Genomic DNA, 57,671 nt, shown 5'->3' on the forward strand with positions numbered 1-57,671 from the left:
AATTCATTATTCTTTTACTCGTGAAATTATTATTGGAACACATATCGCCGAAAAACTTTTACTTCCTCACTCAACTACTATCCATGCATTCACGCAAAATGAAACCATTGTTTTCGGACCATTAATCGGCATTTTCACTACTAGTTTTAACGATGACTCACCTACTCCTTTAGGAAATCGATCAATATCTCTTAGTGAGTTACTAACACCACCATTTACATTACGACCGTTCGTATTCGTCTTTGGCGTTCAACATATAAACTGGGAAGAAGAAACAATTGATGGGTATTTCTTTCAAGAAGGAACATGGCTAAAGAAAAAAGTTCCTTTGCCAAACGTCATTTACAATCGATTACCAAACCGTAAAGCAGAAAATTATAAACCAATTGTCAGAGCAAAAAGAAGATTAGAAAATGACTACGCCATTCCATGGTTTAACCCGGGGTTTTTCAACAAATGGGAAGTTCATCAACTTCTTATTAAAGATGAATCACTTATGCCCTTATTACCACACACAGAAGCATTTCAACACTTCGAACAAGTAGAAAGATTTCTCGGTACGTATAAATCGATTTACATGAAACCAATACACGGTAGCTTCGGGAGAAACATTCATCAACTATTTTATTCTCAAACAGAGAATTGCTACTACTGTCGTTATCGCGAAAATGAAGAAAATAAACTAAGAAAGTATCAATCATTAGAAACTCTTCTGAACCATGTGTTAAAAGGACATGATTTAAAAAAGTTTATCGTACAACAAGGTATCTCTTTACTTCGCTTCGACGGGCAACCCGTTGATTTCCGTATTCATACAAATAAAAATCATTTTGGCAATTGGGTAGTGAGTGCAATCGTCGCCAAAATCGCTGGGAAAGGTAGCTTAACGACTCATGTAAATAGCGGCGGCGATACAAAATTACTGCAAGAGCTTTTTCCTGATTCAACGAAACAAGTTCAAATTGAAAACAAATTAAAACAAACCGCTCTGCAAATAAGTTATGCGCTCGACCAAAAAGTAACCGGAAACATTGGTGAGATCGGTTTTGATATCGGTTTAGACACACTGGAAAACCCGTGGCTATTTGAAGCGAACTCGAAACCTGGTCGAACTGTATTCCAAGATGAAAAGTTAAAAGAACAAAGTGAACTGACGCGCCAATTATTTTACGAATATGCTATCTACTTAACTGAACATTCTTTGCGCGATACAAAAGAAAAAATGTCTCAAATGAAAGTGGACCCTTCACCAAATACCGAACATATCCCTTCCCCTATGATTCACTCACAAATACAAAAACAAAAACTTCCACCTAAGTAATAAGGTGGAAGTTTTCTGTTTACACAAGCTTTACTACAACCTCAGTTTCCACGTTACATATCCCGCAATAAAAAATATGATTGCAGTATTCTTGTGAATGATTATGTGTTAAACCATCCACTGCACTTAATAATTCTTGGTCCATATACGCACTATAATCGTCTATGTAATCAACGGTTTTTCCATAATCTTGGAGTATACTTTGGCAATTTTGACAAGAATATGTTTGTGATTCTAATGCGTTGCAAAGCGGGCAAATTCCCATCATGATTCCTCCATACGTTATTGTTTAAAAGCCTCTCTTTTTAGATTGAAGAGAGCATCTAGCCATGTATAGGAGCGGTCAGTTCCTTTTTCTGCCCCATCCCTAGTTAAACCAGAAATAAGAAGTTGTTGCCGATTTCATTTTTGTTTTACTGAGCTACAATTTGTCTCACTTTAATAAATCATAAATAAGAAGCTAATTATTAACCCAAAATAGCGGAGTACATAAAGAAAACCATAATTAATATCGCTCTTAGTTTAGCCTTCTTTTTTAAAAATACAACGATTACTCTTATTTCATAATTTACGAAATCACTAATATTTTTTACAAAATTTACAAATTATTATTTCGTATATCTTTCTAGGTAACATCCATACTATGAGTACAAACTTAATTACCGATGGATTAGCGCCAACCGGGGCGATAATCTGGTTCAAATCCAGCTAGTCCAACCAAAAAAACTTTTATAACTCTAAGGAGGATATATTCCTATGGCAAACCAAAGTTCTTACAATCAATTAGTAGTACCAGGAGCAACAGCTGCAATCGACCAAATGAAGTACGAAATCGCTCAAGAATTTGGTGTACAATTAGGAGCAGATTCTACGGCTCGCGCTAACGGTTCTGTTGGTGGAGAAATTACAAAACGTCTAGTTGCAATGGCTGAGCAAAGCCTTGGCGGATTCCAAAAATAAATATATATGGCAAAAAGGTCTCAAGGCATATGCCTTGAGACCTTTCTTAATTATTGAAGCATTTGTAAAAACTTCTTCGTTCGTTCTTCTTTTGGATTTGTAAATACATCTTCCGGTGTACCTTGTTCGACAACGACACCGCCATCCATGAAAATAACACGGTTCGCAATTTGATGGGCAAAACGCATTTCATGCGTTACAATGACCATCGTCATTCCTTCTTTAGCAAGTTCTTTCATTACTTTCAGAACTTCTTGAACTAGTTCAGGATCAAGTGCTGACGTCGGTTCATCAAATAGTAACACTTCCGGTTCCATCGCAAGCGCGCGAGCAATTCCGACGCGCTGTTGTTGTCCACCTGATAATTGGAACGGATATAAGTCCACTTTATCTGCTAAACCAACTTTTTCAAGGAAGTAGTTTGCTTTTTTCTTCGCTTCTTCTTTCCCCATCTTTTTCACTGTAACGAGCCCTTCCATTACATTTTGAAGTGCTGTTAAATGCGGGAATAGGTTATGGTGTTGGAATACCATACCTGTTTGCGTACGAAGATCTACAATATCTTTCTTCGATACTTTTTGAGAGAAATCGAGCTCTTTATTACCGATGCGAATGCTACCAGCGTTCGGCGTTTCTAACACATTGAGGCAACGTAGAAATGTTGTTTTACCAGATCCAGATGGCCCGATAATAACAACAACTTCACCCTTCTCAACTGTTAAATCTATATGTTTTAGTACGGTATTATCTCTGAAACTTTTTTGTAAATGTTGAATTGAAATCATAAAAACAAAAACTCCTTTTATGAAAGGATTATTTTAGAGTGTAACGTTCTGAACGTTTTTCTAATATTTGTTGCACGATAGATAATAAGAAGCAAATTACCCAATAAATTAGACCTGCTTCAAAATAAACAATTAAAAACTCATAGTTCATTGCCGCAATTTCCTGCGCTTTTCGGAACATTTCTGTTACTAAAATTAACGACGCTAATGAAGTATCCTTCACTAAGCTAATAAATGTATTCGAAAGCGGCGGAATGGATACACGCGTCGCTTGCGGTAAAATAACACGTTTTAACGCTTGTGGATATGTCATCCCAATTGTATACGCTGCTTCCCACTGTCCTTTCGGAATGGAAAGGATAGAAGCACGAATAATTTCAGATGCATATGCACCGACATTTAATGAAAAACCAACAATTGCTGCTGTATATGGCTCAACTTCAATATTAAGAGTTGGAAGACCATAGAAAATAATAAATAATTGTACAAGAAGTGGTGTTCCGCGAATGATAGATACATAGATACGAGCAATCCATTGTAAAATACGACTACCTGAAATACGTGCAAGTGCTGTTAACGTCGCAAGTATAATACCGATAATAAACGTAATTAGCGATAATGGAATTGTCGTAAAGACAGCTTCCTTCAGCATAGGCGTGAAGGAAGTCTGCATAATATCTATCCATGTAGACAGGCGATCTGAAACCAATGCACTACTTAGATACATTTTCACCGAACCATTTTTTCGTTATTTTATCGTACGTACCATCTTTTTTCATATCTTCTAACGCTTTATTTACTTCTTGTACAAGTTTATCGCTACCTTTACGGAATAAGAACCCACTTTGTGACGCTTCTTTTTCTGTATCTACAATTTTAATTTTCGCATCTTTTTTCGTTTCTAAATAGTTTAACACTGATAATTTATCATTAATTGTGAAATCAACGCGGCCAGTGTTTAATAATTCTGCCGCTTGGCTAAATCCTTCTACACCCTCGATTTCCGCACCATTTTTCTTAGCAATATCTGCATAGTTACTCGTTAAAGATTGCGCTCCTTTTAATCCTTTTACATCAGCAAATGTAGCAGGCTTATCTTTATCTTTTGCGATAACTAATGCTGCTGAAGAAGAAATGTATGGACTAGAGAAGTCATATTTCTTTTGACGATCTTCACGAATACCAACTTCGTTCGCAACCATATCGAAACGCTTCGCATCTACTCCTGCAAGTAAGCTATCCCATTGCGTTTCTTTAAATACAGGTTTCACACCTAAACGTTTTGCAACTTCTTCTGCTAATTCAACGTCAAATCCAGTTAATTTATTGCTTGAATCGTGGAATGTGAACGGTGGGTATGTACCTTCTGTTCCAATTACAAGTTCACCACTTTGTTTTATCTTTTGTAATGTGTCTTGATTAGCTGTATCTTTTTTCTCTTCTTTACCGCAGCCCGCTACAATCCCGATTGCTAATGTAGTTACTGCAAGCACTGAAAATAATTTTTTCATGATGGTAATCCTCCAAGTATTCTGATAGGAATTTAAAAACTATATTGATTGTATGCAATCTTGAACAATTTTTCAATGAAAATGTTCAAGATTAGTTTATCCTTTTTCTTCATAATCAAACAAAATAGAAAAAAACCTCCACATACAAAAAATAAGTAACATGTTTAAATATAGCATTTAAAAAGAAAAAGGTAAAACAATACTTCTTTAATTGTCATGACTTATTAAAGAGTTGATATCTTTTCGTTCACCTCACCAATCAAAAAAAGAACTTGCAAAAATCGCAAGTTCTCCTCTCTATTAAGCACTCTGATTTCCTTCCATTTGCGTTTTGTACATATCGTAATAACGCCCGCGCTTTTTCATTAATTCATCATGAGAGCCTTTTTCCAAAATCGTTCCTCTATCAAGCACAATAATTTGATCAGCACTTTTAATCGTTGAAAGACGGTGAGCAATAATAAATGTCGTTCTTCCTTTTTTCACAACTTCTAGCGCTTGTTGAATCATCGCTTCTGTTTCTGTATCGATACTGGAAGTCGCTTCATCTAAAATTAAAATTGCCGGATCAAAGGCAAGCGCCCTTGCAAACGATATGAGCTGACGCTCTCCCGTAGAAAGCGTACTTCCCTTTTCTGTAATTTCTTCATTTATATTGTTCGCAAACCTTTCAGCACCGACATCACGTAACGCCTTTACGATGCGATCTTTTGAAATTTTTTCATTTTCTAAGCTAACATTGGATGCCACTGTCCCGCTAAATAAAAACGGATCTTGCAATACAATTCCCATATGTTCACGAGTTGCTTGTTTCGGCAGCTCTTTCACATCATGACCATCAATCGTAAGCTTCCCTTTTTGAAACTCATAAAACTGAAAGAGCACATTCATAATGGAACTTTTTCCTGAACCAGTATGACCAACAAGTGCCACTGTCTCCCCTTGTTTTGCTTCAAAAGAAATATTTTTTAACACTTCATCTTTTCCGTTATAAGAAAACGAAACATTATCGAATTTCACATTTCCGTTTAAACGGGGGATGTGTTCATCTTGAACTGCTTCCCCTTTTTCGTCTAGCAATTCAAAAACACGCTCTGATGCAACGCGCGATTGCTCTAAGTTCGCAAGCTGATTCACCATATTCGTAATTGGCGAGAACAATCGTGTTAAATAATCAACGAACGCATACAGCACCCCAAGTGAAACAATACCTGTAGCACTTAATGACGCACCGCCGAAATACCAAATCACACCTGTGAAAGCGATATTTCTTAATACAGACACTAAATTATGCGAAGTTGCTGCATTTAAATTTAAAATTTTATTTTGATATTTAAAATAATCGCCATTTAATTCTTCAAACTCTTTTTTCGTTTCACGCTCTTGGCGGAACGTTTGAATAATTGGCATACCTTGAATCGATTCATTCACTGTTCCGTTAATATCAGATAAACGGGAACGCATTTTATGATTGTATACAGACGCATACTTTCTATAAAGAATCGCCCAAATAATTAAAATCGGGATGATGAGTAAACATAGTGCCGCCAATTTTACATCGAGTAAAAATAGTGCAGCGAAAATCCCGATAATATAGATGATACTAGAAACAAATGTCGCCAGCACCGTTACATACAAATCACGAATCGCCTCTGTATCGTTCGTTACACGCGAAACGATTTTCCCTGCTGGTAAATGGTCAAAGTATCGGATCGGCAACGTTTGAATATGAGAGAAGACGTCTTCCCTCATAATTTGAATAATTTTGTTCGCCGCCTTCTGCAAGAAGAACTGCTTTCCATATGCAAACAATGATACGATTACTAATAAAGCGAAATATCCTCCACCAAGTAATAATAGGCGGTTTATTTCTGGCTTATAAAACGCAAATACTTCTTCCTTCGTTAATGCTTTCGCTTTGTACACTTGCACTGCCTTACCATTTTGAACGGTAATCATATCACCTTTTACAGAACGTGACCCTTCAACACTTACCTTATTCGGTACAAAGTAATACTGAAAACCAACTTGCATCACGCGCACTTCTTTTCCTTTTTTCTCACCTTGTTCAAAACGGTCACTTCGTTTATAAAAAGCGCCATTATAAGAAACCGCATCGTCACTCTTTTCCGTTTCATACCAAGGTTTCTCTATACCAACGATATGATCATCAATCATTGTTTTTGCAACGAAAGGACCGGCCAGCTCTGCAATGACGAAAACAAATAACATTGCCATCGCTGCAAAAATCGGGCCTTTTACTTTCATCGCATATTGAAATAGTCGTTTTGAAACACTCATATTTTCACCCCACTATCCGCACTTTCACTTTCGCCTTGTTGTCTTTCAAACTGCTCAGCATACCAGCCACCATTTCGAACGAGCTGATCATGCGTACCTTCTTCAATCACTCCACCGTCATCCATAACGAGAATCCAATCTGCATGTTGCACTGCAGATAAACGGTGCGTCGTAATAATCGTCGTCTTTCCGCTTCTTTCTGTTCTTATGTTTTCAATGATCGCCGCTTCCGTACGAGCATCAACAGCTGATAGTGAATCGTCCAAAATTAAAATTTCTGGATTTTGAATCACAGCTCGCGCAATTGAAATCCTTTGCTTTTGTCCACCTGATAACGAAACACCTTTCTCTCCAACGAGCGTTTCTAACCCTTCTGGTAAAAACTCTAAGTCCTTTTTAAATGCGGCAATTTCAATGGCCTTCTGGAGTTCTTCTTCCGTCGCTTCCCTGTGTCCAAATAAAATATTTTCTCTCGCTGTTTTAGAAAATAAAATGTGTTCCTGAGGTACATATCCAATCCATCCGAGTACATTTTCATTCGTCATTTTATCCAATGTCACATCAGAGACTGCAATATCCCCATCTCCAAGTGGATATTGACGAAGAAGCTGACGTACAAGCGTTGTTTTCCCGCTTCCTGTTTTCCCGACCACTCCAAGTGTTTCTCCTTGTTTTAATGTAAAAGAAACCTTTTTCAAATTCATTTCAGTTGATGACGGATATGAAAAGGAAACTTCCTCAAACTGAATATAGTCCGGCTCTTGTACAAGCTTTGGATTTTTCGGATCCTTTACATCTGGTTCATAAGCTAACGTTTCATTCACACGGTCGAGCGAAGCATTTCCTCTTTGCATAACATTGATTAATTCACCAATTGCAAACATCGGCCAAATCATCATCCCTAAATACACGTTGAAAGAAACGAGTTCCCCAAGCGTCACCTTTGATTGAAATACAAGATACGCACCATACACTAAACCGATTAAATAACTAAGACCAACGAGCATTTTCACCGTTGGCTGGAATAATGCATCGATCCTTGCTACCTTCATATTTTTTTCGTAGACGTCATCTCCTAAATGATGAAATCTTCCCTCATCTGCATTCTCTTGTACATACGCACGTATAACGCGCACGCCAGCGATCGATTCCAGTACTTTATCATTCATATCACCGAATGCATCTTGCGCAACTGTAAATCGTTCATGCAATTTCTTTCCATATATATTCATCGCATATGCCATAATCGGAAGCGGGATAAGTGCTGCTAATGTAAGCTCCCAACTGATTGTAAACCCCATCATAAAGACGATTGTAAGCATATATAAACTTGAATCAACGAGCGTTAATATACCGAAACCAGCTGTCATAGCGATTGCTTTTAAATCGTTCGTTGCTCTCGCCATTAAATCACCAGTACGATTTTTTTGATAAAACGTCGGTGTCATCTTAAGTAAATGCCCCATAAATTTAGAGCGCATCGTTTTCTCAAGTACGAATGCACCTCCAAACAATTGATGTTGCCAAACAAAAGTAAGACCATATCCAACTACTGTAACTCCTATTAAAATAAGAATAGACTCTATAATTGCTGCATTCGTTAACGTTCCTGTTTTTATATTATCAATCGTAACCCCTAACACTTTCGGGGGAATGACTTCAACTATATTCACAATTAAAAGTGCACCAATTGCGATACTATATCTCTTCCAATGTTCTTTAAAAAACCATCTTAACTTTAGTAATACTGAAAACAATGTAACCTCTCCCTTCTCGTTCTCGTTTCACTCTCATTTCGTTATCCACTATCCAAATCCATCACATTTACATTTCGCAACCCATACAATCTCATCACATTTTTCCACCTTCTAAAAGTTGTTTTATAGTAACCATACAAGGTATGGAAACAAGCAAATTGGACAAAAAAAAGCATACCGTCGCTTGACGATATGCAAAAAAATGCATAAAAGCGTACGTTACGATATACGCAACGTACGCTTCTCATAAGACAAAAAGGTCCTATATATCCGCACGGGTTGCGTAATGATATGAATGTTTTCTGCCACTTAACAGAGCTAAGCCCATTACATTTACGATTACAATCATTACACACACCCCTTTCATTTATTTTCCATTTATAATCTTACAACTTTATTGAGTATTCTGTCAATTGTTTTTTTACATATAAAATAAAATACATAATGAATCCATTTGAAATAAGAGAATCTTCTGTAAGAACGGGCATACAAAATAAAAAAAGAATAAGACAGCACAATCGTTCCATTAATTGACGATAAATCAGCTGACTTCGTTCAAGGCTTAGTTGACGATGCTGTAGAAAAAGGTGCTACGATCGTTATCGGTAACAAACGTGAGCGTAACTTAATTTACCCAACATTAATCGACCACGTAACAGAAGAAATGAAAGTTGCTTGGGAAGAGCCATTTGGCCCAATCCTTCCAATCAGCCGTGTTTCTTCAGATGAACAAGCAATTGAAATTGCTAACAAAATCGAAACTGGTTCTGTGCAAATTAACGGACGCACAGAGCGCGGCCCTGACCACTTCCCATTCATCGGTGTAAAAGAAAAGGTTCAGGCATGGGCGCACAAGGTATTCGTAAGAGCCTTGAGTCTATGACACGTGAAAAAGTAACTGTATTAAACTTAGTTTAATCTTATATTCAGCAGCTGATCTAATATTTAGGTCAGCTGCTTTTTTAATTTCCGATACACTTGTGTATTATGAAGCGGTTTAAATCCTACAGAATTGTATAACCTCTCAGCACTTTCATTTCCTTCTATATAACATAATCTAATATCTTCATACCCGTCTTCTAACAACTTGTTCACACCAAATTGCAAGGCTTTACGACCATATCCATTTCCTTGGTGAATTTGTGCGACCATTAAATTCTCTATTGTTCCTTCTCCTACCGTAACCGATGCAACTAGCTGTTCATTTTCTAAAGCTACATACACGTTACTTTCATTGTTCAATTTGTACTTCTTTATACTATCTTCCAGAGCAAGGTAAGGCTTCATATCATTCATTTCATGCAATTCGTAATAACATTCCTGTACCATTGTTACAAACTGGTCAAAAAATCTATCCTCATATTTAATAAACGTCATATCTGTTTCAGGAAAGCTCCCTCCCTTATATATCAATTCAAGCGATCCCCACCATCTTTCCAATCCCATTTTCTTAGCAAAACCAATAGAACTTTCTAATTCAGTCCTCATATAAGTACATACAAAATCCGGTTTTATTTTAGAAATTAACTCTTCTATTTTCTTATATAGTGCAGAACCAATACCTCTTAAACGAGAACCTGGTGCTACATACACACTTATTTGAACAATAGACTCTTCAGCACTATTTGTATAAAAAGATGAATATGCGAACCCTTTAACCTCATTTTGGATATATAAGAGAAAATGAGTAGCGTTCGACACAATATCATCCAAAGAACCTATCTCCCCTTCTATCCCCGTACTCTTTATTAAATCCAAAATCCCGATTCGATCCTCTTCTTCACTATAAGCACGTATCATTTCAATAATCCCCATTCCCATTAAATAATTAGTAAATCTCCTGTTCAAAATTCATTACATATTTATTCAATGAATCTGTATCAAACCCTCCAACACCACAATAACAAACTCTTCTCTATAATCTGATTTTTGCTATATCCATTGACGTATAAAAATTCATTTGTTACTCTTAAATACGTTAATTTAATATTTAAATCCTCATTCGTATCTCGGTGAGGTAGAGGTTGCAATCATTAAGAGTATCATTTCAGGAGATGTAGTGGCATTGATGAATGAATGAGAAAGGAATGGTTGCCGAAGTAAGTCGTGTCCACCATGCACGCTTGCTGGGTCTGTATTTAATAAGTGCAGAACTGTCACAAACGTTTTCGTTTGTGGAGAGCTATCGAGAGGTATGTCGTGGGTTTCTTATAAGATAGAAAGCATGTAGCGGCAAATTACGTGCTTTTTTTGTTTTGTTTGGGACTTCTCTTCCTGACTTCGGAAGACATACATATCTCCTCGCTTGACTTGGTTATACTAACTTTGGAGGTATTTTCTATGCAGCAAAAAAAATGGGGCTTTTGGGTACTAACAGCTTTCGTTGTTGGTAACATGGTTGGCGCTGGGATTTTCATGGTGCCAAGTACGTTGGCACAAACAGCAAGCCCACTCGGTGTCACTTTAGCTTGGTTAACAACAGGGTTTGGTGTTTTAATGCTAGCTCTTGTTTTCGGTAATTTAGCAATTCGTCGTCCTGATTTAACAACAGGGCCACAAAGTCATGCATATGCTTTATTCTCATCACCAAAAAAGAAAAAAATGGCTGGTTTCAGTATGGTATGGGGATATTGGGTTGCAAACTGGGCAAGTAACGTTGCCATCATTACATCATTTGCGGGATATTTATCACTCTTCTTCCCGATCATGAAAGATACACGACTACTATTTTCAATCGGTTCATTTAACGTAGAAGTTGGAAAACTAATTACATTTACTATTTGTTCCATCTTACTATGGGGAACTCATTTAATTTTAACAAACGGTGTAAGCGGAGCTGGAAAACTAAACTTCATAGCAACTACAACGAAAATAACTGGATTCCTTTTATTCATCATCGTTACTTTATTTGCATTCGAAGCTTCAAAGTTTGGACAATGGTACACACCGATGATCGATAAAGAAGGCGTATCACACGGCCTCCTTTCACAAGTAAATTTAGCTGCTCTTACAACGCTTTGGGCATTTATAGGGATTGAATCGGCGGTTCTTTTATCAAACCGAGCTACCTCTCCCAAAACAGTAAAACGCGCAACAGTTGCAGGATTATTAATTACAGTTGCAATTTACTTAGGAATTACAATTTTAACAATGGGTGTACTTCACGTTGATAAATTACAAGCTTCTGAACGTCCATTAGCAGATGCATTAAACGCTGCAATGGGTCATGGCGGCGGGAAACTTATGGCATTACTTGCTCTTACTTCCCTATTCGGTTCCATATTAGGCTGGATTTTATTAAGCTCAGAAGTACCGTATCAAGCAGCAAAAGAAGGTTTCTTCCCTTCCTTCTTCGCAAAAACAAACAAAAAAGGAAGTCCAATTTACTCATTACGATTAACAAACATTATGTCGCAAGTGTTCTTATTCTCAACATTATCAGGAACAATTGCAGAAGCTTATACATTCGTTATTACCGTATCAACACTGGCCTATCTCATTCCGTATCTCGTCTCACCAATCTTCCAGTTAAAACTAGTCGCAACTGGTGAAACGTATAAAAATGAAATGGGTTCAAGAATTATGGATGGCATAGTCGCAGTGATCGCGCTTTGCTATGCACTATGGGTTATTAAAACAGGCGCATCCGATATAAAAACATTCCTTCTCGGAATTGGTTTATTCGTAATCGGCTTTGCCTTCTATCCATTAATGAATCGTGATCAGAAAAAAAATAACGAAAAGAAAAACGAGCAAGTTGCATAACGCAATTTGCTCGTTTTTTCTTTTATAAAACATATATAATAGAACAAAGAGGTGAAAAACATGTCAATCGAATCATTATGGAGCAGTCGCTTCCAACAACATATTCAAAATATCATTACATACTTTGCACGTATGATTAACGGTTTACTATATAGCTTCATCTTCGTCTCCTGTATAGGTGCTTACTATTACGCAAAGTTTCTTAAAACAGCTCCTTCTACAGGAGTATCCTTATTACTCATTACAATCGTCCTAACAGCGATTATATCGAGATGCCCAATACGTACATTTATTCAAAAACCTGATGCTGTCTATTTACTCGCACTAGAAGAGAAATTAACTTCTTATTTCAAAAAATCTCTTCTATATAATTACATCATTCAGCTTTTCCCATTATTATTTATGTTCCTTATTCTCGTTCCACTTGCCATGCAATCATTACAATTAACTGTACCTTTTTTATGTACAATCTTTATCGTTTTAATGATTACGAAGGCCTGGAATATGTACATACATTGGATGTGGCGTGATAGTCATGAAAAAAGTATATGGCTTATTATACGACTTGCTTGTAACGCACTTATTATTTACATGCTGTTTTATACAGCAAATGTGATCGTATTAGGCGGACTACTTTTACTTCTCGCTTTCCTGCTTCTATACACGAAAAAACAACCTACAAAACGAATACCGTGGGAATACATAATCGAGCAAGAAGAAAAATTGGACATACGCTTTTATCAATTTGCTAGCATCTTCACTGATGTGCCGCAGCTAAAAAAACAAGTAAACGGCAGAAAATGGCTTTCCAATTGGATCGAACCTTTACTACATAAAAAACAAGCTACTTTCTTCTATTTACATACACTATCATTTTTACGCGGCAATGATTATTTTGGTATATATATTCGCTTAGGGTTAATCGGCGCTTTCACCCTATATTTTGTTCCAAATATATACGTAAAAGGCGCCATCGCTTACGTCTTCCTATATATGATTTCTATGCAGCTTCGTTCTCTATGGAAATATTTTTCGGGAAATATTATTGTAGCATTATATCCGATTACTACTGAAGAAAAAATGAACCAATTTCTCAGCTTAATTTTCATATTAATAAGCATTCAATTAATTGTTTTTTCAACTGTTGTACTCGTTGCTACAGGACAATTTCTACATAGTGTTATCATTATAATTGCCGGATTACTCTGGATCAAATTTATTATTGTACCAAAAACGAAGAAACGAATTTCTTCATTTTAACGAAAAAGAGGCTGTACATAGCAGCCTCTTTTCTCGTCCTAAAATTTCTTATCACTATTCATAGGCAGCTCTCATATAGTGAAAATGACTATACAATTCCAATCCATAAGTTAAATAATGATTTTACACATATATAAATAAAAAAGATGGGATCCCTATTATGAACAACAATCCACCTTCACCGCCCCAAAACCCGGCAGAAACGAATAACCGTGAAGTGCCCTTATAAACATTACGTGTTATCGGACTTATTGTACTTATTAGTGGCTACATATTAGTAGGCACGTTAAAAAACCTTTTACTACAGCCAAATACCACTCCAAATTTAGCTGTAGTGGATCCGTTTTAAAAAGAAAAACATATCCTTCTTCTTTAAAGAATGTAACAATCGATTCATTCGGTTGGGCGAATTTTGTGAAGTTATGGATACAGCCATCCCCGTATTAAAATGTGAGTTTTTATAAAAGGAGAAGAACCATGAAACGCAACCTAGAAAAAAGGCTTTCCTATCTATACACAGGTGAGTTATTTTCAGTCATTATTTTTATTTTCACAAGTTCCTTACTTAATTATGCTTATCCTACATTACATTTATATTCCCTATACTCTTTTTGGGTCTCATTTCTTCTTTTAGAGTTTATCTTATTACAAGGAACGGTTTACTGGTATGTAAAGTGGAAAAGACTAAAAAAAGAAAAAACATCTGTTACACCTATTGGGGTTATTCAATATTTAAAAATGCTACAAAAAATAAATATAGGATTGATTATCACGGGACTTATTATGTTTATTATTGATTTTTCAATTTGGTATCCTCACTTACCTGTAGGCGGGATATCATTCGCCCTATTTATTTATTTATTTATGTGTTTGCATTATTTGAGTATATTAACTATTATCATATTCAGCTTTCATATGATAACGCCTCTGATATTAAATATTTGATAAAATCAAAAAAACTAAAACAGTCCTGTATGAGTAAAGATTTTCAACGTATTTCATAAAGTGAAACTATAATCAGCCCGCACCAATCGGGCTTTTACGGGCAGTTGATCTCCCACCTAAGCTCTTTGCTCCAGCCGAATTTTGAGGTGGGAGTTTTACTGCCCACAAATAGCGGGATAAAATATTAGATTCCACTTATGAAGACTTTAAGCCAATAAGAACTAAGTAATTTTTATGAATGAAAAAGAAGGTACTACATCCTTAGTAGTACCTTCTTCACATACAGATGCAAACTATTATTTAATTACTTCATCCATATGGTTTTTCAAGTTTAATAAATACTGCTCAATATTCGGATTCTTCACCACATCATAACAAGCAAAACTCTTTAACGGATTCATACCGAGAAACTTCTGCACACGATGTAAATGACTAAGCGTTGATTCTAAACTTTCCCCTTCAAAGAACTTCGTCTTATCCCCAAATGCTTTTTCAGGTGCATTCCAAGTTGTAGAAAACATATACTGCTTCTCTTTTAATAAACCACCTGTTCCATATTCATCTGCACCTTCAAAGAACAAACCGTATTCATATACTTCATCCATATACGTTTTAAATAATCCAGGAACACTAAACCAGTAAATTGGTGTTTGATAAATCACAACATCCGCCCATAAAAGCTTTCCTTGTTCGTCCTTAATACTATATCCATCTTGAATCGTTGTTGTTTTCACATGATGACTCTCGCTTAATACCGTTACCATACAATCAACTAACGTTTTATTTAATCTTCCTTCCTTTGTACCGTATTTTTCATGTCCATTTATAATCAATATATTTTTCATCGCTTTTCTCTCCCTTATTTTTATTCCTCGGCTATTAATCCCAGTTGCTGTTTCAGTGTAAGATTATCTTCTAAATGCCAATCTTCCGTTATCTTTCCGTCCTTCACATGTAAAATATCAATCGCAAAAAAATTGATTTTTTTATCATTATGCGTTCCTGTAAAAGAAAGACGAGCTGTTACTTTATCTCCAACAACTAATAAATCTTCAATCTCACAATGTATATCAGGAACAACTTTACGAAAATTTTGTGCTGCAAACTTTAATCCTTCAACGCCTTGTGGGCGACCTTTTGGTAACGTATTATCAAAAAAGTTTTCAGTAACAGTCTGCGGAATAAGTTCCTCTTTACCTGTATCCCAAAATGCATAAAAACGCTGCGCTGCATGCACGATTTCTGTCGCTTCCTTTTTACTGAGTGAAGGATCAATCGTCATTACTTTTGGCTTTGGCATTTCTTTTAATAACTGGATTTCAGCTTTTTGTTCCCCACTACACGCTACAAGCACAATACAAATGACAAAAAAACTAAGGAACGCAAACAACTTTTTCATACTCATGGAAATCACCTCCTCATACAAACCCTTTGTATTTCGTATTGCTATTGTATATGCACTAACTTCCTTTATGGAAGTAGTGATATTTTTTTCATATAGTTACCAAAAGTATAGTTTTGTGATACTATAAAGCAAATTCATTCAAAAAATTTTTATGGAGGCTAATTCCATGAGCAATATAGATCCGGTTGAATTAACGAAAGGTTTACCTGGCATTCCTTGTCCTATCGCTAAAACGCTTGACGTAATTAGTACAAAGTGGACGTTTTTAATCATTCGTGACCTTCTTATCGAAGGAACATTACGCTTTAGTGATTTACAAAAATCAATGGACGGTATTAGTCCGAAAACATTATCACTTCGACTAAAAGAATTAGAAACACAAGGAATTGTATCGAGAAAAGTATATCCAGAAGTTCCGCCGCGTGTAGAGTACACATTAACGGATAAAGGAAAGCAATTAGAAGGGATTTTTATTGAATTAAAACGGTTTGGATTAAGTTTGTAAAACAAAAACCCCTTACCGTCGTAAGGGGTTTTATTACTTCGCTAAACTTCCAGCTAATTGCTTCTCTCTCCACATAAATGTAATGCCAAGACCAACTATTAAAACAACGCCTGAGAAAGCATATGGGTAATTAATATTTATATCAAATAATATTCCGCCCATCGCTGGTCCTGCGATATTTCCTAAACTCGTATACGTTGAGTTCATACCAGCAACGAATCCTTGTTCTTTTCCAGCTGCTTTTGATAAAAACGTCGTTAAAGCGGGACGAAGTAAATCAAATGCTAAGAAAATGAAGCAAGTAACAAGCAGTACAATCCAATAATTAGAAACTACAGTTGAAACGAATGCTAACACTGCTCCTACAATTAAACATAATTGAATTAGCACTTTCTCACCAAACATGTCTACCAATTTCCCAAACATAAATACTTGTACAACTACCCCAAAAATTGAGCTAATCGTAATAATTGCCGCAATATCTTTCGGCGCGAAACCAAACTTATGATCAGAAAACAGACTAAAAACAGTTTCATACGCTGATAAACCGAATGCGAGTACAAATACAATAACAAATGCGATCGCATACATTGGATTTAATGATTTCTTTAAATCCCCCATAAAACTCGATTCCTTCGTATTAGCAGAAATCTCTGCAATTTGTTCTTTCGTTAACGGTTCTTTCAAAATAAAGATAGAAATCACACATGCTACAAAGGCAATTGCTGCTGCAACGAAGAACGGCACACGTATTCCATATTCTGCAATAAACCCACCGATTCCAGGTCCTATAATAAATCCGGTACTAATAGCCGCAGATAAATATCCCATCGCCTTTGGACGTTCTTTAATAGATGTAATATCAGCAACATATGCTGTAACGCCAGGCATAATAAACGCAGCACTAATCCCGCCTAACACCCGTGCCATATAAAGCATCCATACATCTTTTCCTGATCCAAAAAGAAGCTCTGAAACACCAAAAATAAATAATCCAATGATGATTATTTTTTTCCTACCGTAAAGGTCAACCCAGCGACCCGTAATAGGTGACGTAATAAGCTGAGCCATTGCAAATACTGCAACGAGATATCCCATCGTCTTCCCTGTTAAATTCATATCATTCATAAAGGACGGCATAACCGGAATGATTAATCCAATCCCTAAAAAAGCAATAAATATATTACTCAAAAGAATGATCAATACCATCTTTTGTTCTTTTATCGGTTTTTGCAATTTTTAGCACCTCTTCCCGTAAGTTCCTCTCAAAAATAATGCCCAAGAAGTTTTTTCTTTATCCCGTTATTCGTGGGCTCATAATAAGTGGAGATGGCTCTCACTTATTAAAGTTTCACTCTATCCTTTTCCACACATACATAAGTACAGGATGAATGACTATCATTCAGTTTCCCACAGAAATGAACCTACCCTTTCAGACAGGTTCATCTTATTTCTCTATTCTTTTATATGTAGTGCATGTGTTAAAAAATCTAGTACTTCTGCCTTTTGTAGCTCGACTTGCTCATCATCTTTATGATCATATAAATAAACTTGTTCCGCTGCTGATTCAACAAGAGCGATAAATAACTTCGCTGTTCGCTCTGCGTGAACCGAATCACGAATTTCACCAGCTTCTTTTGCCTCACTTAAAAATTCGCTTAGCCACATATAAAGAGGCTCATACACAGCTTCCCATTCTTTTATATGTTCAGTAGATGCAAGACCCGCATACATTAAAGCTTGTATTTCACGATATTCCGCTATAAAGTTAAACACTGCATCTATTACTTGCGCAACTTTACTTGAAAAAGGTGCATCGTTCTGTACTTTTTCTTTCACTGCAAGTATCATCTTTTCAACCATCACTTCTGCTATTGCAGGCATAACAGATAACTTAGAAGGAAAATATAAATAGAAAGTTCCTTGCGCAATGCCAGCCAATTTCACGATATCAGAAATCTTCGTTTTTTCAACGCCCTTTTCCTGAAACACTTCAATAGCTGCATAGACAATTTTCTCTTTTTTATTCATCATCTAAACCCTTTCACACGCGTATTGAATGACTGTCACTCATTTTATAGAATAACGAGCTGTACTGTCAATTATAGTGCACTTTTTATAATAAAAATCTCCTAACAAATCGTTAGGAGATTCAACTGTAATATCAATTTCTTATGAAAGAGCCTTTAATCCCGTCACTCCGCATACAATAAGAGCGACACTGATAACACGTGCCTTACTTTTCGATTCACCAAATAGAAACATATTTAATAAAACTGCGCCGGCTGTTCCAATACCAATCCAAACCGCATAAGCGACACTTACTTGTAAGAATAAGAAAGATTTGTATAAGAATGCGAAGGAAGTTGCAAAGCCACCTATATAAATCGCTCCATTTGCTAACGTCTTGTCTTTACTATACATTTTAAGACCTATCACACCGACTATTTCACTAATTGCAGCACACAATACGAAAAACCAACCCATTTTTAAGCAGCTCCTTCCATAGTTTCTTCCACAGTCTCTGCTTTATTATCAGCCAATTTTAAACCGATAACGCCCGCTACAACCATCACGATAAAGAATAATTTCCCTACACTGAAACTTCCGCCGAAAAGGAATACATCCATTAGGAAAGTACCTACCGTCCCAGCTCCGGCAAACACAGCATATACAGTCCCTGTTGCAATATGTTCGCACGCTTTAGAAAGAAAATGAAAATCAACAGCGATAACTCCTACAATAATGACCCAATGCCACCAAGTGTGAGCTGTGTTAAAACCAAACACCCAAAAAATTTCAAATATACACGTTAATATGACATATAACCAAGCTTTATTTTTCATACTTACCACCTCTTGTGACTGACTATCAGTCATTTTTAATAAAAAAAATATAATCTCATGCTAACTACTATTTAAAAACAAATATCATCCTCATTTATCCTTATATTTGTTCCGTTATTAAGCTAACTACATATAAAGGTTGCTTATCTATACCCTTCCACAGAAAAATGACTGAATGTCATTCATAAATATTCTATATGACCAATTGATAAAGTGTCAACACCCAGATTCTATTAACCCCAAATATTTTAAATTTCTTAAATCCACATGTATATTTCTCAATAATCTGTCAATAATGCTAGTAACATAAGATTTTCTCCATTCCCCCTTGGAGAGATCCCTTAAAAAGAGCAGTTAGCTTTTGCTAGCTGCTCTTTTTAATTTGCCCGCACACTATGATGAAATACTTATAGATCAAATTCATTTTTCATCACGTAATAAGAAACGGAGGATTTTTTAATCTATTTATTTTCCAACGAGGCTTTGTATGCAATAATTTTATTTTCAAGCATCTTCTCTGTAATTTCTAAGTTTTCTCTTTGAGTTTGAATAGATTTTTTATGATCTTCTAACAATTGCAAACGAGCCCCGGTTGTATGCTCCCCTTCTGTATATAATCTAGCGTATTCTCTTATTTTCGCTATCGGCATTTGTGTTTGTTTTAATTTCATTACAAACTGCAACCACTTTATATGTGACTCTTCATAAATTCGATTCCCATTTGTATCGCGATTTGCAATTAATATATTTTCCTTTTCATAATAACGTAATGTATGTGTGCTCATTCCTAATAATTTAGCTACCTCACTAATTGTGTACATACTCGTACTCCCTCCGCATGCCATTTATCTTCATATATTTTACTGCTTTATCAAATTTATAAAAAACATTTGACTTAGAGTATACTCTAATAAATAAAATCTAACCATAATAATTAAGTTGAATTTAGGAGGATTTTATATGAAATATACTGTTATTACTGGTGCTAGTTCAGGAATCGGCTATGAATCAGCTTTAGCCTTTGCATCTCGCGGAAAAAACTTAATACTTGTAGCTCGAAGACAAGCAGAATTAGAAGAATTAAAATTGAAAATTAACGAAATGAATCCGAAATTGGATGTTGTCATTCGAAAAACTGATTTATCCGTCACTGAAGAAGTTTATAAACTGTATGAAAGTCTACAAAGTTTTCAAATTGAAACGTGGATTAACAACGCAGGTTTTGGTAATTTCGCCTCAATTGCTGAACAAAATTTAAACAAGATAGAAACGATGTTGCATGTAAATATAGAAGCACTAACAATACTATCTTCCCTTTTCGTTCGAGATTATTCAATGATCGAGGGAACACAGCTTATTAACGTTTCATCAGGCGGTGGATACACGATTGTTGCTGATGCTGTTACGTACTGTGCTACGAAGTTTTATGTAAGTGCATTTACAGAAGGGCTATCTCACGAACTAAAAGAACAAGGCGCAAAACTGCAAGCAAAAGTTTTAGCTCCTGCTGCAACTGAAACAGAATTTGCGAAACGCTCATTTGATATTGATGAGTTCCAATACGATAATGTTGTACCGAAATTCCACACTGCAAAACAAATGGCACAATTTATGCTCGACCTTTATGATAACGATAAAGTTGTAGGAATTGTCGACGGTTTTACGTATAACTATGAACTTAGAGATCCACTTTATAATTTTGCCGTGAGACAAACGAATTCAAATTCTTAATAACACTCTCATTTCTTATTGAAATATAGATGCCCACTATTATTTACATAATAGTGGGCTCTTTTTCTCTATAAAATTTTCACCCAACATACCGAACCATCGCCACCTCATCACAATAATCAACCTTTGGACAATGTCTGCAATCAATCCACACTTTCTCTGGCAATGCTTCTTTATTTACAAAATCAAATCCACACTTTTGAAAAAATACTGTTTCATACGTTAAGGAAATCACTCTTTTTACATTTATTTTCGTAGCTTCCTCCATCACATGATTTACGAGCATACGCCCTATCCCTTTCCCTGCATATGTATGCGAAACGACTAAAGATCGTACTTCTGCAAGGTCTTCTCCTAATACATGCAATCCAGCAACTCCAACAATTTTCCCGTCTTCTTTCATAACATATAAACATTGCAAATATTGATAGAGAGACAAAAGAGAACGCGGTAAAACAACTCCCTCTTTTGCGTAAATTTCAATGAGATTATAAATTTCTTGCACATCACTTGTGACTGCATTAAAGATTTTCATATTATATCCCCTTGCCTCTGGTATTAATATTTATAACTTTCAATGAATTTTAATTCATAATTTTATATAATAATACATCTCTCTTTTCTCCCAGTCAATCATTTTTCTGAATATTACACAAACAAAAAACCAAGCAATCTAATCGATGCTTGGTCCCTCATTTCGTATCGGCAATACCGTCGAATATTTAATTTCACGCAGTGCTAAACTCGTCTGTATCCGTGTAATCCCTAACTTATTTAACTTTCTAATAAACTGCTCCAGCTCTTTACGATCACGGTTCGCCACCTTTAATAAATAATCGTACTCTCCTGTTAAACAGTGACATTCTAACACTTCCGGCATCGATTCTAATTCTTTCTCCAACACTTCCAGCTTATCCGATTGATGAATATTCGTACTCATAAAAATAAAACATAGTAAATCAAACCCAAGCTTTTCTTGATTTAAAATCGCAACTTGCTTATCAATGAAACCTTCTCCATCTAATCTTTTTATTCTTGCGTGCATAGCAGCCGGCGATAAATTAACACGGCGTGCTAGCTCTGCATTACTTACTTGTGACTCCTTCTGCAATATATCTAAAATTTGTACATCCAAATCATCTAACACTTTAATAACAGACGACTCCATTACAATTTCCCCCTTTTTTCTTACCGATGATTATTCGAAAAAACACCTTATAATTTATATAAAACTGAATATTTTTCTATCAATAACATTTACAACAAAACATTTTATCGAGTTTTTATCATTATACAAAAGAATATATTACATAATAAAGAAAAATGCTAAAATTATTTACAATTCACATTGATCACAACAAAGGGGATTTTAGCATGCCTTATTTTTATGTCTTTTTACTATTATTAACGAGCTTATTATGGGGAGGAAATTTTGTCGTTGGGAAATCACTCGTTGATCATGCATCACCGATGACACTGACAAGTTTAAGATGGATGATTGCGATCGTTTGTTTATTACCGATGGTATGGTTTAAAGAAAAGAAAATCATTCCACCACGTGCTGCAATACTTCCATTAATACTGATGGGAATTTCAGGGGTCGTTCTTTTTAACATCTTTCAATTTTTAGCATTAGAAAAAACATCCGCAACGAATGTAGGCCTTATTTCTACATTAAACGCGATCTCCATCGCATTATTTTCTGTATTATTTCTAAAGGAAAAAGTAAATACACTTCAAATTCTATCTATGACTCTTTCATTCTTTGGCGTTATTCTCGTACTTTTAAAAGGTGATTTCTCACTTTTATTTTCACTACATTTTAATAGTGGAGATTTATGGATGATGGCGGCAGTTTGTATTTGGGGAATCTATTCTGTTTGCAGTAAATGGGCAACAAAAACAACTTCACCGCTTATGGCGACGTTGTATTCTGGTATTTTCGGCGTTATTTTATTACTGCCATTTAACATAGGTAGCTTCACTGTTTCAAATATAGATACGTCTTTCATAACATCACTTTTATATACAGGGCTTATTTCCACAGTTCTTTGTATGGTGTTTTGGAATATCGGTGTACAAAAATTAGGAGCTACAACGTCAGGGATTTTTCTAAACTTCAATCCGATTTTTACAGCAATCTTAGCATTCCTGTTCCTAGGAGAAGAATTAACGTGGATTCAAATTTTCGGGACAATTATCGTCGTTACAGGGTGTTATTTATTTTCTCATTTCAAAACTGTTGCTGTTCAGCCAACTAGAGCTTTAGTGCGAAAACATTCCTAACTAAAAAACATTATCCTTTTTACGGATAATGTTTTTTAGTTCAAGATATTATTCATTAGGGACAAGTTGAAATTTCCGGCCTGCATTAATAAAGGGCAGCAGACATATATCCTCTTCTGCAATCACTCCAACAACGTTCACTTTCTCATCTACAGGTAAATCATGTACAACAACTTGCATCTCCCCAGCATATCTACCGTACAATTCATTATCAATTGTAATGCTGCCTCTTTTTCTTGCAATTGTATGCATCGGTTGTAACACAACTTTATTTCCTTCTCTTGATTCTACAGAACGAATGACATCACGTGCTGGGTCTAATCGATTTGTATGCACTTGCTCTACCACTTTTAATACTTCACTATCATTTATAAATGATTGATACCGCACCGGAATAATTCCATTACTTGCAATCGCAATTTCTTGTACACTTTCTAGGCTCCCGCTTATATCTCCAATTAGCACTTTATCAACGTCACACTCTTGAACAAGTTCTAAATATGCTTCAAGTGGGCGCATATTGCGGTGTTTTTCTAACGTCGGTAAACCTTCATATAACGGACCGCGTTTTTCCCCATCTCCCGGAATGAATGCCATCGTTTTTATTCCGCACTCATGTAAATATTGATTTTGCTTTTGTAAGAATGACTTTGCTAGTCCTGTTTCTGGACGCGGATAAAAGTTATGCCACGCTTCTACACGATCTACTCTTATATTTTCCGCAAGTAGCTCTTTCCAAAATGGTTCTGTAATCGTACTTGCGTTTAACGCTACTTTCATCTTATGAGATACACTCGCAATTTCTTTCGGCTTGATGCCGTAATCCATTCGTAAACCCGTAATGCCCCACTCCAATAACTCTTCCACATTTTCATACGATATTCCTAAATGATGTAACGATTTCGGAGAGACATCAACCATTAACTCCATTTCATTTTCGAGAGCTTGTTTCCCAAGTATTTGAATTAACTCTTTATACGTATTTGGATCATCTTCTGGAATATGAAGTGATGTGAAAATAGATGAAAATCCGTTTTCCTTCGCTACTTTCAACCACTCTTCTTGTTTCTCTACTCTCTCTTTTGAAAGATAAATTGAAACTCCTATCATATAAATCTCCCTCTCTATTAATAGAAAAAGAGAAAGGAAATCCCTTTCTCTTTTTCTATATATTTTCTGCCATTTCTTCTTTAAAGCCGAAAAAATACGTAAAGATGAATCCGAAAGTATATGCAACTACTAATCCAAGGAAATATAATAAATATTTATTATCAGCAATTAATGGGATTAAAGATAATCCTGATACGCCAATTCCGAGTGCAGCTGTGTGCATAACTGCTTGGAATGCACCACCAACTGCTGCACCTAAACAAGCAGTAAGAAATGGTTTCCCAAGTGGTAATGTAACCCCGTATAATAATGGCTCACCAATTCCTAAAAATCCAACTGGCAATGCACCTTTAATTACGTTACGAAGGCGTTTATTTTTTGTTTTTACATAAATCGCAATCGCTGCTCCTACTTGCCCAGCGCCAGCCATTGCGAGTACTGGTAATAAAGGCGTTACTTGCGTTTGATTAATAAATTCCATATGAATTGGTGTTAAACCGTGATGCAATCCGACCATAACGAGAGGTAAAAATGTTCCGGCAAGCACTGCTCCGGCAAACGCTCCACCAATATTTAAAATAGCATTAATCCCGCTTGTAATTCCTTCAGATAAGAAACCTGCAACTGGCTGAATTGCTAACATCGTTACGATACTGACAACTAATACAGTAATGAGTGGTGTCACGATAATATCAACTGCATTTGGCACAGCTTTTCGAACTTGTCTTTCCACTACAACCATAAGCCACGCTGCAAAAATAACTGCAAACAATCCGCCCCGTCCGGGTACTAACGCTTCACCAAATAATTTTACGTTCGCCATCGCCGGGTTGAAAATTAAAATACCAGCAATTGCCCCAAGAACCGGTGTCCCGCCAAATTCTTTCGCTGTATTCCAGCCGACTAAAATTCCTAAGAATGTAAAGATACCGCCGCCAATAAGTAGTAACATCTGTAGCCATGTAGCATTCGGATCAGCACCAGCGTTTTTCGCAAAGTTAGCAACCCCGTTTATAATTCCCGATGCAACAAGACCAGGAATTAACGGAATGAAAATACTTCCTATTTTTCGTAAAAAGTTTTTCATTGGTGTATTATTTTTCTTCTTAATCTCTGACTTCATCTCTTGCCCAATATCTTCAAGATGATGATCTGCTACTTCACCAATTCTGAGTCCTGTTAAACCTTCCATTTCAGCTGCTACTTTATTTACCGTTCCTGGACCAACGACAACTTGGAGCGTCTCATCTTCAATGACCCCCATAACGCCTTCAACCTTTTTCAAAAGGTCCATATTCACTTTACTTTCATCATGAAGCGTTAATCTCAGTCTCGTCATACAATGAGCTATGCCACGAATATTTTTTATTCCCCCAAGTTGCTCTGAAATTTCTTTGGCCATTCTCTCTTCTTTCTTCATAATAGAATCCCCCTCCCTATTATTTATAGTGCCTTCTTCACAAAACCTTTCGCTTCTATTAATTTCTCTAACGCTTCCCCATACTCACACTGCAATAACACCATAACAATCGCAGCTTTCACGTTACGTTCTGCCTTTTCGTAATACTCTGTCGCTACTTCATAACTAGCACCTGTTGCTTCTACAATAATTCGTTTTGATCGTTCTACTAACTTCTCATTTGTAGACTGAACATCTACCATTAAATTTTTATATACTTTCCCCACGCCAATCATTGAAGCTGTTGAAATCATATTCAGCACTAATTTTTGTGCTGTACCAGCTTTTAAGCGCGTTGATCCTGTTAATATTTCTGCACCTGTTTCTACTTCCACATTTAGTTTTGCATATTTACTTATTTCAGCATGTTTATTACAAGAAATACTAGCTGTACTCGCTCCCACGCTATTTGCGTATTTCAAGCCGCCAATTACATAAGGAGTTCGACCACTTGCTGCAATTCCAATCACAGTATCTTTCTCGTTTAATCCGATACCTTTTAAATCTTCTTCTGCTAACTCTTCGCGGTCTTCAGCACCTTCTACCGCCTTAGTAAACGCTTTCAATCCACCTGCTATAAATCCTTGCACCATTTTATCATCTGTACCAAATGTCGGTGGGCATTCCACTGCGTCTAAAATACCTAAACGCCCACTCGTACCAGCCCCAATATAAATTAATCGGCCCTCTTCTTCAAAAGATTTAATGACAGTTTGGACAACTTTTTCAATCTGTTCTATCTCTTTTTCAACTGCTAACGCAACAGTTCGATCTTCTTCATTCATACTTTGTAACACTTCTTTTATGCTCATCTCATCTAGGTTCATCGTCTTCTCATTGCGATGTTCTGTAGATAAATTTTCTAACATGTTGTCACCTTCTTTGAAATTTAATTTCATACTTTTATTATAACTTCAAGAAATTTAAAATCAACATTACTTTCTTATTTTATGAAATTTTATTTCTCTTCATGACGAATTTATGTCAGTATACAAAAAAAGATGGGTTTCCCCATCTTTTCATTTTAACTTCCGTAACCGCAGAGCTTCTTCTCTTGTCTCCATAAATTGATCTAATACTTTATTACCAATTCTGTTGAAAGTAATCACATATAAAGCATCAATCATATTCAGTTGTGTCATTCTTGAAGCAATACTCGCGATGCGATGATCTTGCTCTACGTCCGGCATACAAAGACGAATGTCTGCCTCTTTATATAAAGGTGATGATTGATCAAGCTTCGTAATTCCGATAACCGTTGCCCCTTGTCTCTTCGCATATTGCGCCATTTCAAGCACATCTTTCGTACGACCAGATGTTGAAATCGCAACAAAAATATCGCCTTCTTTTAAATTTGTTACGAGTGGCAACATCATGTGAAAATCAGATAGCATCATCGCCGTAAATCCGAGCCGCGTAAATTTATAAGCACCGTCCATCGCCGGAGTAGCTGATCCGCCTACTCCGTAAAATATGATTTTATCCGCATTTACAATACGATCCGCTGCTTTCTCAAGTTCCTTCTTATCTATAGCAGTAACACTCGCCTCAATTGCAGCCTTATTCACATATGTAACTTTATTAAACAAATCATACGGTCCATCTTCTGTATTCATCACTGAAAAATCATTAATATTATAATCAGCAATCGTTAATTCACGAACGAGCGCTATTTTAAATGCCTTAAAGCTTCCGATCCCAATCGATTTACAAAAGCGAACAACACTCGCTTCACTTGCGCTTGCATTCGTTGACACTTCTTTCGTCGTTAAGTTCGGAACAATCTCTGCATTCTCCATTATATACATGGCAACCTTCTTTTCAGCTGGTGAAAATTGATCCATATTATTTTCAATTTTAAATAGTAATGTTGAAGCTTTCACTATTTAACCTCCACTTCTTACGGTTGCGTTCACTTATTTTCTCTTGCTTCATGAAGGTAAAAACCATCATCGCCAGGAGGATGAAACACATTTACAATGCGATTTCCTTTTTGATAAACAGTTCTTTCCCCTTCTGTCCACTTCTTTTCCCAACCGTTCATCCAAATCGCAACACTAGGTAAAAAAGCAGTGTATTTAAGCTTCTGATCGTACTCACCATCTGCTTCTTCCGAGAAAATAGAAACCGGAAATTCTTTCACTTTTGATTCTTTCCATGCAGTAAATGGTATGCACAATAAAAGGAGTATAATTACACCTATAATCTTCTCCTTAGTAATCTTCACGTATTCCTCTCCTTGCCTACATCATATACATAGATTTTACCATAATTACAAACCCTCCATGCTACATGACCATTGCTTTTTACAATAAAAAAAGAGCTTACCTACATCAGATAAGCTCTTTCCTTCTATACGAAATATTTCTTCAAAAGCGGCGGCGTAATAATTGTCGTTAATATAACAACAATAACAATCGCTGTGAAATTTTCTTTCGCTAATAAATTCGCCGTAAGTCCATTCGCCGCGATGATAAGCGCTACTTCTCCGCGTGATACCATCCCCGCACCGATACTAATAGAAGATTGAAGATTGAACCCCGTTAGTCTTGCTCCTAAACCTGATCCTATTAACTTTGTAAAGATCGCAATGAGCGTCATAATAATAATGAACCAAAGCTGGCTTCCAATGCCTTGAAATGTAATTTCCATTCCAATACTTACGAAGAACACCGGTACGAATATCGCATAAGCAATCGGTTCAATTTTATGTTCTACTTCATGCTTATACTCTGTTTGAGAAATGGCAATTCCGGCTGCAAATGCTCCAATAATACCTGCAATTCCCATCATTTCACTGTAATACGAAAAAGAGAAACAAATAATAAGTGCCGCACTAATTAATGCTTCCGATACACGAAGTGGGACAAGCATTTTCATAATCCACGGAACAACTTTCCATGCGATAAAAACAATACTTACAAAGAAAATAAGTTTCTTTGCGATAACAAGTGTTATATTCACATCTTGTGTTCCTAAAAAGCTCATAACAAACGCTAATAGAATAACGACAATGACATCATCAAATACAGCAGCACCTAAAATAGTTGTACTTTCTCTCGTATTCATTTTTCCTAAATCACGTAACGTTTGCACCGTAATACTAACCGATGTTGCGCAAAGTAATAACCCTAAAAAAATTGCATGAGATTGTATTAATCCAAACAGCAATCCTGTTACATAACCACCGATGAAAGGAAAAATAATTCCACCAGCCGCTACTGCAAATGATGATTTCAAATTCCGATTTAACTCTTCTAAATCTGTTTCAAGCCCAGCCATAAACATGAGTAACAAAACACCAATTTCACTCAGTTCATCGATAAGTTCCGAACTATTAATAATACCGAGTACAGCAGGACCGATAATAATACCAACAATTAATTTACCAAGTACAGAAGGCTGACCAAGTCTAACGCTAATGTCACCAGCTAATTTCGTACAAAGTAAAATGACGACAAGTTCAAAATAAAATAACATAGCATCTTCTCCTACTTTATAAAGTAAAACTTTAATCAGTGGGTTTTCTTCCCCAAAAGCTGATTGTTAATCCGCATCGCATCCATTTCTGCGCATAGTTTCCCCTATTAATCCGCATTTTATTTGTCACATTTTCATTTGACAAAATATTCTGAATTATATTAAGATTAATCCAGCAATTTTAAAAACTACGTACCATAACTGTACCTCCATATACTTACGTACTCTTTTTTAGTGGGCTCATACTACATTCGCAGTTATGGAAATGAAAAAACGGGGGGAGAGTCCAAAGTGAAGTCATTATTACGAAAAAAAGCGCTTAGTACTGAATCACCAAGACAGCTAGAAAGAACATTAACTGCACTCGATTTAACGTTTTTAGGAATTGGCGCCGTAATTGGGACAGGAATTTTTGTATTAACAGGTATTGTAGCGGCGAAGCATTCTGGTCCTGGTATTATGCTATCATTCCTCATTGCTGCCTTTACTTGTGCTTGTGTAGCCTTTTGTTATGCCGAATTTGCTTCTTCTATACCTGTCTCAGGAAGTGTGTACACTTACGCATACATGACAGTCGGAGAAATCGTCGCCTTCATCGTTGGTTGGTGTTTAATGCTCGAGTATTTACTTGCCGTCGCAGCGGTAGCTGTTGGATGGTCTGGTTATTTGCAATCATTACTTCACGGGTTTAACATACACCTTCCCGCCATAATCGCCTCGGCCCCTGGCGTCGGAAAAGGTGGTCTGATCGATTTACCAGCTGTTTGTATTTTACTACTCATTACTGGCCTATTAAGTTTTGGTATACGCGAAAGCGCACGCATTAATAATATTATGGTTCTTATAAAGCTAGCTGTTATTATCGCCTTTATTGTAGCAGGCGCAAAATATGTAAAGCCTGAAAATTGGACGCCTTTCATTCCATTCGGATACGACGGTATTATTACTGGAGCGGCCACTGTATTCTTTGCCTTTTTAGGGTTTGATGCAATCGCAACCGCTGCCGAAGAAACGAAAAAACCACAGCGTGATTTACCAATTGGCATTATCGGTTCCCTTCTTATTTGTACTGTTTTATACATGATCGTATCTTTCGTTTTAACAGGTATGGTTCCTTATACACAATTAGATGTTTCGGATCCAGTTGCATTTGCCTTACATTTCGTTGGTGAGGATACAATTGCAGGGCTGCTCGCTGTTGGTGCAATGACAGGAATGACAACCGTTCTTTTAGTCGTTATGTATGGACAAGTTCGCGTTTCATATGCGATGAGCCGCGACGGTTTACTTCCAAAAGCGCTAGCGCGTGTAAATAAAAGAGTAAAAATCCCTTTATTAAATACGTGGATCACTGGTGTTGTTGCCGCTTTATTAGCAGGACTTTTAGACTTACACTTACTAGCAAACTTAGTAAACATCGGTACGTTAACTGCCTTTACATTCGTTTGCTGCGCTGTACTTATTTTACGAAAAACACATCCTGACTTAAAACGCGGATTCCGCACACCTTTCGTACCTGTATTACCAGTTGTTGCGATTCTTTGCTGTTTATATTTAATGATTAATTTGTCTAAAACGACATGGATTAGCTTTGCGGCTTGGCTTATAGTCGGCTTATGCTTCTATTTCTTCTACTCTAGAAAACATAGTCATTTAGCTACTGAAAAAGAAAAAGATGAAAAGAAAAAAGCATAAAAAAATAGCTCGCCTATAAAACGGCGAGCTATTCTTATGCGTTTCGTTAACGATTGTAAAACGAAAAATATACCAATGGTATGGAACACTTCAGAATGCCAATTCCGATCGTACACGAGCTCCACTTTTGCATACATATTTCCTTTACTTCGTTCCCTTCTTTTTCTTCTTCCATGCATTCACACTATCAAAGAAAAAGTTAATAAATAACGTGCCTAAACCCGCTAATAAGAAAGTCATTAAAAATAGAACCCAAATACTTTTATCTTTTAATAAATAATATCCTACAAGGAGCACAACCGCGATCCATACATATTCAAGAATTCTTTTTAGCTTTTTCTGTTCCAACTTATTCGCTCCCTTTTTCTATACTATTTTTAGTATAACAAAAAAGAAGCCTATCATGATAAGCTTCTTTTTCTTATACCTTACTTGTTGATACTTTTTTCAACGAGTGAAATCGCATGCTCTAATGTACGATTCATCGTTTCTACCTGTGCATCTTTTACTTTCACATCTTTTAATACAGCCTCTGCAACTGAAATTTTTTGCTGTAATGATTTCACTGAACCATCTGTTACATTGGCAGCTTGCGCTTTCTTTACGACAGCTTTAGCAGATTCAATATTGATTTGTAATTTTTCTTTCGGTGTTTTCGGCTGTTCTTCTGCTACTTTAGATTGTACAAATGTTACACTTGCTGTTTTTAATTCATTATACGTTTGAGTAATTTCTTCCCCAGTACTTGCTACATTTTCAAATGCTTTCTTTGCATTATTATAGCTTTTCTCTAATTCTTGAAATGCTTCCTTTGAATATTGACCTGGCTTATCACCAAATTCATACGTACCAGCTAACACTTCTTTTACTTTTCCAATCTCTTCATATAATGCATTTACTTGCTCTAACTTCGTACGAGTAGAAAACTCATTGTACGCTGCTAATACTTCTGAAGAATTTAATGCTTTACTATATAATTTTGCTAGCGCAATTTGACCATTTAACGGAATACCACCATTTCCATTACTATCTGGGTCCGCCCCAAATGCAAATGGTACGTTTGGATGATAGACTTTTCCTTGAGCTGGCTGACTATTTACTTTTTTACCATCTACGTAAATTGCTACTTCACTCCCGTTATACGTTCCTGTTAAATGATACGTTTTATTTGCTTCTAATTGAACGCCAACACGTTTATAACTTCCGCCAATATGAGCCCATAATTCAACATATCCACTTCCTGTAGACTCAAAACCAATTCCACCGCTCTCTGTATTTTGCAAAATACCTTGTCCTCGAATTTCATTCATTGAAAATACAGTTTCTAACGTAAATGAATTTGCTACTTTTTCTTTTTGTTCTGCTGAAAACGGAAGGTATCCAAATGTATTTGCTTTTCCGTTTAACTTCATAACATTCTTTTTCAATGCTTTATCATATTCAATAGTCACATTGCCCTTCACATCACCTTTTGTACCAAATGGTGAATTATCTTTAAATGTACCATCTGCGAAGTTTACATCGAAAACATCAGCCTTTGGCACTTTTACATTCGGGTCAATATTATCTTTTTTCGTTGTGATTTCTGCAGTTAACGGCTGTACGCTTTCATTGCCAAATGAATCAATTGCAACGACTTCAAGTAGGTATGTTTTCCCACCATCTAACCCTGCAAGTGTAAACGTAAGGTCTTTTGGCACTGGGTCACGGTAAAACTCTGAGAATGCTAACAACTTATTTTTAATTTCTCCTGTTTGTTTATCCTTTGCTTGTACGCGATAAGAATGAACAAGCAGATTATCCAACGCTTGCGGGAATGTTACTGTTGCAGCATTTTCTGTTACATTTGATACAGCAAGCTTTGCATCCTTAGCAAAATATGGCTTTTCTTTATCTCGATCTTCTACATGTGTAAATGTGTCTTTCTTTGCTGGCAATTTAATTTTCCAAGGCTCGCCTGTCCAAGAATTTGCATGGAAATCACGGCGATTAATCGTTACTTCTTCATCATCTACTTCTACTAATAAACCTTGGCTTAATGTACTAGCTCCTGGCGGGATATTTCCTTGTACTTTACCGCCTTCAACTTCCATATAACTTACTGAAGATGTACCAACTGATGTAAAGTCTTTTTGATGAATCGATCTCGGATCATCTAACGGATAATGTGAATGACCTGAAAACGTAATAACTTGCGGATATTCTTTTAATACCTCATTAATTTTCGCACTATCTTTTGTTCCCCACTCTTGACTACCATATACTGTATCTTTAATATGTTGATATAAAAATATGAAAATCGGTTTTTCTGGATCATCTGTTTGTGCCTTTGCCATCTCTTCTTTTAACCAATTAATTTATTTATCTGAATAATATCCATGAGTCGTCCCATCCTCTGGAGACATAACAAGGAAATGATACCCTTTCACCACGTTATGATAATAAATCGATTCCATTCCTGTCTTTTCTAAGAAACGCTTCTGTGCTCCCTCTACAGATAAACCATTCCAATAATCATGATTACCGAGAGAATTCATTCGTACCGCATCTTTATTGGCATTTTCATTATACACTTGCATGAAGCGATCATACTGCTGCACAGATCCTGAATCGGTAAAATCACCTACAATCACAAATGCATCTTGCTTCGGTGCTAGTGTATTGAACTGTTCAATCGCTCTTTTCCAGCGAAACGTATCATCAGTTCCACTATTTTTAATATGTACATCACTTACAACCGGAAAAACTAACTTCTTCTCACTCGCTGCCTTTTCTTGCTTTTTCTCTTCCGCTTTGACTGATGTACTCCACGGAATTGATACAAACGCTAATACAAAAACCATTAATAATCCAATAAGGCCTTTTACTTTTCGTAAAGCAGTTCTTTCCACGTGAATCCTCCTCATATAATGAATTAATTACAATGATTATTGTACTGAACGTATATTAACTTCGTTTAAATTAAAAATAAAATTTATTTCACTTTTGTAAATATACAGTCAATTTTACATGGAATTCCACATTTATATGAAACAGCCCTTTTTGTCTAATAGACACCTATTACTTTTCTAATCCAACAAATCATGAGATTTTATAAGCCTAGTAAACTATTTAATTTTTTCATTTTTTTGTCCATTTATTAACAACATCCTTCATGTTGTTACATTTAATAATAGTAAACAATCTTATGAAAAAGGAGGGATTCCATTGAAACCCCATAAAAACATCGGATGTTTTGCTCCTTTATCTATCATTTGTCAACCTACTTGTCCCCTGTCCTCCTCCTATTCCGCCACCTGAACAATGCGATGCTGAACTCATTACAAATGAATTCGCTGGTAATATTTTTATTTCGAATGATTTTATTCCAGCTTCTCAAAGACAATCAAAACAAATCTATCCAACATTAACTATTTGGAAAGACGATGGAAGTATTTCATTATCTGGCACTACTTCCGTATATAACAGTAAAAATAGTACAAATGCTTTAACTGTACAAATAGTAGGTAATAGTTCTAGTACTTTCACTGTTTTACCCGGTAATACCATTTCATACACAGGATCAAATTTACAATCGGTTTCCATAATAGATATCCCAACAGATCCTTCTACTTATATTGAAGGTCGCTACTGTTTTCAGCTCACTTATTGTAAATCAAGGCGAGACTGCTTATAAGTGCACTCTATTTACAAACAAACAACTATTACTTTTGAGAAAGGCCAAAAGTCCACAAAAAACCGTACAAACTAATGCATAGTTTGTACGGTTTTTATTAAAATATTACAATATTCTATGATAAAGTATAACGAATCGTCATACAGAATTCTCCTGTTTCTGCCGCCGCTGTTCCAAGGATTGTAACTGTATCAAAACGACGCACTGTAAAGGATGCGCTATTTCCAGATGCAACAACAATTGTTTCCACCGCAGTCCCTGCTATCCCACCACTATAAAAAACAATCGTAACAGGCCCTGTTCCAGTCGTTACTTTCAAATACCCCGATGCGTAAATATCTTGTGAAATATTATCCGCATAAATAATTTCTGCTGCTGCTGATGCAGTCCAGTCAATACACACTTTATCTTGCACAATCGTTTTTTGTGAATTTGCACAACATGAAAGATTTGTACTACAATTCCCCATCTTAATTCCCCTCTCTATGAAATTAAATATCTTGTCGTAATACAAAATTCCCCTTGATATGTTCCTAGCGGTGTAGCTGGTGTCGTAATTTGAATAATATTAAAACGACGGAACGTAAACGAAATACTTGTTCCTTCAGAAACGGTAAATGTTTGAATTGTTCCGCCGCCGGAGTCTAGTACTGTTACTGTAATTTGGTTTACGGGACTAACGCCCGGTCCCACATCGTAAGTTAAATAACCTGTTCCAACAATATTCTGGCTCACATTATTCGCATACACAGTAAACGTACTAGCTGCAGCACTAGACCACGGATTACAAACTTTATCTTGGACAAAATTATTACTATCATCCGGACAACACGTTAAAACTGTTCCTGAGCACTCACAAGACATAGTCTTTCCCTTCTTTCTTTTTTATTCCTTATATGTGTATGTCCCTCAGAGTCTTTTGCCTGTACTATTCATCCATTTTCAAAAATAATCACATCGTAATTTAAAGTAAAACTCCCACCTCAAAACTTTGCTTTACAGCTAAGTTTTAAGGTGGGAATCTTACTGCCCGCAAATAGCGAAATAAACTAAATAGATTCAGTTTTGTTTCGTTTTTTCATAAATTTATAGATTAATATACTACCTACAACAATAACCACAACTAGTAATATCGGTAGCATATATTGTCCAACAATATCCGCCGCTTTCCCCCAATGAGGACCTAACTTCATGCCAACATAAATATATAAAGCCGTTAATGGGAACATTGCTACAAATGTATATATACTAAATTTCCATATGTTCATTTTCGCCATACCACATGGTACAGAAATAAGCGTTCGAACTCCTGGAACGAAGCGTCCAACAAACGCTACAACCGGTCCATATTTCTCAAAGAAATCATCTGCTTTTTGAATTTGTTCTTCTTTAATAAAGAAGTATTTCCCGTACTTCACTAATATAGGACGCCCTCCGTAATAACCGAGCGCGTATAAAGTTAATGGTCCTGTCGTTCCACCAAGTGTTCCAGCTAATACAGCAAGCCAAAAATTCATATCACCCTCATATACCCAATATCCAACCATAGGCAAAACTACCTCTGCTGGAATAAACTCAAACGTTAACGCTAGCATAACTCCAAAATAAGAAAACTGCTTTAAATACTCAATTATATCTAAAATAATTTGCTCCATACTTTTAACTCCTATCCTACATTCATATTATGCTTCTCTTGCAATTGCACTGGTGCCATTTTTACAATTCGGTTCAAAATGAATAACACAATTCCAATATCATCTAAAATACCGATCAACGGCAGGAAGTCTGGAATTAAATCGAGCGGCATCGCAACATAACCAACTAAAAAAGCAATAGATAAGATTTTCTTCTTTATGGAAACCTCTTTTGAAGTGAAAAAGTCAAATAGGAATGGAACAAATCGGCGAACATGAAATACAACTCTTAATCTACTAATAAGTTTTTTCATTTTTATATCTCCTCTCTTTGTATACAAAAAGGACCCTACCAAATATGGTAAGGGTCCTAAAAAAGACAATAAGGGGCCTTTACCATTGCTGGTAAAGGTCTCACTAACAACGACACGTTGCCAATAAAGCCGAGGGTTTCTCCCTGTAATGACGACTTTACTGTAATAAGTTACTCCCCTTTATATACACAATTTTATACAATCACATTAAAATATTTGCTTAGGCTTGTCAATATTTTTTTTATTTGTATTAATACCATTACATTATAAAAGACTCTATTCCCCATCCTTTTTCGAAACAATTTGGAACTTTAAACGATCGGGATCATAGAAAATTATTCTTACTTCTTCACCATCGCATTCCTCCACAAATGATATACGATAAAATTCCAATTTTTTCTTTATTCGCTCGATATTTGTAGTTTTTAAAAATAGTTCCTTCACTGATGATGTGACAGTCTCTCTATACTCTCCCAGCCCCCTGTTTACAACAAAACAAATTCTCGTTGAACCAATATCATACCAAACACCTGTTACACGTAATTGTGGTCTCTCCTTACTCGGTTTAAAACCTAGAATCCCTTCATAAAAATATAATGTTTCCTTTAAGTTTTTAGATTCTAATACAACACTTGTTGTAATCCTTTCCATCCGCACTCCTCCCGTCTCTATTAGTTTTCTATATGAGTCATAATTTACAATTATGTACGAATACAATACATAGTGATGAATATTTCATTGATAAAGGAGGAGTGTAACATGGATAAATACATGAAATCCTACATACCTTTTCATGGACCAAACGATCCTTGCCCTCCAATTGGGAAAAAATATTACTCAACTCCCCCCCACTTATACATGGGCTTTCAACCAACTAATTTACCTCAATTCCCACCAAAAGAAGCTTTAAGAAAAGGAACTCTATGGCCTGCTTTTTATGATTATTATGAAAATCCTTACAAAAAAGGACGGTGAATAAAAACGTGACACAAACATTGCCGAATGAATATTACAAATGGATTGAAGAACTACAAGAGCTAGACTTTGTATTAGTTGAACTCACCCTCTATTTAGATACGCATCCCGACGATACTGCGGCTATAAATCAATTCAATGATTTCTCCTATAAACGAAGAGTATTACAGCAAAAAATTGAAGAAAAATACGGGCCACTTCAGCAGTTTGGAAATAGTTATTCTAACGCTCCATGGGAATGGAGCAAAGGACCTTGGCCATGGCAGATATAAAGGAGAGAAAATATGTGGATTTATGAAAAAAAATTACAATATCCTGTTAAAGTAAGCACCTGTAATCCAGCACTCGCAAAATTATTAGTTGAACAGTACGGTGGTGCAGACGGTGAACTGGCTGCTGCTCTGCGCTACTTAAATCAGCGTTATACTATTCCTGACAAAGTCGTTGGCTTGCTGACCGATATTGGCACCGAAGAGTTCGCACACCTAGAAATGATAGCCACAATGATTTATAAATTAACAAAAGATGCGACACCTGAACAAATGAAAGCTGCTGGATTAGACGCACAGTACGCTAATCACGATAGCGCTTTATTTTATCATAATGCAGGCGGTGTTCCCTTTACTGCTACTTATATTCAAGCAAAAGGAGATCCTATCGCAGATTTATATGAAGATATTGCCGCTGAAGAAAAAGCACGGGCAACTTATCAATGGCTAATTGATTTATCAGATGATCCCGACATAAATGACAGCTTACGCTTTTTACGCGAACGAGAAATTGTCCATTCACAACGTTTCCGGGAAGCGGTTGAAATTTTAAAAGAAGAACGCGATAAAAAGATTTACTTTTAACACACATATCTTCGTGGTATGTGTTTTTTTCATGTTAAAAGTTAAATCCTTCCTTATTAACATATAAATAGTATATTTATTCAGTTTTACGCATTATTTTAAAATATTTTCAAAATTCCCTATTGCTTTCTAGTCATCAGACCTTTAAAATAATAACAGTTACTCGACAAATTATTTGAATTTTCGACAAAAACACTCATTAGGAGGATTTTCTTTATATGCGTACAACTTTAAAACCAGCGCAAATTCTTTCGATTAGCCTATTGCTATTCGCAGTCTTCTTCGGTGCTGGTAATATGATTTTCCCGCCCCTTCTCGGACTTTCTTCCGGAGAAAACATGTGGGTTTCCATTACAGGCTTTATTATTACAGACGTCGGTTTATCTTTACTGGCTATCGTCGCTGTTGCCCTTGCCGGTGGTAGTTTCAACACTTTAGCGAGCCGTGTTCATCCAAAATTCGCAGCAGTATTCGCTATCATTATTTATCTTTCAATCGGCCCACTATTTGTTATTCCACGAACTGGATCTGTATCTTACGAAATTGGGATCGCACCACTTTTCCCAGATCAATGGTATTCTATGTTAGTTTTTAGCGCTATTTTCTTTACAGTCGTTTACTTCCTATCATTAAATCCATCCAAATTAGTAGATCATATCGGTAAAATATTAACGCCAATTTTGCTTGGAATTATTGCAATTATGGCAACAAAAGCAATTCTTTCACCAGGATCATTCTCTGAGCCTATCGGTGACTATAAAGACATCCCATTTTTCAAAGGATTTCTCGAGGGATTTTTAACATTAGATGCAATCGGTGCTCTCGTCTTATCAACGATTGTTGTAAATGCCATTCGCCAAAACGGTATACAAGATAAAAAGTCCATTGCGAAATATACAATTATTTGCGGAAGCATTGCAGCCCTTTTCTTAACGATTGTTTATTTCTTACTCGGTTATATCGGCGCTTCAAACGGAAACTTAGGACAATTTGAAAATGGCGGTCAGCTATTAGCTACTGTTATGTATCAATTCTTTGGGACAAGCGGGAATGTTTTATTAAGTATCGCGATTATAGCTGCTTGTTTAACGACTGCAATCGGTGTTGTAAGTGCATTCGCCAACTACTTCACAACAGTATTAACAAACGTTTCATACAAGAAGCTTGTACTATACGTTTGTATCTTTAGCTTCGTTATTTCAAACTTAGGTTTAAGCTTATTAATTAAAATCACATTACCTGTATTAATCATTTTGTATCCAATTACAATCATTTTAATTGTCGTATCATTTATTGATAAATATACGAAACGTAAACCTTCTGTCTACATCGGAGCGATGATCGCTGCATTCATTATTAGCTGTATTCACGCACTTGATAATGTGGGAATGATACCAAGTTTTATTGCTAATATCGTACACACAATTCCTTTTTATAACTTAGGAATTGGTTGGATCGTTCCAGCCATCATCGGTGGCATAATCGGATACTATATTCCACAAACAGCAGTTGAAGGTGAAGTTTCTACGAAATAAAGAAGAAGCAAGCATTGATTATGCTTGCTTCTTTTCTATTTTCACATCGTATGTTTAAACGTAAACAACTCTTCTTTTGACTGCACAGCAGATTGTTCCTCTTCTACATTTGTCTTCTTTATCTCTCCACCTAACCTTACTTTCTTCATCGCCTCTTCTATACTTTTTACAATCATATTTCCTGAAAAAATAGTAAGTCCGAAAAATGTAATTGGGACAAGAGGAATCCACGGATGCACTGTTAAAGATCTAAAATACACTCCAATTAAACCTGACCATTCATGCGTGTAAGAATCTATTTCTTTTATCCCTTGAATCGGTCCACCAAACTGGACCGTCCCACCAAAAAACACCTCAAGTAACCCTAAATGAAGTAAAATTGTAAGAGTTTGAGTAAACTGTTGAAGAAATACGAGTATAAACGTCATATAGAGATGTGGAAAAATATGTTTTATAACTATGTGTCTTCTTGATCCGCCTAATATGCGCGCAGCATCAATAAATTCTTCCGTTCTCAATTTACGAACTTCATTCGCAACATATAGTGCAATAACTGGCATCGCAAGCGCTACAAGTAATACCACTTGGAATGAAGCCCTTTCAAAGAAAGTTGTTGTTTCTTCTCCACTTCCAAATCTATTAACAGATTGAAGAAAGAAATACGCAATCATAACTGTTGGAATGACTGTAAAACTATCAAAGAAAGCCTCAATCTTTGAAAAGCCTCTTTTTATGTATGTTCCGAGCAAAACACCGAAAAACACACCCATTACCATTCTAAGTAATGCGATTAAAAACGATATTCCAATCGTCCACTTTGCTCCCTCAATCACTAAATGTAAAAGGTCATATCCATTCCGGTCTGTCCCAAGTAAAAATTGTAATGAAGGTGAAAACGGTGGCACTTCTGGGTTTCCGGCCGCATCATATTGCAGTGTAACTTTTCTAATCTGTCCATCATTCCATATCGTATTTCCGATGCTCAAAAGAACTAATATGAGAAGAAATCCAATGCTTATCCAAAACCTTTTATCACGTTTTATATACGTCCACATATTATAATCTCTCCTTCATCGCAGCTGGAACGAGATAATGAAACAGTTTAAATAAAATAAAAATCGGAATATAAATAAGCAGCACACTAACGATGAAAACCTCAATCCTAATATCCGGATATGATTTCAAAAACATAAAAATACCTCTCGTATTAAAAATCCATTCTATAATATATAAATTTGATAACATAAACCAAATATTCGTTTTTGCAAAGAAAAGTGTACTAAGAAACACATTTCGCAAAATATGGCGATTTAAAATATGAAAACGATCCAACCCCTTTGCCTTAGCAAATAATACATAATCTTTTTCTAGCTCATTTTCAAAACGAAGCACTAACAGTTTTACAAACATAATCGTAGTCGGGATACTCAAACAAAATATCGGCAATCCTCTAATGGACTCGCCTCCAATTGCCGCAATTTTAAAAGGTAAAAAACCTGTTTGTTTAAAAAACCATATAACTAAAATTTGTGATCCTAAAATAAGAAGAATGTCTGGAATGGATTCTAGAAAGATGAGAAACGCTTTAATTCGATGTTGTATACGCGGTGAACTACTCATAATCATATAAACGATACAAAATGCTACCAATAATGAAATGCAAAATGCAGACAAGAAAATAACCATTGTTTCTTTATAATGAACAAACAACTGTGGAAATAAAAATTTATCACTTGCATATTGCATATTGGAAATATCCATTAATTTCGCAAATACTTCTTTTAGACTCTTTATGTACGCTGATACATTCAGCTCAAATCCATAAAATAATTTCGGCAGTGCCCCTAAAAAAATAATACCCAAAATTGAAATGATAAATTGAATTGTCATTTCCATCCCATTCAAAAAAACTTTCTTTACCATTTTCCCCCTTCTCTCTATATAATTTACTCCTTAATTTTATTCTTAATTTTCTGAATTATAAATATTTACAACAAAAAAATCACTAGGTTATGATCCTAGTGATTCTTTATGCACATGTTTTTCACTTTTTGAAAACGGCATATACAAAATGAAACATCCAATAAGCGCTACAATTTCTAATGAAATAATATAGTAAGGATGTGGCCCTAACATATCGAGTAATGAAGCTGTTTCTGGCTTATGAGCTAAAAACATATAATTACCGCCTGTTTTATAATTCACGAATGAAACGATTGGAATTATGATGTTTAAAAATATCATCGTACGCTTAATAGATTGCAAGGTCGGTCTATATCCTTCTACCCACGTCATAAAGAGCGGTGCCCAAATGAGTAATACATGTGCAATGAAGAATTCTATAAAGCGAAAATGCGGAAAAGCATACTGCAAGTTTGGTGTTAAAATAGCTTGTGATGCACCGATAATTCCTGTAAAAAAGACAATCTCATATATCCGATAACTTTTCGTTACAATCATAATCGACGCTAACAATAAACTAATCGTACATAACTCAAATGGTAATGAAGTAGCTAGTTCAAAAATCCCCGCTTTCCATTCCCACATATGAAGTCCAATCTCACTCCCTATAAATAGAAATGCAATCGCATACCGAACCGTTATATTCCACTCACTTTGACGTAATACATCTTGGTATTGATATAGAAAAAATATCCCCACCAACATAATAAATAATATAATGGCATGTTGCCTTGAGTATGGAATAAATGGTTTTAATGGATGCGCACTAAAATAAACTTCCATCTTCCTTCCTCCTCTCCTTCATACAATATTATTGTAAGAAAGAAACAATGAGTCAATTCATTTGCTTAAACTAGGACAACCTCTACCTTACATCTACATATTCATACCTTACAAAACTGTAAGGTTATTGTAAGCTAAAACGATTTGTCAGATTCATAACCTCTTCTATACTGAATGTAGATACTAAAACGAACGAAAAGGTGATAAATAGATGAAGAAGAAAAATAAAGTGTTAATTACTAGTGTAGTAGCAATCGGAATTGCAGCTGGATCATACTTTGCATTTTCTGGCGGTAGTTCAGAAGTAGCAATGGCATATAGCGGTTATAAAGTTACAGAAAAACAAATTGAAAATGCACAAAAATTTGGCGGCGAAGTAATCCCGAATGGAATTGAAACTATTTCATTCGATCCAACAAAGGGTACGTACGAATTAGCTGTTAAAAAAGGGGATGAAGTGAAAAAAGGTCAGCTCCTGTTTAAATATAATGATCCTACAGCTAAACAGGGTGTAACGGAAGCAGAAATGCAAAAGAAAATCGCACAAAAAGAAGTAACATTGTATCAAAAACAAATTGATGCAGCGAAACAAAAATTACAAAAAGATAAAAATGCTGGTCTTCCTCAGGAAGCATTAAAAGCATCGGAAATCGAAGTGCAACAATTAGAATCACAACTTGAAATGAAAAAGTTTGAAGTTGAAAAATCTGATGAAATGATTAAAGCAGCAAAAGAGAAAGTAAATACTCTTACTGTAACAAGCCCCGCTGATGGCGTAATTGATGATATCGTGAAAACTGCTGATGAAAAAACAGGTATGAGCGGCATTACACTTCGTCACGCTGGTCCATTTAAAGTAAAAGGTCAACTTTCTGAATATGAGCTTGCTAGTATGAAAGTTGGGCAAGAAGTAACTGTTTCATCAAAAACTATCGCTGGTAAGACTTGGACAGGAAAAGTAACAGAAATCGGTTCTACACCATTAAAGAGTATGGACGAAAATAAAACTGTTTCTAACTATCAATTTACTGTCACATTAGACAATAGTGAAGAATTACAAAACGGCTTCCACGTTTACGTAACAAGTAAATCTGGCGAAGCAACTGGTACAATTGTTCCGAAAAGCAGTATTGTGAAAAAAGGAGACAAAAATGTTGTCTTCGTTGTAAAAGATGGTAAAGCGAAAGAACAAGCGGTTACTGTTGAGTTCGAGACAGATAGCGAAGCAAAAGTTTCTGGAGTGAAAAAAGGAGAGCAAATTATCTCTAAACCTGAAAAAGACTTAAAAGATGGTATGGAGGTTGTCGTGGAATGATTAACTTAAAAAGCATCACGAAATCCTTCCAAAACGGTGCAGAGTCCGTTCAAATTTTACACGGAATTGACGTAACACTAAACCAAGGGGAATTCACTTCTATTATGGGACCGTCTGGTTCTGGTAAATCAACATTAATGAACATTATCGGTTGCTTAGATAAACCAACAACAGGTACGTATGAGTTAGCTGGGCAAAACATTTCAAACATGTCTGAAACAGAACTTGCACGTGTTCGTAATAAAGAGATCGGATTTGTATTCCAAAACTTTATGTTACTACCAAGACTTACAGCACTTCAAAATGTAGAGCTACCTCTTATTTACGCTGGAGTCGATAAAAAAGAAAGACGTGAACGCTCATTAGCTGCTTTAACAAAAGTTGGTTTAGCTGATCGTGCTACTCACTTACCGAACGAATTATCCGGTGGACAAAAGCAGCGTGTCGCAGTCGCACGTGCAATCGTAAATAATCCAAAATTTATTTTAGCCGATGAACCAACGGGAGCACTTGATACGAAAACAAGTACACAAATTATGGACCTCTTTTACGAATTAAACAAACAAGGCTCAACAATCATTATGATTACCCATGATCGTGAAATTGGGGAAGCAGCTGCACGTCAAATTGTAATTCGTGACGGAAATATCGTCCAAGATTGGAGAGGTTAATTTTGAACACGAGTGAAAATATACGCATGGCCCTTTCCTCTATCTTTGCTCATAAAATGCGTTCTATCTTAACGATGTTAGGTATTATTATCGGTATTAGTGCCATTATTACTATCATTTCAATGGGTGATGGTACAAACGCAAAGTTTAAAAAAGAATTAGGCCAAGGAAAAGATAATGAAGTAACGATTTACTACAGCAATCCCGACTTTGGAACAGATAGTGCCAAAATTACAGCTGATATGCTGAAACGTCTTCAAACTGTGCCAGGCGTTAAAGATGTTTATCCAGATGTGAATATGCAAATCAACGCTTCAGCTGGATCAAAAACTACCTCTCTCAACTTAAAAGGTGGAACCGGTAGCTTTATGACAGATGAAAAGCTAAAATTAGTTCACGGTCGTGAATTAAACGATAGTGAATTAAACCAAGCAATTCCTGCAGTTATATTAAATGAAGAAGCTTTCAATAAATTATTTAATAGTTGGGAATCAAATTTATACGCCGATATAAAAGGAAAACCTTATAAAATAGTCGGTGTGTATGAAACAAAAAATGATTTCGGAATGGCTATGGCTGAAGGTTATACATCTATCGAAAACGCTCCTGTCATTTCTGGAGTAACTGAATATGAAACTGTAAAACTAACACTAGTTTCTCCAGCAGAACGTAAAAGTGTAGAAAAACAAGCCGTTTCCGTTTTAAATGAAATGAAAGCTCCTAAATTTGAGCATAAGTTTGAAGCGCAAGATATGGGTGACTTTACGAAGCAACTAGATGAATCAATCGGTATGATGAAAATGGTATTCGGTGGTATCGCTGCTATTTCCTTACTTGTTGGTGGTATCGGTGTAATGAACATCATGCTTGTGTCTGTAACAGAACGTACACGTGAGATCGGTATTCGTAAAGCACTGGGCGCAACACGTGGTAAAGTATTAATGCAATTCTTAATTGAATCTTGTATTTTAACAGGGCTCGGTGGTTTCATCGGATTCATGCTCGGTATTTTCTTCGCTTGGATCGTCTCAATCTTTGCCGGATGGCCACTAGTTATCTCAAAAGAACTTGGACTTCTTTCAGTAGGTATTTCAATGCTAATCGGTATTGCATTCGGTCTACTACCAGCTAACAAAGCTGCAAAACTTGATCCAATTGAATGTTTACGATATGAGTAAATAAAAAACGTAGGAGTTTGCACTCCTACGTTTTTTTATTGAAGGCAAATGTAATTCCATCAACGTTTTGACAAAAATAAGAACCTCTAACTTCTATTATATAAAGTGAAACTATAATCAGTGGGAGTTTTGTTCATCACCACTGATTATTAGCCTTCACCAATCGGGCGTTTACGGGCAGTTAATGCGTGATAAATATACAGCAATTCGTGACCCAATTAATAACGATATCTTCCCTTCGAATTGTGTTTCTTCTATTATATATGTTTTAAGTTACGAATATCTTTCTAAATCTTTTTATCATTTAAACTTTCATTTCTTATGAAAGCTATTATGAAATCATATTATTGCAAAAATAATATGTAATAAAGAAAATTCAAGGCGTAATTTTTTCCATACTGCAACTTATTTTGTAACAATTATAGCTCTATTTCATTAAAATTAACCCTATATATATGACTTCATACACAAAAAATATTATATTTTTATAACTATATTACGATTTAAACAGTTAAACACCCCCTTTTTGTAACGTTACCGATACACTTTCGAAATATCACTGTTATATTGTTAATCTATTAGTAATTAAAAAAGTGTTGATTTTATGAATCATATGTTCTAATCCCCCGAAAAGCGCAAAGAAAACGCTATCAGGATATTAATGGAATTATTACAACATATTAATGCCTCGTTACGAATGCTTTGTAGTTTTGTGTTTTCCGCAAATAAGAAAATAATGGTTGCTATAATGAGGTCAACGAAAACAAATGCAATGGAGGCTATTATGAAAAAATTTATGGGCATAGCAACAGCAGCGGTTTTTGGTCTTGGGATTTTCACAACATCTGCTAAAGCAGAGACGATTGTAACAACTGATGTACTAAATGTACGAGAAAACCCAACTACTGAATCAAAAGTTGTCGGAAAGTTATTAGATGGATATAAAGTTAACGTTTTACATACAGAAAACGGATGGTCAAAAGTTAAATTAAATAGTGGTAAAGAAGCTTTCATAAGCGCTGACTACACAAAAGATACTTACTACGTAACAGCAAACGTATTAAACGTACGTGCTGGAGCAAATACAGATTCAGAGATTATTGGTAAGTTGAAAAAAGATGATGTTATTGAAACAACACACCAAGTACAAAATGATTGGATCCAATTTGAATATAACGGAAAAACAGCTTATGTTCATGTTCCTTACTTAACAGGTAAAGCTCCAGTTAAAGTTCAACCAGCAGTTAAAGCTGAAAAAGTAACTAAAGTTCAAGATACAGCTAAAGCTCAAGAAGTAGCTGAAACTCAAGCAAAAGCTAAGGCCGTGGAAGCAACTAAAGCTCGTGAAGCGGCTGAAGCTCAAGCAGCAGTTAAAGCTCAAGAGGCAGCTAAAGCTCGTGAAGCGGCTAAAGCTCAAGAAGAAGCTAAAGCTCAGGCAGAAGCTGAAGCTCAAGCAACAGCTAAAGCGCAAGAAGCAGCTAAAGCTCGTGAAGAAGCTAAAGCTCAGGCAGAAGCTGAAGCTCAAGCAGCGGCTAAAGCGCAAGAGGCAGCTAAAGCTCGTGAAGAAGCTAAAGCTCAGGCAGAAGCTGAAGCTAAAGCTCAAGCAGCAGCTAAAGCTCGTGAAGCGGCTAAAGCTCAAAAACCAGCTACACAACAACCTGTTGCAAAAGAAACTGAAACAAGTGCACCATCATCTTCTCGTGAATTACAAGTTGTAGCAACAGCTTACACAGCAGATCCACTTGAAAATGGTTATAAAGCAGGAGACCAAGTAAAATCAGCTATGGGTCATAACTTAACAGCTAATCCAAACATGAAACTAATTGCAGTTGATCCAAGTGTCATTCCATTAGGTTCAAAAGTATGGGTTGAAGGTTACGGAGTAGCAATCGCTGGTGATACTGGTGGAGCTATTAAAGGAAATAAAATTGATGTTTTAATGCCAGATAAAAGCACATCAAGTAACTGGGGACGTAAAACAGTTACAGTGAAAATTTTAAACTAATTGCTATATAAAAGAGTCAGTCTCAACGTTGAGGCTGACTCTTGTTTTATGAATCTTCCATCTCCTTCTCTCCCGTCCAAGTTAAATTTATCCCTTTAAATCCATTTCAACAGAAAAAAGAGAATGCCATAGCATCCTCTCCTACCTTCCCTATTCCACACAAGTAAACTGCGTCCAAGCTCCTACGCAATCTAGTAAGAACAACTCTTCTTCAGCAATTGTGCCGACAATATTTTTCCGTTCATCTATCGGCATCTCTTTCAAGATAATTTGCAATTCCCCTTTATATTTTCTCTATTTCTTTAATGTAAATCCGAATTTATCCCAGGCTTGTAAATAATCTAATAAGAAAATCTCTTCCTCTACAATTCGACCAACTACATTTGTTTTCCCTGTATTCACCATATCTTTTAATGCGATTTGTAATTCACCTTTATATTGACCATATTGCTCATTATCAATTAAAAGATCACCACGCTTAATTTCACGCGTATTATGAGGTTTAAACTCTTCTTTTTTATATTTCACACGACTTTGTGTAGAGCGAATCATATATTCAGACACATCTCCGCGATAAAAATGCGGTTCATCTAACACAATAATTCTTTCTAATTCTGTCGTTGTATCATATAGTCCTATATCAAATGTTTGTTTCTCTTTATTTAATGCACCTAGTGCTTGTAGTTCTTCTTCTGAAGCATACGCATTCGCAATAATGACATCATCAATTAATTCTGTCGCAAATAGATGCTTCGCCTGTGTTGTCATCGGTAATTCACGATGCTGCTCTAACGTACATAATCCCTCTGTTACTGGCCAAGGTCCATATGTTGCATCAAATGATGAAATAAAAGCAGCAGTTCTCATACCGTAATCTTTAAATTGTTTTGAGCATTTAATGAAATGATCATATGATAATCCTGAATAGCGGTGCGGATAAAAATTATGACAACCAATTAAATTTTCACGATTTGGTCTATGACTCATAATGTTATCTACATATTTCGTACCATTACTCATATTAATCTCAATTTTTAAGCCATATGGATTGTACGTCATAATCGATTCTTCTAAACCCGAGAATCCAACATCTAAACGAATACCGTAGGCACCTAGTTCATGGAAGAACGATAAATCATTATACGAAATACCTAGTTGTTCAAAAACAGCTGGACTAATATCAACTAATACTTGGAACCCTAACGCATTTGCATGAGAGATCGTTTCCTTGAACTCTTCTATAATTTTCTCTTTTTCGCCATCTACAGATAATAAACATGTGAATACACGTGTAAATCCGTATTTACTCGCTAATGTTAAATACCCCTTATCTTTCTCTACTGTCGAATGTTCTGGATAAATAGAAATACCTAATCGTCTCATATGTACACGCCTCTTTCTTCATCATATTGTAAACCTTTTCAAATATATGTAGTGAAAAAGCATGTATCCCCTTCTCGTCCACTACCTTTTGAATCCGCTTTCGTTAAAGAAAAAACAATTTCTATCATTCATAACAACTACTAGTCTATACATCTATACTTTACATCTTTTTTTCATAGTTGTGTAGTCTTTCCACAAATTTGTCAGTTTTTTACCTCGAAAATTGTTATACGCTTTCAAGACACCTTCCTTGACTGTTACATTGACCAATACATATACTCGAAAGAACAGAGAAAACTTTTATATAGGGGATGAATATATGGGAGAGGCAATACTCGTAAAGCGAGAACCGTTATGGACAAAAGAGTTTATTGCGCTAATTCTAGCAAACTTATGCATGTTTTTAGGATTTCAAATGTTAATTCCAACTTTACCTGTTTATGTGAAAGAAATTGGGGGCACAAGTTCAAATATCGGGTTCGTTGTCGGTATGTTTACCGTTGCAGCACTTTTTGTTAGACCGCTAACTGGAAACGCCTTGCAGAAATTCAACAAAAAGATCATTTTAATGATCGGTACCGCTATTTGTTTACTCGCTATGGGTAGCTATCTTTTCGCTTCAACCGTTTTCCTATTGCTTGCCGTTCGAATTTTACACGGAGCTGGTTTTGGTATTACAACGACTACATATGGAACTGTCGTTTCAGATTTAATTCCGCAAGCTCGCCGCGGTGAAGGCATGGGATATTTCGGTCTTTCTGGAACTATTGCCATGGCGCTCGGTCCGCTTATCGGGCTTTGGCTTATGCAAACATATAACTTCACGATTCTTTTTTTATGTGCACTTTCATGCACAATAGTTTCATTAATATTAACGAAACTACTTCAAATCAAAAAATCGCCGCAACCACCACAGCAAACATCTGGTACCTTTCTCGATGGATTTATTGAACGCAAAGCTTTACTTCCTTCATTATTAATATTATGTATTACATTAATGTACGGGGGAATTGGGAGCTTTATTACATTGTTTGCTACCGAGGTCGGCATTGCTGATATTAGTCTCTTCTTTTTATTCAATGCACTTGCAATCGCTGTAACTCGCCCGTTTTCTGGAAGACTATATGATGCGAAAGGCCATACATTTGTCATCATTCCAGGAGTTATTATTACGTTTACAGGTATTATTTTATTGTCGTATACAACGACAATTCCGAGTTTAATTATTGCAGCAGCGTGTTACGGAAGTGGTTTTGGAGCGATTCAACCGGCACTACAAGCATGGATGATTGATCGCGTAGCACCACACCGACGAGGAGTCGCAACAGCTACATTCTTCTCAGCATTTGACCTTGGAATTGGTGCTGGAGCAATTATATTTGGATTCATTGCACATTTTACAAACTATGCGACTGTATATCGCTATTCCTCTCTATTACTTATCGCTTTTCTTTTCATTTACATCACAAGCTTACGGAAGCAAAAACAAGGGGATAAAACAAAAGAAAAAGCCGTTGGGTAATGTTAATTGATTCTTTTTCAAATTACTTAAACTAAAAAAATCATATATACACAAATGAAAAAAGCGGTGGATTCCTAAAAAAATCACACTGCTTTTTTCATTATATTGAATGGTGAACCGTTGTTCTATTTATTCATGTTGTTCGTATGATATTAATATATAGAACGAATTGGAGGAAACTTAATGAAAGCAATAATGTACACAAAATATGGCCCCCCTGACGTTCTCCAACTGAAAGAGGTAGACAAACCTACTCCTAAAGAAAACGAAATACTAGTGAAAATAAAAGCGACAACCGTAACAGCAGGAGATATTCGCTCACGAAGTTTTACGGTTCCCTCCTCTGTTTGGCTACCTGCTCGAATCGCACTTGGCTTTAAGCAACCGAAAAAACAAATATTAGGAATGGAATTGGCCGGTGAAGTTGAATCGGTAGGAAAAGACGTTACGCGTTTTAAAGTAAGGGATCAAGTTTTCGCAGCTACCCAATTCAATTTCGGTTCTTATGCTGAGTATATTTGTATACCTGAAGATGGAGCAGTATGCATGAAGCCCTCCAATATATCCTATGAAGAAGCTGCGGCCATCCCAATTGGAGCACGTACAGCCTTATTTTTCCTTAGGAAAGCTAACGTTCAAAGTGGTCAAAACATTCTTATTTACGGAGCTTCTGGAAGTGTCGGAAGTTATGCGGTACAAATTTCCAAGTATTTCGGAGCAACAGTTACAGGGGTGTGCAGTAGCTGCAATTTAGAATTAGTAAAATCCCTAGGGGCTGACGAAGTAATTGATTACACCGCAAGCGATTTTTCTACTATAGACGGAGCTTATGATATTATCTTTGAAGCTGTAAATAAGAGTACGTTTTCAGATTGTATGAAATTGTTAAAAGAAGATGGTACTTATATAAATATAGTCGAACCGTTACCAAGCGCTCAAATGCTATGGACGAAATTGACAAGTCGTAAGAAATTAATATTAAGTCAAAACGCACCAGAAACTTCCGAAGCATTAGATTTTCTTAAAGAACTTGTAGAGAACAATAAGATAAAAGTGGTCATCGATAGACAATATACTTTTGAGGAAATTGTTGAAGCTCACATATATGTTGAAGAAGGACACAAGAAGGGAAATGTCGTCATTAATGTGCAAGATAACGGACATTAACGCTAAAAGAAAAATGCCTCACATAGTTTTTTACAATACGACGGACTAAGACCTTTTTAACATAAAAAACCAGGGCAAATTCATATGCGAATTGCTCTTTTTTATTGTTGTAAGTAATTCAATCTTTTTTCACTTTCATTATACATTCATTTCAAACCTCCCCATTTCCCCTTACATATTTTTCTAAATTTAATCAAAAAATATGCAAAGAACCATTATTATAAATACGGTGAAATTTTACTTAGCGCATCCAATTTGGATAGTTTTCCTCTCCTATTTTTACTATCTGAAAATAGTGTGATAAATGTGACTTCTTTACAAATCGATCAGATATATCAGCCGAAAAACCAATTAAATACAGGTGTTTCTTTAAAGATTTGTAAACTTTTCATCTCTTTGTAAATTTAGTGTAAATTTTACTGACAAACCGTTTACAGTGTCTCAAGGTTTAGTTAATAATTACATCGTACATGAAATTTAAGGAGTGGAATGCGTGGAATATAATATTCAAGATATGATCTTCCAGTTCATTGGTGGATTAGGTATTTTCTTATTCGGGATTAAATACATGGGCGATGGACTGCAACAAGCAGCTGGAGATCGTCTTCGCGATATTCTAGATCGCTTTACAACAAACCCACTTATGGGTGTACTAGCAGGTATGTTAGTTACTGTATTAATCCAATCAAGTTCAGGAACAACCGCTTTAACAGTCGGACTTGTAAGTGCCGGATTTATGACATTAAGACAAGCAATCGGTGTTATTATGGGTGCAAACATCGGAACGACAGTTACCGCATTTATTATCGGAATTAAAATCGGAGAATACGCTCTTCCAATTATGGCAGTTGGAGCTATCTTACTATTCTTCTTTAAAAATAAAAAAGTACATTCTTTAGGTCAAGTTATATTCGGTTTTGGTATGTTATTCTTTGGTTTAGAATTAATGAGCTCAGGAATGAAACCTCTTCGCTCTTTAGAATCATTCCAAGAATTAACGGTTAGCATGAGTGATAACCCATTTTTAGGTATTGTTGTCGGTACAGTCTTCACTTTAGTTGTGCAAAGTTCAAGTGCGACAATCGGTATTTTGCAAGAACTATTCGGTCAAGGTGCAATCGATTTACAAGCTGCCCTTCCTGTATTATTCGGTGATAATATCGGTACAACAATTACAGCCGTATTAGCAGCAATCGGTACTTCTATTGCAGCAAGACGTGCAGCATTAGTTCACGTTATCTTTAATATCGTCGGTACGGTTATCTTTACGATTTTATTAGTACCATTTACAAATTTAATTCAATATTTCCAAACGTCATTAAACTTAAATCCAGAAATGACAATCGCATTTGCCCACGGAACATTTAACGTAACAAATGCAATTATTCAATTCCCATTCATCGCTGTATTAGCATGGATTGTAACAAAACTTATTCGCGGCGAAGATTCTGCTATTGATTTCAAACCGCAACATTTAAATCCAATCTTTATTGAACAATCTCCTGCTATCGCACTAACAGAAGCGCAAAAAGAAATTGTTCGTATGGCTGAGTTTTCATTACATGGATTAAAAGAAGCAAACCAATTTTTAAATACACAAGACAAAAAACACGCTAACATGGCTACTCAATTAGAAGGAGCTATTAACAATTTAGATAAAAAAATTACCGAGTATTTAGTTTTACTATCAGAAAAACCACTTTCACCTACAGATTCTGAAAAACATTCAGTTTTAGCAGGTGTTGTTGGAGATATTGAACGTGTCGGTGATCATGTAGAAAACCTTGTAGAACTTGTAGATTTCCAAATTTCAAACCGCGTTTCACTATCAGATGAAGCACTAGCTGAATTAAATGAAATGCTTGAATTAACAATTTCAACATTACAAGATGCAATCGATGCTTTAACAAACTTTGACACTGAACTAGCACAAACAGTTATTGCAAAAGAACGTAAAATCGACCAAATGGAACGTGTTCTTCGTAAACGTCACGTATTACGTCTAAACGAACGTAGCTGTTCAGGTGATGCAAGCATCATTTTCGTTGATATGGTAAGTAACTTAGAGCGTATCGGTGATCACGCTGTAAATATCGCTGACGGTGTTTTAGGCGAACAAGGAAAAATCAATTTAAAACAATCATTATAATGAAGAAAAGAGACGCTACATTACGCGTCTCTTTTCTTATTTCATTTTTACAACCGTTCTTCCTTTTAACTTCCCTTGCAGTATAAGTGTAAACTTCTCATCTAATTCTTCTAATGTACATTCTTCTGTATAAGATAATAGCCCTGTATTTTTCCACTCATCGGCTAACAATGCCCACACTTCTCTTCTCATGTCTACCGGACATTGAACTGAATCTATTCCTAAAAGGCTAATCCCTCGTAATATGAATGGGTATACCGTTGTATTTAACTCATGCCCCGCTACGTTACCACACGTCGTGACACAACCGTTATACCGTAATGATTTTAAAGCTGTTTCTAACATACTTCCGCCTACAGTATCGATAACCCCAGCGTATATCCCTTTAAGCATCGGTCTTCCTGATTCATCACTCAATTCCGCGCGGCGAATCACCTTTTTCGCCCCTAGACGCAGTAGCATCTCTTCTTCTTCCAATTTCCCTGTTGCTCCTACTACGTTATATCCTAACTTCCCTAAAATACTAACTGCTACACTACCTACGCCGCCTGTAGCACCCGTTACTAAAACATCTCCCATACTAGGCGTAATTCCTGCTCCAATAAGCTTATATACCGATAAAGCGGCTGTAAAACCTGCTGTCCCGTACATCATACTTTCCTTTAAAGACATTTCTTTTGGTAAAGGAACAACCCAAGATGATGGCACGCGAATATATTCTCCAAAACCACCAGAAGTATTCATGCCTAAATCATATCCAGTTACAATAACTTGATCGCCTTCCTGAAAGGCGTTATTTCCACTACTAACTACCTCTCCCGCTGCATCGATTCCTGGCGTATGAGGGTATGTTCTCGTTACACCTTTATTACCAGTAGCTGAAAGGGCATCTTTATAATTTAATGAAGAGTAATGAACCCGTATTAGCACATCTCCTTCAGGTAAACTATTGATTTCTCTCTCAACAAGTTTTCTTTCAAATTGATTATTTTCTTTTTCGTTCACGACAATTGCTCGGAATGATGTATGCTTCATTATGCTCTCTCCTTCATCCGTAAGATCTTTCTTTATTATATAAGAAGTACACATACAGCTAATCACATTTTATTGGCTATATTTCAACAAATCTTACTTCTCTATCGCTTTCTCACAATACATATTTTCATTTCTACTAAAAAAACATATACTTATTCTACATCTGAAAAATAACATATAGAAAATCTAACTTTTTATAAATAAATTGAATTTTTACGAAATGTAAATGATTTGTAATGTTTTTTTTCGTCAAATTTCATTATAATAAGTGGATATGAGTGTCGTATTTCAATCCAAATGAAGGAGTACAAGAAATGGAGCAAAACCCATCTTTGCAAGAAAATACACGCAATAAACCGAAAAAAAGTAAGAAAAAAACAAAAATCATTATAAGCGTTATTCTATTCTTTTTAATAGTAGGTGGCGGTTATACTTGGTTTTTAGTAAATAAAGCATCTTCTGCTGTTCGAAATGCCGCACACGATTTAGCGCGCGGTGATAAATCTGATTTACGTGACAAAGCTGTAAAACCTATTACGAACAATGTCTCTGTCTTAATAATGGGTGTTGATGAAAGCGATGTCCGAGGAAAAGAGTATGGTGAAGCTATAAGAACAGATGCACTATTACTTGCAACGTTTAATAAAGATAGCAAAACTGTGAAGCTATTAAGTATTCCACGAGACACATATACTTATATTCCAGTTGAAAAGAAGAAAGATAAAATAACACACGCTCATGCATACGGTTCTGCTAAAAACGGCAAAAACGGTGGACCACAAGCAAGCATTGATGCAGTTGAAAAATTAATGAATGTTCCTGTCGATTATTTTGTAAAATTTAACTTTAAATCATTTATAAAAATTGTCGATGACTTAGGCGGTATTGAAGTTGATGTACCAGTTGAATTTACTGAGCAAGATAGCAATGATAATGCTGAGGCAATTCACCTGAAAAAAGGTGTTCAAAAGTTAAATGGCGAAGAGGCTCTTGCTCTTGCCAGAACACGACACATCGATAGTGACGCGATGCGTGGACAACGTCAACAACTCGTTATTGAAGCTATTTTAAAGAAACTAACAGACGTTGGATCTGTAACAAAAGTTGGTAACATCATTGATGATATTAACGGACAATTCGTTACAAACTTAACATTCGATGATATGCTTTCATTCTATAAATATGGAGCGGATTCTTCAATTGAGAAATTACAAATTCAAGGTGAAGATTGCTATATGGAAAAAGGTGATGATACATGTAGCAAATCTGCTGGCGGCGGCCGCACATATTACTACAATCCAGATAAAAAAGAATTAGCAAAGGTTACGAACGAACTTCGTACTCACCTTGGACTACCTGCCTATACGCAAACTGACTCTGATTCTAAAAAAACAAGTTCAGAGAAAACAAAAGAATCTAAGTCTGAAAATACGAGTGAACGCGAATCAAGTAAAAATGAAGTGAAAAATAATAATAGCAGTGAAGATACAGAAACATCGTCTAATGACAATGAATAATATAGAAGCAGTGCTCTATGGAGGTAGAGCACTGCTTCTTTTTTATTCCTTCAAAATAAAAAATCAGAACTTTCTAACTATCTTTTTTAATATTTTTAAATTATAATAAATGATAGTAATCTATTCCAATTACCAGGGGGCTCATACATATGAAAGCTGCAGTAAAACATAACATTTCAGATTTTAAAGACTACTTAAAATCAAACGATATATACATGGAAGAAAATATAGATGAAAATGATGGTTCTGTACATTTTTCAGTAGGATTAGAAACAGAAGCTGGCGCAAAAATTCAACTTATCGCTGCTTTCGAAAACGAAAATCCTACTGTGGATATATACTGCTTCAATGTTGCTCATGTACCTGATGAAACATCAACAAATGACATTTTACATGTCATCAATGAATTAAACACATCTTATCGATTTGCAAAATTCACACTAAACAAGCAAAATGCAATTGATATTTCAACATCTCTTGCATTCTCAGAACCAAACTTTAATCCAGCACTTGTCTTTGAACATACGAGAATGCTATATAAATTAGCGAACGACGAATATAAAAACTTAATGAGAGTTATTTGGGCATAAACAAAAGGATGGGCTGCAAGCAGCACCATCCTTTTATTTCGATATCATATCAATCCACATCTTAACAGCAGTACCTACAATTAAAATGGATAACATATATTGCAGTACTTTTTGATTCATCCTCTTCCCGACTCGCGCTCCAAGCGGCGCAGCAAAGATGCTGGCAATCGCAATAATAAGAGCTGGAACTATAACTACTTGCCCAGTAATCACTTTCCCTGTAGTAATTCCTATTGAAGAAATAAATGTGACTGCAATTGATGTTGCTATCGTCATGCGTAGTG

55 protein-coding genes, 6 pseudogenes and 1 riboswitch (2 of these 62 running past the window's edge) are annotated in these 57,671 nt (G+C 35.9%); of the genes and pseudogenes, 25 read left to right on the forward strand and 36 right to left on the reverse strand.

The window, feature by feature from the left end; all coding sequences use genetic code 11:
• A protein-coding gene (locus MR065_RS09765; protein ID WP_242213500.1) for a YheC/YheD family endospore coat-associated protein crosses the window boundary here: on the forward strand, positions 1-1,321 show its 3' portion. 137 nt of this gene lie to the left of the window's left edge; the window shows 1,321 of its 1,458 coding nt (coding positions 138-1,458); its start codon lies off the left edge, out of view; it ends in the stop codon at positions 1,319-1,321.
• Between the two features lie 19 nt (positions 1,322-1,340).
• On the opposite strand, the gene MR065_RS09770 is transcribed toward MR065_RS09765, so the two are convergent.
• Positions 1,341-1,586 (reverse strand): hypothetical protein, encoded by a 246-nt coding sequence (locus tag MR065_RS09770; RefSeq protein ID WP_097904056.1) that lies wholly within the window; start codon positions 1,584-1,586, stop codon positions 1,341-1,343.
• 491 nt (positions 1,587-2,077) lie between these two features.
• Here MR065_RS09770 and sasP point away from each other — a divergent pair, with 491 nt between their 5' ends.
• A complete protein-coding gene (gene sasP / locus MR065_RS09775; RefSeq protein WP_000013349.1) occupies positions 2,078-2,281 on the forward strand; it encodes a small acid-soluble spore protein, SasP family in 204 nt (67 codons plus the stop codon).
• 50 nt (positions 2,282-2,331) lie between these two features.
• On the opposite strand, the gene MR065_RS09780 is transcribed toward sasP, so the two are convergent.
• The 5 genes from MR065_RS09780 to MR065_RS09800 form a co-directional block, all read right to left on the reverse strand.
• Positions 2,332-3,066, reverse strand: a complete 735-nt coding sequence (locus MR065_RS09780) for an amino acid ABC transporter ATP-binding protein (protein WP_242213501.1) — start codon at positions 3,064-3,066, stop codon at positions 2,332-2,334.
• 28 nt (positions 3,067-3,094) lie between these two features.
• A complete protein-coding gene (locus MR065_RS09785) occupies positions 3,095-3,793 on the reverse strand; it encodes an amino acid ABC transporter permease (RefSeq protein WP_097904054.1) in 699 nt (232 codons plus the stop codon).
• The gene (locus tag MR065_RS09790) at positions 3,780-4,577 is read right to left on the reverse strand and encodes an amino acid ABC transporter substrate-binding protein (RefSeq protein WP_242213502.1); all 798 of its coding nucleotides are present in this window, start codon (positions 4,575-4,577) and stop codon (positions 3,780-3,782) included. Before MR065_RS09790 ends, MR065_RS09785 begins: the two co-directional genes overlap by 14 nt.
• A 300-nt stretch (positions 4,578-4,877) precedes the next feature.
• Positions 4,878-6,878, reverse strand: coding sequence for an ABC transporter ATP-binding protein (locus MR065_RS09795; RefSeq protein ID WP_242213503.1), 2,001 nt, complete (start codon positions 6,876-6,878; stop codon positions 4,878-4,880).
• Positions 6,875-8,635 (reverse strand): ABC transporter ATP-binding protein, encoded by a 1,761-nt coding sequence (locus tag MR065_RS09800; protein ID WP_242213504.1) that lies wholly within the window; start codon positions 8,633-8,635, stop codon positions 6,875-6,877. The genes MR065_RS09795 and MR065_RS09800 overlap by 4 nt, the downstream gene beginning before the upstream one ends.
• A 508-nt stretch (positions 8,636-9,143) precedes the next feature.
• Here MR065_RS09800 and MR065_RS09805 point away from each other — a divergent pair.
• Positions 9,144-9,553: pseudogene (locus MR065_RS09805) on the forward strand (aldehyde dehydrogenase family protein); the annotation flags it as partial.
• A gap of 27 nt (positions 9,554-9,580) precedes the next feature.
• Here MR065_RS09805 and MR065_RS09810 read toward each other — a convergent pair.
• Positions 9,581-10,435, reverse strand: coding sequence for a GNAT family N-acetyltransferase (locus MR065_RS09810; protein WP_242213505.1), 855 nt, complete (start codon positions 10,433-10,435; stop codon positions 9,581-9,583).
• 210 nt (positions 10,436-10,645) lie between these two features.
• Positions 10,646-10,828, forward strand: a riboswitch (Lysine riboswitch).
• Between the two features lie 147 nt (positions 10,829-10,975).
• Here MR065_RS09810 and MR065_RS09815 point away from each other — a divergent pair.
• From MR065_RS09815 to MR065_RS09830, 4 genes and pseudogenes are all read left to right on the forward strand, one after another.
• Positions 10,976-12,400: an amino acid permease gene (locus tag MR065_RS09815; RefSeq protein ID WP_242213506.1), complete on the forward strand. Its 1,425-nt coding sequence runs from the start codon at positions 10,976-10,978 to the stop codon at positions 12,398-12,400.
• Positions 12,401-12,460: 60 nt separating this feature from the next.
• On the forward strand, positions 12,461-13,660 hold the full coding sequence (locus MR065_RS09820; protein ID WP_242213507.1) for an ABC transporter permease: 1,200 nt from the start codon (positions 12,461-12,463) through the stop codon (positions 13,658-13,660).
• Between the two features lie 160 nt (positions 13,661-13,820).
• Positions 13,821-14,009 (forward strand): annotated as a pseudogene (locus MR065_RS09825) (hypothetical protein).
• Positions 14,010-14,137: 128 nt separating this feature from the next.
• Positions 14,138-14,664, forward strand: a pseudogene (locus MR065_RS09830) (general stress protein).
• Positions 14,665-14,901: 237 nt separating this feature from the next.
• Here MR065_RS09830 and MR065_RS09835 read toward each other — a convergent pair.
• Entirely contained in the window at positions 14,902-15,450 is a 549-nt protein-coding gene (locus MR065_RS09835; protein WP_242213508.1) for an NAD(P)H-dependent oxidoreductase, read from the reverse strand.
• 20 nt (positions 15,451-15,470) lie between these two features.
• On the reverse strand, positions 15,471-16,010 hold the full coding sequence (locus tag MR065_RS09840; protein ID WP_242213509.1) for an ester cyclase: 540 nt from the start codon (positions 16,008-16,010) through the stop codon (positions 15,471-15,473).
• Between the two features lie 166 nt (positions 16,011-16,176).
• Here MR065_RS09840 and MR065_RS09845 point away from each other — a divergent pair, with 166 nt between their 5' ends.
• Positions 16,177-16,515, forward strand: coding sequence for a winged helix-turn-helix transcriptional regulator (locus MR065_RS09845; RefSeq protein WP_242213510.1), 339 nt, complete (start codon positions 16,177-16,179; stop codon positions 16,513-16,515).
• Positions 16,516-16,548: 33 nt separating this feature from the next.
• Here the strand turns inward: MR065_RS09845 and MR065_RS09850 are convergent, their stop codons facing one another.
• The 5 genes from MR065_RS09850 to MR065_RS09870 all read right to left on the reverse strand — a co-directional run bounded on the left by MR065_RS09850 (position 16,549) and on the right by MR065_RS09870 (position 20,182).
• Positions 16,549-17,751, reverse strand: a complete 1,203-nt coding sequence (locus MR065_RS09850) for an MFS transporter (RefSeq protein WP_242213511.1) — start codon at positions 17,749-17,751, stop codon at positions 16,549-16,551.
• A gap of 219 nt (positions 17,752-17,970) precedes the next feature.
• On the reverse strand, positions 17,971-18,549 hold the full coding sequence (locus MR065_RS09855) for a TetR/AcrR family transcriptional regulator (RefSeq protein ID WP_097904043.1): 579 nt from the start codon (positions 18,547-18,549) through the stop codon (positions 17,971-17,973).
• A gap of 138 nt (positions 18,550-18,687) precedes the next feature.
• Positions 18,688-19,002, reverse strand: a complete 315-nt coding sequence (locus MR065_RS09860) for a DMT family transporter (protein ID WP_242213512.1) — start codon at positions 19,000-19,002, stop codon at positions 18,688-18,690.
• A 2-nt stretch (positions 19,003-19,004) separates the two neighbouring features.
• Entirely contained in the window at positions 19,005-19,361 is a 357-nt protein-coding gene (locus tag MR065_RS09865) for a DMT family transporter (RefSeq protein WP_097904041.1), read from the reverse strand.
• Positions 19,362-19,822: 461 nt separating this feature from the next.
• Complete coding sequence (locus MR065_RS09870; protein ID WP_098989312.1) at positions 19,823-20,182, reverse strand: MerR family transcriptional regulator; 360 nt, start codon at positions 20,180-20,182, stop codon at positions 19,823-19,825.
• A 139-nt stretch (positions 20,183-20,321) separates the two neighbouring features.
• Between MR065_RS09870 and MR065_RS09875 the strand changes: the two genes are divergently transcribed.
• Entirely contained in the window at positions 20,322-21,092 is a 771-nt protein-coding gene (locus MR065_RS09875) for an SDR family NAD(P)-dependent oxidoreductase (RefSeq protein WP_242213513.1), read from the forward strand.
• 79 nt (positions 21,093-21,171) lie between these two features.
• Here MR065_RS09875 and MR065_RS09880 read toward each other — a convergent pair whose 3' ends face one another.
• The gene (locus MR065_RS09880) at positions 21,172-21,627 is read right to left on the reverse strand and encodes an N-acetyltransferase (RefSeq protein ID WP_071771141.1); all 456 of its coding nucleotides are present in this window, start codon (positions 21,625-21,627) and stop codon (positions 21,172-21,174) included.
• 138 nt (positions 21,628-21,765) lie between these two features.
• Entirely contained in the window at positions 21,766-22,260 is a 495-nt protein-coding gene (locus MR065_RS09885; RefSeq protein WP_098268736.1) for an Lrp/AsnC family transcriptional regulator, read from the reverse strand.
• Between the two features lie 206 nt (positions 22,261-22,466).
• Between MR065_RS09885 and MR065_RS09890 the strand changes: the two genes are divergently transcribed.
• Complete coding sequence (locus tag MR065_RS09890; RefSeq protein ID WP_242213514.1) at positions 22,467-23,378, forward strand: DMT family transporter; 912 nt, start codon at positions 22,467-22,469, stop codon at positions 23,376-23,378.
• A 48-nt stretch (positions 23,379-23,426) separates the two neighbouring features.
• Here MR065_RS09890 and MR065_RS09895 read toward each other — a convergent pair whose 3' ends face one another.
• The 6 genes from MR065_RS09895 to MR065_RS09920 form a co-directional block, all read right to left on the reverse strand.
• Positions 23,427-24,488 (reverse strand): DUF871 domain-containing protein, encoded by a 1,062-nt coding sequence (locus tag MR065_RS09895; protein WP_242213515.1) that lies wholly within the window; start codon positions 24,486-24,488, stop codon positions 23,427-23,429.
• A gap of 55 nt (positions 24,489-24,543) precedes the next feature.
• Positions 24,544-25,908, reverse strand: coding sequence for a PTS transporter subunit EIIC (locus MR065_RS09900; protein ID WP_242213516.1), 1,365 nt, complete (start codon positions 25,906-25,908; stop codon positions 24,544-24,546).
• A gap of 23 nt (positions 25,909-25,931) precedes the next feature.
• The gene (murQ, locus tag MR065_RS09905; protein WP_242213517.1) at positions 25,932-26,816 is read right to left on the reverse strand and encodes an N-acetylmuramic acid 6-phosphate etherase; all 885 of its coding nucleotides are present in this window, start codon (positions 26,814-26,816) and stop codon (positions 25,932-25,934) included.
• Between the two features lie 150 nt (positions 26,817-26,966).
• Positions 26,967-27,830 carry a MurR/RpiR family transcriptional regulator gene (locus MR065_RS09910; RefSeq protein ID WP_242213518.1) on the reverse strand — a complete coding sequence of 288 codons (864 nt, stop codon included), beginning with the start codon at positions 27,828-27,830 and terminating at the stop codon, positions 26,967-26,969.
• A gap of 29 nt (positions 27,831-27,859) precedes the next feature.
• Positions 27,860-28,174 carry an outer surface protein gene (locus MR065_RS09915; protein WP_242213519.1) on the reverse strand — a complete coding sequence of 105 codons (315 nt, stop codon included), beginning with the start codon at positions 28,172-28,174 and terminating at the stop codon, positions 27,860-27,862.
• Between the two features lie 125 nt (positions 28,175-28,299).
• Complete coding sequence (locus MR065_RS09920) at positions 28,300-29,427, reverse strand: cation:proton antiporter (protein ID WP_000899805.1); 1,128 nt, start codon at positions 29,425-29,427, stop codon at positions 28,300-28,302.
• Between the two features lie 291 nt (positions 29,428-29,718).
• Between MR065_RS09920 and MR065_RS09925 the strand changes: the two genes are divergently transcribed.
• Positions 29,719-31,122 (forward strand): branched-chain amino acid transporter BcaP, encoded by a 1,404-nt coding sequence (locus MR065_RS09925; RefSeq protein WP_242213520.1) that lies wholly within the window; start codon positions 29,719-29,721, stop codon positions 31,120-31,122.
• Between the two features lie 144 nt (positions 31,123-31,266).
• Here the strand turns inward: MR065_RS09925 and MR065_RS09930 are convergent, their stop codons facing one another.
• Together MR065_RS09930 and MR065_RS09935 are read right to left on the reverse strand one after the other, a co-directional pair.
• The gene (locus MR065_RS09930; RefSeq protein ID WP_000435802.1) at positions 31,267-31,470 is read right to left on the reverse strand and encodes a hypothetical protein; all 204 of its coding nucleotides are present in this window, start codon (positions 31,468-31,470) and stop codon (positions 31,267-31,269) included.
• Between the two features lie 80 nt (positions 31,471-31,550).
• A pseudogene (locus tag MR065_RS09935) lies at positions 31,551-34,013 on the reverse strand (LamG-like jellyroll fold domain-containing protein).
• A gap of 316 nt (positions 34,014-34,329) precedes the next feature.
• Between MR065_RS09935 and MR065_RS09940 the strand changes: the two are divergent.
• Positions 34,330-34,798: pseudogene (locus MR065_RS09940) on the forward strand (S-Ena type endospore appendage).
• A 115-nt stretch (positions 34,799-34,913) separates the two neighbouring features.
• Here the strand turns inward: MR065_RS09940 and MR065_RS09945 are convergent.
• From MR065_RS09945 to MR065_RS09965, 5 genes are all read right to left on the reverse strand, one after another.
• On the reverse strand, positions 34,914-35,267 hold the full coding sequence (locus tag MR065_RS09945) for a DUF3992 domain-containing protein (protein WP_097904021.1): 354 nt from the start codon (positions 35,265-35,267) through the stop codon (positions 34,914-34,916).
• A 14-nt stretch (positions 35,268-35,281) separates the two neighbouring features.
• Positions 35,282-35,662, reverse strand: a complete 381-nt coding sequence (locus MR065_RS09950) for a DUF3992 domain-containing protein (RefSeq protein WP_097904020.1) — start codon at positions 35,660-35,662, stop codon at positions 35,282-35,284.
• A 185-nt stretch (positions 35,663-35,847) separates the two neighbouring features.
• Complete coding sequence (locus MR065_RS09955) at positions 35,848-36,453, reverse strand: DedA family protein (RefSeq protein WP_097904019.1); 606 nt, start codon at positions 36,451-36,453, stop codon at positions 35,848-35,850.
• A gap of 11 nt (positions 36,454-36,464) precedes the next feature.
• Positions 36,465-36,746 (reverse strand): YkvA family protein, encoded by a 282-nt coding sequence (locus MR065_RS09960; RefSeq protein ID WP_097904018.1) that lies wholly within the window; start codon positions 36,744-36,746, stop codon positions 36,465-36,467.
• A gap of 276 nt (positions 36,747-37,022) precedes the next feature.
• Complete coding sequence (locus MR065_RS09965) at positions 37,023-37,397, reverse strand: VOC family protein (RefSeq protein WP_242213521.1); 375 nt, start codon at positions 37,395-37,397, stop codon at positions 37,023-37,025.
• A 108-nt stretch (positions 37,398-37,505) separates the two neighbouring features.
• Here MR065_RS09965 and MR065_RS09970 point away from each other — a divergent pair, with 108 nt between their 5' ends.
• The 4 genes from MR065_RS09970 to brnQ2 all read left to right on the forward strand — a co-directional run bounded on the left by MR065_RS09970 (position 37,506) and on the right by brnQ2 (position 40,110).
• On the forward strand, positions 37,506-37,721 hold the full coding sequence (locus tag MR065_RS09970; RefSeq protein WP_097904016.1) for a spore coat associated protein CotJA: 216 nt from the start codon (positions 37,506-37,508) through the stop codon (positions 37,719-37,721).
• Between the two features lie 8 nt (positions 37,722-37,729).
• Entirely contained in the window at positions 37,730-37,993 is a 264-nt protein-coding gene (locus MR065_RS09975) for a spore coat protein CotJB (protein WP_000194957.1), read from the forward strand.
• A 12-nt stretch (positions 37,994-38,005) separates the two neighbouring features.
• On the forward strand, positions 38,006-38,575 hold the full coding sequence (gene cotJC / locus MR065_RS09980) for a spore coat protein CotJC (RefSeq protein ID WP_000265284.1): 570 nt from the start codon (positions 38,006-38,008) through the stop codon (positions 38,573-38,575).
• 218 nt (positions 38,576-38,793) lie between these two features.
• On the forward strand, positions 38,794-40,110 hold the full coding sequence (gene brnQ2, locus MR065_RS09985) for a branched-chain amino acid transport system II carrier protein BrnQ2 (protein WP_242213522.1): 1,317 nt from the start codon (positions 38,794-38,796) through the stop codon (positions 40,108-40,110).
• 41 nt (positions 40,111-40,151) lie between these two features.
• Here brnQ2 and MR065_RS09990 read toward each other — a convergent pair whose 3' ends face one another.
• The 3 genes from MR065_RS09990 to MR065_RS10000 form a co-directional block, all read right to left on the reverse strand.
• Positions 40,152-41,165 carry an ABC transporter permease gene (locus MR065_RS09990; protein ID WP_242213523.1) on the reverse strand — a complete coding sequence of 338 codons (1,014 nt, stop codon included), beginning with the start codon at positions 41,163-41,165 and terminating at the stop codon, positions 40,152-40,154.
• Position 41,166: 1 nt separating this feature from the next.
• Positions 41,167-42,033 carry an ABC transporter permease subunit gene (locus MR065_RS09995; protein ID WP_242213524.1) on the reverse strand — a complete coding sequence of 289 codons (867 nt, stop codon included), beginning with the start codon at positions 42,031-42,033 and terminating at the stop codon, positions 41,167-41,169.
• Between the two features lie 87 nt (positions 42,034-42,120).
• Positions 42,121-42,855, reverse strand: coding sequence for a YwaF family protein (locus MR065_RS10000; protein ID WP_242213525.1), 735 nt, complete (start codon positions 42,853-42,855; stop codon positions 42,121-42,123).
• 211 nt (positions 42,856-43,066) lie between these two features.
• Here MR065_RS10000 and MR065_RS10005 point away from each other — a divergent pair, with 211 nt between their 5' ends.
• The 4 genes from MR065_RS10005 (at position 43,067) to entC (ending at position 48,024) form a co-directional block, all read left to right on the forward strand.
• Complete coding sequence (locus MR065_RS10005; protein ID WP_098989332.1) at positions 43,067-44,170, forward strand: efflux RND transporter periplasmic adaptor subunit; 1,104 nt, start codon at positions 43,067-43,069, stop codon at positions 44,168-44,170.
• The gene (locus tag MR065_RS10010) at positions 44,167-44,841 is read left to right on the forward strand and encodes an ABC transporter ATP-binding protein (protein WP_000609129.1); all 675 of its coding nucleotides are present in this window, start codon (positions 44,167-44,169) and stop codon (positions 44,839-44,841) included. The genes MR065_RS10005 and MR065_RS10010 overlap by 4 nt, the downstream gene beginning before the upstream one ends.
• A gap of 26 nt (positions 44,842-44,867) precedes the next feature.
• Positions 44,868-46,019 carry an ABC transporter permease gene (locus MR065_RS10015; protein WP_472927160.1) on the forward strand — a complete coding sequence of 384 codons (1,152 nt, stop codon included), beginning with the start codon at positions 44,868-44,870 and terminating at the stop codon, positions 46,017-46,019.
• Positions 46,020-46,680: 661 nt separating this feature from the next.
• The gene (gene entC / locus MR065_RS10020; RefSeq protein WP_242213527.1) at positions 46,681-48,024 is read left to right on the forward strand and encodes a cell wall-binding protein EntC; all 1,344 of its coding nucleotides are present in this window, start codon (positions 46,681-46,683) and stop codon (positions 48,022-48,024) included.
• A gap of 150 nt (positions 48,025-48,174) precedes the next feature.
• On the opposite strand, the pseudogene MR065_RS10025 reads toward entC, so the two are convergent.
• Positions 48,175-48,315, reverse strand: a pseudogene (locus MR065_RS10025) (phospho-sugar glycosidase domain-containing protein); the annotation flags it as partial.
• Between the two features lie 3 nt (positions 48,316-48,318).
• Positions 48,319-49,407 carry a DUF871 domain-containing protein gene (locus MR065_RS10030; protein ID WP_242213528.1) on the reverse strand — a complete coding sequence of 363 codons (1,089 nt, stop codon included), beginning with the start codon at positions 49,405-49,407 and terminating at the stop codon, positions 48,319-48,321.
• A gap of 319 nt (positions 49,408-49,726) precedes the next feature.
• Here MR065_RS10030 and MR065_RS10035 point away from each other — a divergent pair, with 319 nt between their 5' ends.
• The 3 genes from MR065_RS10035 (at position 49,727) to MR065_RS10045 (ending at position 54,245) form a co-directional block, all read left to right on the forward strand.
• Positions 49,727-50,929, forward strand: coding sequence for an MFS transporter (locus tag MR065_RS10035; protein ID WP_097904003.1), 1,203 nt, complete (start codon positions 49,727-49,729; stop codon positions 50,927-50,929).
• Positions 50,930-51,112: 183 nt separating this feature from the next.
• Entirely contained in the window at positions 51,113-52,096 is a 984-nt protein-coding gene (locus tag MR065_RS10040) for an NAD(P)-dependent alcohol dehydrogenase (RefSeq protein ID WP_242213529.1), read from the forward strand.
• A 493-nt stretch (positions 52,097-52,589) separates the two neighbouring features.
• Positions 52,590-54,245: a Na/Pi cotransporter family protein gene (locus tag MR065_RS10045; protein ID WP_242213530.1), complete on the forward strand. Its 1,656-nt coding sequence runs from the start codon at positions 52,590-52,592 to the stop codon at positions 54,243-54,245.
• Between the two features lie 36 nt (positions 54,246-54,281).
• Here the strand turns inward: MR065_RS10045 and MR065_RS10050 are convergent, their stop codons facing one another.
• Entirely contained in the window at positions 54,282-55,280 is a 999-nt protein-coding gene (locus tag MR065_RS10050) for a YhdH/YhfP family quinone oxidoreductase (protein WP_242213531.1), read from the reverse strand.
• Between the two features lie 314 nt (positions 55,281-55,594).
• On the opposite strand from MR065_RS10050, the gene MR065_RS10055 reads away from it, so the two are divergent.
• Together MR065_RS10055 and MR065_RS10060 are read left to right on the forward strand one after the other, a co-directional pair.
• Positions 55,595-56,797 (forward strand): LCP family protein, encoded by a 1,203-nt coding sequence (locus MR065_RS10055; protein WP_242213532.1) that lies wholly within the window; start codon positions 55,595-55,597, stop codon positions 56,795-56,797.
• 149 nt (positions 56,798-56,946) lie between these two features.
• A complete protein-coding gene (locus MR065_RS10060) occupies positions 56,947-57,387 on the forward strand; it encodes a hypothetical protein (protein WP_242213533.1) in 441 nt (146 codons plus the stop codon).
• Positions 57,388-57,420: 33 nt separating this feature from the next.
• On the opposite strand, the gene MR065_RS10065 is transcribed toward MR065_RS10060, so the two are convergent.
• On the reverse strand, positions 57,421-57,671 hold the final stretch of the coding sequence (locus MR065_RS10065) for a sulfite exporter TauE/SafE family protein (protein WP_242213534.1). The gene runs 514 nt beyond the window's last position; the window shows 251 of its 765 coding nt (coding positions 515-765); its start codon lies off the right edge, out of view — the gene reads right to left on this strand; it ends in the stop codon at positions 57,421-57,423.

The organism is Bacillus cereus group sp. BfR-BA-01383, assembly GCF_022663495.1.
GTDB classification, from domain to species: domain Bacteria; phylum Bacillota; class Bacilli; order Bacillales; family Bacillaceae_G; genus Bacillus_A; species Bacillus_A cereus_AU.

Coding starts and splice junctions, on each gene's coding strand:
- MR065_RS09770 (WP_097904056.1), bottom strand. CDS start 1,586: ATGGGAATTTGCCCGCTTTGCAACGCATTAGAATCACAAACATATTCT.
- sasP (WP_000013349.1), top strand. CDS start 2,078: ATGGCAAACCAAAGTTCTTACAATCAATTAGTAGTACCAGGAGCAACA.
- MR065_RS09780 (WP_242213501.1), bottom strand. CDS start 3,066: ATGATTTCAATTCAACATTTACAAAAAAGTTTCAGAGATAATACCGTA.
- MR065_RS09785 (WP_097904054.1), bottom strand. CDS start 3,793: ATGTATCTAAGTAGTGCATTGGTTTCAGATCGCCTGTCTACATGGATA.
- MR065_RS09790 (WP_242213502.1), bottom strand. CDS start 4,577: ATGAAAAAATTATTTTCAGTGCTTGCAGTAACTACATTAGCAATCGGG.
- MR065_RS09795 (WP_242213503.1), bottom strand. CDS start 6,878: ATGAGTGTTTCAAAACGACTATTTCAATATGCGATGAAAGTAAAAGGC.
- MR065_RS09810 (WP_242213505.1), bottom strand. CDS start 10,435: ATGATACGTGCTTATAGTGAAGAAGAGGATCGAATCGGGATTTTGGAT.
- MR065_RS09815 (WP_242213506.1), top strand. CDS start 10,976: ATGCAGCAAAAAAAATGGGGCTTTTGGGTACTAACAGCTTTCGTTGTT.
- MR065_RS09820 (WP_242213507.1), top strand. CDS start 12,461: ATGTCAATCGAATCATTATGGAGCAGTCGCTTCCAACAACATATTCAA.
- MR065_RS09835 (WP_242213508.1), bottom strand. CDS start 15,450: ATGAAAAATATATTGATTATAAATGGACATGAAAAATACGGTACAAAG.
- MR065_RS09840 (WP_242213509.1), bottom strand. CDS start 16,010: ATGAGTATGAAAAAGTTGTTTGCGTTCCTTAGTTTTTTTGTCATTTGT.
- MR065_RS09845 (WP_242213510.1), top strand. CDS start 16,177: ATGAGCAATATAGATCCGGTTGAATTAACGAAAGGTTTACCTGGCATT.
- MR065_RS09855 (WP_097904043.1), bottom strand. CDS start 18,549: ATGATGAATAAAAAAGAGAAAATTGTCTATGCAGCTATTGAAGTGTTT.
- MR065_RS09860 (WP_242213512.1), bottom strand. CDS start 19,002: ATGGGTTGGTTTTTCGTATTGTGTGCTGCAATTAGTGAAATAGTCGGT.
- MR065_RS09865 (WP_097904041.1), bottom strand. CDS start 19,361: ATGAAAAATAAAGCTTGGTTATATGTCATATTAACGTGTATATTTGAA.
- MR065_RS09870 (WP_098989312.1), bottom strand. CDS start 20,182: ATGTACACAATTAGTGAGGTAGCTAAATTATTAGGAATGAGCACACAT.
- MR065_RS09875 (WP_242213513.1), top strand. CDS start 20,322: ATGAAATATACTGTTATTACTGGTGCTAGTTCAGGAATCGGCTATGAA.
- MR065_RS09880 (WP_071771141.1), bottom strand. CDS start 21,627: ATGAAAATCTTTAATGCAGTCACAAGTGATGTGCAAGAAATTTATAAT.
- MR065_RS09885 (WP_098268736.1), bottom strand. CDS start 22,260: ATGGAGTCGTCTGTTATTAAAGTGTTAGATGATTTGGATGTACAAATT.
- MR065_RS09890 (WP_242213514.1), top strand. CDS start 22,467: ATGCCTTATTTTTATGTCTTTTTACTATTATTAACGAGCTTATTATGG.
- MR065_RS09895 (WP_242213515.1), bottom strand. CDS start 24,488: ATGATAGGAGTTTCAATTTATCTTTCAAAAGAGAGAGTAGAGAAACAA.
- MR065_RS09900 (WP_242213516.1), bottom strand. CDS start 25,908: ATGAAGAAAGAAGAGAGAATGGCCAAAGAAATTTCAGAGCAACTTGGG.
- murQ (WP_242213517.1), bottom strand. CDS start 26,816: ATGTTAGAAAATTTATCTACAGAACATCGCAATGAGAAGACGATGAAC.
- MR065_RS09920 (WP_000899805.1), bottom strand. CDS start 29,427: ATGTTATTTTATTTTGAACTTGTCGTCATTTTACTTTGTACGAAATTA.
- MR065_RS09945 (WP_097904021.1), bottom strand. CDS start 35,267: ATGGGGAATTGTAGTACAAATCTTTCATGTTGTGCAAATTCACAAAAA.
- MR065_RS09950 (WP_097904020.1), bottom strand. CDS start 35,662: ATGTCTTGTGAGTGCTCAGGAACAGTTTTAACGTGTTGTCCGGATGAT.
- MR065_RS09955 (WP_097904019.1), bottom strand. CDS start 36,453: ATGGAGCAAATTATTTTAGATATAATTGAGTATTTAAAGCAGTTTTCT.
- MR065_RS09960 (WP_097904018.1), bottom strand. CDS start 36,746: ATGAAAAAACTTATTAGTAGATTAAGAGTTGTATTTCATGTTCGCCGA.
- MR065_RS09965 (WP_242213521.1), bottom strand. CDS start 37,397: ATGGAAAGGATTACAACAAGTGTTGTATTAGAATCTAAAAACTTAAAG.
- MR065_RS09970 (WP_097904016.1), top strand. CDS start 37,506: ATGGATAAATACATGAAATCCTACATACCTTTTCATGGACCAAACGAT.
- cotJC (WP_000265284.1), top strand. CDS start 38,006: ATGTGGATTTATGAAAAAAAATTACAATATCCTGTTAAAGTAAGCACC.
- brnQ2 (WP_242213522.1), top strand. CDS start 38,794: ATGCGTACAACTTTAAAACCAGCGCAAATTCTTTCGATTAGCCTATTG.
- MR065_RS09990 (WP_242213523.1), bottom strand. CDS start 41,165: ATGTGGACGTATATAAAACGTGATAAAAGGTTTTGGATAAGCATTGGA.
- MR065_RS09995 (WP_242213524.1), bottom strand. CDS start 42,033: ATGGTAAAGAAAGTTTTTTTGAATGGGATGGAAATGACAATTCAATTT.
- MR065_RS10000 (WP_242213525.1), bottom strand. CDS start 42,855: ATGGAAGTTTATTTTAGTGCGCATCCATTAAAACCATTTATTCCATAC.
- MR065_RS10005 (WP_098989332.1), top strand. CDS start 43,067: ATGAAGAAGAAAAATAAAGTGTTAATTACTAGTGTAGTAGCAATCGGA.
- MR065_RS10010 (WP_000609129.1), top strand. CDS start 44,167: ATGATTAACTTAAAAAGCATCACGAAATCCTTCCAAAACGGTGCAGAG.
- MR065_RS10015 (WP_472927160.1), top strand. CDS start 44,868: ATGGCCCTTTCCTCTATCTTTGCTCATAAAATGCGTTCTATCTTAACG.
- entC (WP_242213527.1), top strand. CDS start 46,681: ATGGAATTATTACAACATATTAATGCCTCGTTACGAATGCTTTGTAGT.
- MR065_RS10030 (WP_242213528.1), bottom strand. CDS start 49,407: ATGAGACGATTAGGTATTTCTATTTATCCAGAACATTCGACAGTAGAG.
- MR065_RS10035 (WP_097904003.1), top strand. CDS start 49,727: ATGGGAGAGGCAATACTCGTAAAGCGAGAACCGTTATGGACAAAAGAG.
- MR065_RS10040 (WP_242213529.1), top strand. CDS start 51,113: ATGAAAGCAATAATGTACACAAAATATGGCCCCCCTGACGTTCTCCAA.
- MR065_RS10050 (WP_242213531.1), bottom strand. CDS start 55,280: ATGAAGCATACATCATTCCGAGCAATTGTCGTGAACGAAAAAGAAAAT.
- MR065_RS10055 (WP_242213532.1), top strand. CDS start 55,595: ATGGAGCAAAACCCATCTTTGCAAGAAAATACACGCAATAAACCGAAA.
- MR065_RS10060 (WP_242213533.1), top strand. CDS start 56,947: ATGAAAGCTGCAGTAAAACATAACATTTCAGATTTTAAAGACTACTTA.